Raw genomic sequence first — 55,685 nt, forward strand, 5'->3', positions numbered from 1 at the left:
AGCATGGACTGCAGGTTCGAGAGCTTCTTTTCGTGCAGCAGGATGAAGGCGTCTTCGAGGTCAGCAACCATCTTTTCCGGGTTGGTGACGAAGTACGGGCTCAGGTAGCCGCGGTCGAACTGCATGCCTTCGACGACTTCGAGCTCGGTTTCAGCGGTCTTGGCTTCTTCGACGGTGATGACACCTTCGTTGCCGACCTTCTGCATGGCTTCAGCAATGTCGAGACCGACCTGCTTGTCGCCGTTTGCGGAGATCGTGCCGACCTGGGCAACTTCTTCCGACGTGGAGATCTTCTTGGCCTTGGCCTGGAGATCCTTGACGACTTCAGCAACGGCGAGGTCGATGCCGCGCTTCAGGTCCATCGGGTTCATGCCGGCTGCAACAGCCTTGTTGCCTTCGCGAACGATGGCCTGTGCGAGAACCGTGGCGGTCGTGGTGCCGTCGCCGGCAATGTCGTTGGTCTTCGAAGCAACTTCGCGGACCATCTGCGCGCCCATGTTTTCGAACTTGTCTTCGAGTTCGATTTCCTTGGCGACAGAAACACCGTCCTTGGTGATGCGCGGAGCGCCGAAGGACTTGTCGATAACGACGTTACGGCCCTTCGGACCGAGCGTGACCTTCACTGCGTCAGCGAGGACGTCGACGCCGCGCAGCATCTTTTCGCGCGCGCTGCGGCCGAACTTTACTTCTTTAGCTGCCATTTTGAGAACTCCTGAAAAGGGGTGTCAGCGATTTCGATGAAAGACAATCGGCCGATTAGCCGATAATGCCCATGATGTCGGCTTCCTTCATGATCAGAAGGTCTTCGCCGTCGATCTTGACTTCCGTGCCCGACCACTTGCCGAACAGAATGCGGTCGCCGGCCTTGACGTCCAGCGGAACGACCTTGCCGGATTCGTCACGAGCGCCGGAACCGACAGCGACGATTTCGCCTTCCTGCGGCTTTTCCTTGGCGGTGTCCGGGATGATGATGCCACCCTTGGTCTTCGCTTCGGATTCAACGCGACGGACGACGACGCGATCGTGAAGCGGGCGGAAATTGGTGCTTGCCATTGCTAATCCCTCGATCAAATGACATTCGCGGACCGGGTTGGTCCACAATGAAGGTGTTAGCACTCAACTCCCGTGAGTGCTACCGCCGTGCATTTAGGGATGGCTTCAGAAGGAGTCAAGAAGAGCCATCACGGATTTTTGTGCCGGAATTGTGGAGACAGGCAGGATTTGTCCGGCGTGGTTACCGAGCTTTGCTCACGTCCAGCTTTTGAACCTCCGGCGTTCTTCGCCTGACGCAGAAAATGCGCAGAAAATGCCTTGCCATTGAAGCCCGCCTTTGCAATGTCACCGGTGACTGAAAGCGAAGCAGGAAAGCGGAATGGCAAAGCGGATTGCGAACTTCTCCGAAATCACCGATCGATACGATGCGGTGCTCTGCGATGTCTGGGGCGTCGTGCACAACGGCGTCGATCCCTTTCCGAAGGCCGGGGAAGCGCTCCAGGCCGCCCGTGCCGCTGGCCTCACTGTCGTTCTCATTACCAATTCGCCGCGCGTCTCCTGGCAGGTCGTCGAGCAACTCCGCCAGATCGGCGTACCCGACGACGCCTATGATCGCATCGTCACTTCGGGCGATGTCACCCGCGCGCTGATTGCTGAAGGCCCGCGGCAGGTCTTCCTGCTCGGTCCGGAGCGCGACAATCCGATCCTTGAAGGCCTCGATATCGAGCGCGCTGCCGCCGGCGAAGCCACATCCGTCGTCTGCACCGGCTTTTTCGACGACGAGACGCAGACGCCCGAGGACTACACGGACATGCTGCTGGATTTCAAAGCCCGCAACGTGCCGATGATCTGCGCCAATCCCGACCTCGTGGTCGAGCGCGGTCACCGCATCATTCCCTGCGCCGGCGCCATGGCCGCCTATTATGAGCAACTCGGAGGCTCCACCCGGATCGCAGGCAAGCCACACCGGCCGATCTATGAGGCCACACTTGCCGCTGCCCGCGAGGTCCGTGGTGATTTCCCTGTTAACCGTGTGCTGGCGATCGGCGACGGCATGCCGACGGATGTTCGCGGCGCCTTGAATTATGGCCTCGACCTTCTTTACATCAGCGGCGGTATTCACGCGAAGGAATATACGCTGCACGGTGAGACCGACGAGGCGATCCTGCACGCCTATCTCGAACGGGAAAAGGCAGCGCCAAAGTGGTGGATGCCGCGCCTCGCATAAGAGAATTGAAGCCGATGACCGTTTTCCACCGCAATGAAACCCGTGATCCGCTGCCCGAGCATTTGAAAGGCGGTGTCATCGCCATCGGCAATTTCGACGGCGTCCATCGCGGCCATCAATCGGTGCTGAACCGGGCTCTCGATATCGCGAAAGAGCGCGGTATCCCCGCCCTGGTACTGACCTTCGAGCCGCATCCGCGCACCGTCTTCAAGCCGGATGCGCCGGTCTTCCGCCTGACGCCCGCACCGTTCAAGGCGCGCATCCTGGAAGAGCTCGGCTTCAACGCGGTCATCGAATATCCCTTCGATTACGAGTTCTCGCAGCGCTCGGCGGAAGAGTTCATCCATTCCATCCTGAAGGACTGGCTTGGCGCGTCCGAGGTGGTGACCGGCTTCGATTTCCATTTCGGCCGCGGCCGCGAAGGTGGGCCTGCCTTCCTGATGGATGCCGGTAACAGGTATGGTTTCGGCGTCACACTGATCGACGCCTTTCGCGACGAGAACACCGATGTCGTCTCATCGAGCCATATCCGCGCGCTGCTGAAGGAAGGCGATGTCTCCTCGGTCGCCGCCATGCTCGGCTATCATTATACGGTCCAGTCGAAGGTCATTGACGGAGAGAAGCTCGGCCGCCAGCTCGGCTTCCCGACCGCCAACATGCAGTTGCCGCCGGAAGCGGAACTTGCAGCCGGCATTTACGCCGTTCGTTTCCGCCTCGAAAACGGCGGGCTCTATGATGCGGTGGCAAGCTACGGCCGGCGTCCAACGGTGACAGAAAACGGCGTGCCGTTGCTCGAAACCTATCTTTTCGATTTCAGCGGTGATCTCTACGGCCAGACCTGTTCGGTCTCCTTCTTCGGCTATCTGCGCCCCGAACTGAAGTTCGACGGGCTCGATCCGCTCGTCGCGCAGATCAAGCGCGACGAGGAGGAAGCGAGGGCACTGCTGGCAGGTGTGAGACCGCTCGGCGAGCTCGACCGCAAGCTCTGTTTCAATTGACCTCAGGCCGTGCCGAGCGCGGGCTGTGATTTCTGGCGCGGCAAAGGCGGGAAAGCGAGTGCAATTGCCGCCGCACCGAGCCCGACCAGCGCGGAGCCGATGAAGAGCCACGAATAGTTGGCATAGGTATCGTAGATCCAGCCGCCGATCAGCGGGCCGAAGGCCATGCCGATACTGGAGAGCATTGTCGCCGCCCCGAACACCGTGCCGATAACGCGCGGGCCGAAATATTCACGCGCCAGCACGGCATAAAGCGGCATCACCCCGCCATAGGCGCTGCCGAAGATGACGGCGAGCGCATAGAACTCCCCGAGCTTGCTGACGGCAAGGTAGGTGGCAAGGGCCGCCGCCTGCACCAGCAGGCCTGCGATGATGACCGGCTTCACGCCGATCCGGTCCGCCAGGGTGCCATAGAGCAGGCGCCCGCCGAGACCGGCAAGACCCTCGACACTGTAGATGCTGACGGCAGCCATCGGTGCAACGCCGCAGAGCGTTGCATAGCTCACCATATGGAAGATCGGTCCGGAATGGGCAGCACAGCAGGCGAAAAAGGTCAGCCCGAGCACAATGAACTGCGGCGAGCGGAAAACCTTCCACAGATTGGGGGCACTGCCATCACCTGACACGATGGCCTCATGCGCATCCTGCGGCGGCGACGGCCGCCGACGTACGAGAAGTGCTGCCGGGATCATCAGGATGAGCGCACCGATGCCGATGATCATCATCGCCGGGCGCCAGTCATAGGTGGTGATCAGCCAGCGCGCGAAGGGCGAGATCGTCATCGGCGCGACACCCATGCCTGCCGAAACCAGCGAGACGGCAAGCCCGCGGTTCTCGTCGAACCACTCCGTCGTCGCGGCGATCATCGGCGCGAAAAAGGCACTGGCTGAAAGCCCGACCAGCACGCCATAGGTCAGCTGGAACTGCAGTAGCGTTTCCGCACGGCTGGCAAGCATCAGCGCCAGCCCGAGGATGACGGAGCCTATCAGCACCACGGGGCGCGGTCCGTATCGGTCGCTGACAGCACCCCAGAAGAAACCGCCTACGCCCATGACGATGAAATTCAGCGTCATGGCACTGGCGATGCCGGCATGCGACCAGCCGGTCGCGTTGGCGATTGGTTGCTGGAAGATTGCGAGAGAAAACATGGCGCCGAGAGCAACGCACGTCATCAGTGCGCCGGCCGCGACGATTACCCAACGATAGGAACTGCTCATATCCACATAACTCCTTGCGGGCGGGTTTGATAGGCATGATGAATTTCCCATGCCTGCGAGTCAAAGACGTTCGGGCAACGGGGAATTCGACAGGGGTTTTGGGATTTTTTGCATTGGGACCAGCAAAACTGCAGCCATCGCCTGTCCCAGGCGTTTGCCAACCGATCGCCCGCGCATTGACCGTGCCCAGGCGCCGAAAGGCAATCTCGACATGGACAAGGGTTCTGGAACGGTGAGACAGTGAACGCCCTCGTTGCCGTCATCGTCAATCTGCCAGCGCCGGCACGGGGAGCTGCGAGAGCCTGCGCGTAGTTCATGAATCTCGTTGGAGCGAAGCGGCAGGCATCCGGCCGGCGGCTTTTCGTGAGGCTGAGAGACTGAAATCCCTCTTCCTTTTCCGCTGAAAAGCGCTTATGAACCGGCGCAATGAGTAAATTCCGGCTGGCGCATTCGATACGAATTATCGGCCCGGTCTTCCGCGCGCGCTGAGCGGCCGGAAGGTCCGGGTTTTCGGCGCTTGGCTTGCGCGAGCGCTTTCCGTCACCACAGATTTCATATCCGCGTGCCCTTGTTCGGGCCGCCAGAAGCGATTGTCACACATGACCGACACAGCCGAAAAGATCGATTACTCGAAGACCCTCTACCTGCCCGAGACGGATTTCCCCATGCGCGCCGGCCTGCCGCAGAAGGAGCCGGAACTCGTTGCCCGCTGGCAGCAGATGGACCTCTACAAGAAGCTGCGCGCCTCCGCCGCCGGCCGCGAAAAGTTCGTCCTGCACGACGGCCCGCCCTATGCCAACGGCAACATCCATATCGGCCACGCGCTGAACAAGATCCTCAAGGATGTCATCACGCGCTCCTTCCAGATGCGCGGCTACGACTCCAACTACGTTCCCGGCTGGGACTGCCACGGCCTGCCGATCGAATGGAAGATCGAGGAAGAAAACTACCGCGCCAAGGGCAAGGCCAAGCCTGACCTGACCGAGCCGTCGGCGATGATCGAGTTCCGCCGCGAATGCCGCGCCTATGCCGAAAAGTGGATCGCCATCCAGGGCGGCGAGTTCCAGCGTCTCGGTATCGTCGGCGATTTCGAAAACCCGTATCTGACGATGAACTTTCATGCGGAAAGCCGGATCGCCGGCGAGCTTCTGAAGATCGCCAGGAGCGGCCAGCTTTACCGTGGCTCCAAGCCGATCATGTGGTCGGTCGTAGAGCGCACTGCACTGGCGGAAGCCGAAGTTGAATACCACGACTATGAGAGCGACACGATCTGGGTGAAGTTCCCGGTCGCGAAGGGCCCTGATAGCCTCAAGGATGCTTCCGTCGTCATCTGGACCACCACGCCCTGGACGATCCCTGGTAACCGGGCGATCGCCTATTCCTCGCGTGTTGCTTACGGCCTTTATGAGGTAACGGCTGCTGAGAACGATTTTGGCCCGCGCCCGGGCGAGAAGATGATCTTCGCCGACAAGCTCGCCGAAGAATCCTTCGCCAAGGCAAAGCTGCAGTATAAGCGTCTCGCCGACGTCACGGCTGCCGATCTCGCCGGCATCACCTGCGCCCATCCGCTGCATGGCCTCGGAGGCGGCTACGAATTTCTGGTACCGCTACTCGAAGGCGATCACGTCACCGACGATACCGGTACGGGTTTCGTTCACACGTCGCCGAGCCACGGCCGCGAAGACTTTGATGTCTGGATGGCGCATGCCCGAGAAATCGAGGGACGCGGTATCGAGAGCAAGATCCCGTTCCCGGTTGACGACGGCGGCTTCTATACCGCCGATGCGCCCGGCTTCGAAGGCGCACGCGTCATCGACGACAACGGCAAGAAGGGCGATGCCAACGACCGCGTCATCAAGGCGCTGATCGAGCGCAACGCGCTCTTTGCCCGCGGCCGCCTGAAGCATCAGTATCCGCATTCCTGGCGCTCCAAGAAGCCGGTGATCTTCCGCAACACGCCGCAGTGGTTCGTCTATATGGACAAGACCCTGGCAGACGGCGCCACGCTGCGCACCCGCGCCCTGAAGGCAATCGACGACACCCGCTTCGTGCCCGCTGCCGGCCAGAACCGCCTGCGCGCCATGATCGAGCAGCGCCCGGACTGGGTACTGTCCCGCCAGCGCGCCTGGGGCGTGCCGATCTGCGTCTTCGTCGATGAGCACGGCGAAGTGCTGCAGGACGATGCCGTCAACCAGCGCATTCTCGATGCTTTCGATGCCGAAGGCGCCGATGCCTGGTTTGCTGCGGGCGCCAAGGAGCGTTTCCTCGGCAACGAGCATGACCCGGCCAAGTGGTCGCAGGTCATGGATATTCTCGATGTCTGGTTCGACTCGGGCTCGACGCACACCTTCACACTGGAAGATCGGCCCGACCTGAAATGGCCGGCCGATCTCTACCTCGAAGGTTCCGACCAGCATCGTGGCTGGTTCCACTCTTCGCTCTTGGAATCGGCTGCGACGCGTGGCCGAGCGCCCTATGACGCCGTCCTCACCCATGGCTTCACCATGGACGAGAAGGGCGAGAAGATGTCGAAGTCGAAGGGCAACGTCACTTCGCCGCAGGAAGTGATGAAGGATGCCGGTGCCGATATCCTTCGCCTCTGGGTCATGACCTCGGACTATGCGGACGATCTGCGCGTCGGCAAGACGATCATCCAGACCAATGTCGATGCCTATCGCAAGCTGCGCAACACCATCCGCTGGATGCTCGGCACGCTGGCGCATGACAAGGGCGAAGTCATCGCGCTCTCGGATCTGCCGGAACTGGAGCAGCTGATGCTGCACCGTCTCTCCGAGCTCGACCAGCTCGTGCGTGAGAACTATGACGCCTTCGACTTCAAGAAGATCGCCCGTGCATTGATCGACTTTGCAAACGTCGAGCTCTCGGCCTTCTACTTCGATATCCGCAAGGATGCGCTCTACTGCGATGCGCCCTCCAGCCTTCGTCGTCGTTCGGCACTCTACGTCATCCGCATGATCTTCGATTGCATGGTGACCTGGCTTGCTCCGATGCTGCCTTTCACCACGGAAGAAGCATGGCTCTCGCGTAATCCTTCGGCCGTCTCCGTGCATCTGGAGCAGTTTGCTCCCGTCGCCACGGAATGGCGCAACGATGCTCTGGCCGAAAAGTGGAAGCAGATCCGCGCGATCCGCAGCGTCGTTACCGGCGCTCTCGAAATCGAGCGCAAGGACAAGCGCATCGGCTCGTCGTTGGAAGCAGCCCCCGTCGTCTATGTTGCCGACGCGGAACTGCGCAAGGCACTTGAGGGCCAGGATTTCAGCGAGGTCTGCATCACCTCCGGCATCACCATCAAGGCGGACGCCGGCCCGGCTGACGCTTTCCGTCTGCCGGAAGTGCCTGAAGTCGCCGTCGTTCCGAAGCTTGCCGAAGGCGTAAAATGTGCACGTTCCTGGCGCATCACCACCGATGTCGGTTCCGATCCTGATTATCCCGACGTTTCGGCGCGTGACGCAGCGGCACTCCGCGAACTCGGCATCCGTGCCTGAAGATATTTGCCGGGTGAATTGCCTTTATGGCGTTCATCCGGTAAAAGCTGCCTGAAAATGGCCGGATTTTTGCGTCAGGGGGACGATTGTCCGGTGGGCAGTACTGATTCCGGCATGCGGGAAGGGTTTTCATGTTAGCGACGCATTGGTTCCGTTTGGGCGCCTGCCTGTCTCTTGTTCTGGCGGCAAGCTCCACGATGTCCGGCTGCGCCAGCAGCCCGACCTACGGTACCGACAAGACCGCCATGGAACAGCTTGCCGACGACCTCGGCCAGTCCGTTTCGCTGACCGGTCCCGGCCCGAAGAACACCGGTGTGAAATATACGCCGCGCCCGACGCTGGTCATGCCTGCGCCCGCGCAGAAGGAAACGCTCGTCGCGCCGCAGCAGAATGTCGCCAACAAGGACAATCCTGAGTGGGTTGAATCCCCGGAAGAGGCCCGCGCCCGTCTCGTGAAGGAAGCCGACGAGAATTCGGACAATCCGAGCTATCGTTCGCCGCTCGCCAGCTCCGCCATCGAGGGCGGCCGCCAGACGTCCGAAGCCCAGACCAAGGCCTATCGCGAAGCCCGTGCCCTGCAGAAGGGCGCCTATATCGACCAGCGCCGCTACATTTCCGATCCGCCGACCGAATATCGCGCCGTCGACGATCCTGCCAAGCTCGATGACCTCGGCACGCCGGAGCAGAAGAAGGCGAAGCAGCGCAAGAAGGATGCAGCGGTCGCCAATAGCGGCACCAAGTGGTGGCAGATCCTTCAGTAAAAGCAATTCAGCAAGAATGCGCAGCGGTTTTGCGTCCGGAATGCGTAGAAGCAAAACGGAAATGTTTAGCGGCGCGACGCGTTAAACCAGCGTCGCGTCAGCGTGATATGCAGAAGCTGGCACGCGAGAAGGACGCACCCATCAAGGCGATATCGGCATTGCGCACTTGGTCGCTGAGCAGGATCGCGGCCATGATGATAGCTGCAAGCCCTGGAATGAAGGCGAAAGCGATCGTCCGCGGCGCCGTCCAGTTCACGCTTCCGTTCAGTGACCATTGCATCGGCAGCTTCGCCACGCCGGGCGCAACTGTCCGGTTGGCGTAGGCGGCAAGCACGCCCATGACGATGATGGTTCCGATGGCTAGAGCCTTTCCTGGTTAGATTGAAGCATTCTGTTGGCTCAAACGGAGTCGGATGATCGACCGGCCGGCGCGCGTCGTAGCCAGATCTCCGGCCAAGCCGGCCGGTCGATCAGGCGGCCCGTTTCAGCCAACCCGAAGGGCCGGGCATCTTTCCGCCAGGATCAAAGGCGATCGGCTCGGACGTACCGAGGGGTATGCCCTTCGCCGATCGCCTTTGCCCTGACGAAAACCTGCTCCGGCAGAATGCTTCAATCTAACCAGGAAAGGCTCTAGGATCATGGCAGGTCTCTTCTCTCAGAAAAGAATGCCCTCAGCATATCCGCCGCCTCGGTCTCGTTGAAGCCGGAATAGACCTCCGGCACATGATGGCAGGTCGGCTGGGCATAGAAGCGCACGCCACTATCGACCGCTCCGCCCTTCGGGTCTTCCGCGCCGTAATAAAGCCTGCGGATGCGGGCGAAGGATATGGCCGCCGCACACATGGTGCAAGGCTCCAGCGTGACATAGAGGTCGGCGCCGGCAAGACGTTCCTGGCCAAGCTTTTCGCAGGCCATGCGAATGGCGGCGATCTCGGCATGGGCGGTGACGTCGTTGAGTTCCCGCGTGCGGTTTCCGGAGGCGGCGACTGCCGCGCCATCGACGACGACGACCGCGCCGATCGGCACTTCGCCGCGCTCCCCGGCAGCGCGCGCTTCCTCGAGCGCCATCTCCATAAATCGATTTGTCTTCACGTTCGCAAGAATTTCCACTTAACCGCAGGTGCATGACCTGATAGACAGGCCGAAAAGGCAGGCAAACAACAAATGACACCCAAAGACAAGCCAAAACGCCCCGGCACCAAGGCCCCCGCGCGCGAAGCCCGGTCCGGAAGCGGCCCGAAGACCGGCAGCGAGAAGCCGTTGAAGGCTGCTGCCGCGAAAGTCGCTGCTAACGAAGCGGATGGCGATGCCAAGGCGGAACGCATCTCCAAGGTGATGGCGCGCGCTGGCGTCGCCTCCCGTCGCGATATCGAACGCATGATCATGGACGGCCGCGTCACGCTGAACGGCAAGCTCCTGGACACGCCCGTCGTCAACGTCACGCTCGAAGACAAGATCGAAGTCGATGGCGTGCCGATCCGCGGCATCGAGCGCACCCGCCTGTGGCTCTACCACAAGCCGCAGGGACTTGTGACGACGAATTCCGATCCCGAGGGACGCCCGACCGTCTTCGACAATCTGCCGGAAGAACTTCCGCGTGTCATGTCGATCGGTCGTCTCGACATCAACACAGAAGGCCTGCTGTTGCTCACCAATGACGGCGGTCTGGCCCGTGCGCTGGAACTGCCGACCACCGGCTGGCTGCGTCGCTACCGCGTCCGCGCCCACGGCGATATCGATCAGGATGCGCTGGACAAGCTGAAGGATGGCATTGCCGTCGACGGCGTTCTCTACGGCTCCATCGAAGCGACGCTCGATCGCACGCAGGGGTCCAATGTCTGGATCACCATGGGCCTGCGCGAAGGCAAGAACCGCGAAATCAAGAACGTGCTCGGCGCGCTTGGTCTTGAGGTCAACCGCCTGATCCGCATCTCCTACGGCCCCTTCCAGCTTGGCGAATTGCCCGAAGGTCACGTGGTCGAGGTGCGCGGCCGCACGCTGCGCGACCAGCTCGGTCCGCGCCTCATCGAGGATGCCAAGGCGAATTTCGATGCGCCGCTCTACAATGCCCCGGCCGTTGCCGCCGAAGAGCCCGAGGAACCGGCGCCGGAGCGCCGCGAGCGTCCGCGTCGCGAGGAAGACAAGCGCGAACGGGCGTTGAGCCGCCTCGATACCAAGCGCGACGACCGTCGTGATGATAAGCGGGACGAGCGACGGGATGACCGCCGCAGCGAAGATGACCGGCCGAAGCGTCCGGCCCTCGGCAGCCGCCGCAACGCCAATGTGTGGATGGCGCCCGGTGCCCGTCCGCTCGGCGAGAAGGCCGCCGCCAAGGCTGCCAAGAATGCTCAGACCGCACGCCGTCGCGGTGAAACGGCCCCAGTGAAGGAGCAGCGCTTCGATCCTGCAGCCGATCGCCTGCGCCCGCAGATCAATCGCGTCCACGAAGAGGATGGCGAGTGGATCCGTTCGAGCGAGACGCCCAGCAAGCGCGATGAGGATGAAGGTTTCGGCCGCAAGCGTTCCTTCGGCGACAAGCCGCGTGGTGAACGTCGTCCTCGTACGGACGGAGAGGAGCGCCCGCGTTCCTTCCGCGACCGTCCGCGCGAAGCGGGGGGCGAGCGTTCTTCGCGCCCAGCCAGAAGCTTTGGCGGCGAAGGCCGCTCGGAGCGTCCTCGTGGCGACAAGCCCTTTGGTAGCAAGCCGCGTGGCGAGCACCGTCCACGCACGGAAGGCGAAGAGGGCTCGCGTCCCTTCCGCAGCCGCTCGCGTGAGGAAGGTGGCGAACGTTCTTCGCGTCCGGCCAGAAGCTTTGGCGGCGAAGGTCGCTCGGAGCGTCCGCGTGGCGACAAACCCTTCGGCGACAAGCCGCGCGGTGACCGTCGTCCGCGTACGGAGGGAGAAGAGCGCCCGCGTTCCTTCCGCGATCGGCCGCGTGAGGACGGAGGCGAACGCGCTTCGCGTCCCGCCAGAAGCTTTGGCGGCGAAGGCCGCTCCGAGCGCGTCCGCGGCGACAAACCCTTTGGTGACAAGCCGCGCGGCGAACGTCGTCCGCGTACGGAGGGGGAAGAACGCCCGCGTTCCTTCCGCGATCGTCCGCGCGAGGAGGGTGGCGAGCGTGCTTCGCGTCCGGCGAGAAGCTTTGGCGGCGAGGCCCGTTCGGAACGTCCCCAAGGCGACAAACCCCGCGGGGCAAAGAATTTTTCCGGCAAGCCGAAGGGCGATCGACCGGGCGGTGGTGGCAAGCCTTCGGGCGGGCCGTCCAGAGGTGGTGCGAAAGGCAAGGGAATGACGCGCGGTGCGGATCGTCGGCGGTGAGTTTCGCGGACGGCCGCTTGCCGTACCAAAATCCAACGACATCCGGCCGACAGCGGACCGGACGCGTGAGAGCCTGTTCAACATTCTGAGCCATGCCTATCCGGAATGCATCGACGGCACCCGGATACTCGATCTTTTCGCCGGTACGGGCGCGGTCGGCCTCGAAGCCGTCTCGCGCGGCTGTCGCCATGCGCTGTTCGTTGAAAACAGCGTGGAGGGCAGGGCGCTTCTCTGGGAAAACATCGATGCGCTCGGCCTGCATGGTAGGACGCGAATCCTGCGCCGTGATGCGACCGATCTCGGCAGCATCGGCAATCTCGAGCCTTTCGACATGCTCTTTGCCGATCCGCCCTATGGCCGGGGGCTGGGAGAGAAGGCGCTTGCGGCGGCGGCCGAAGGCGGCTGGCTCAAGCCTGGCGCGATTACCGTTCTGGAAGAACGCGCGGATGTTGCCGTTTCGGTTCATCCTTCCTATGTTTTCCTCGAAAGCCGAATATTCGGCGATACAAGAGTACATTTCTTCCGGTATCAGCCGCAGTAGCGGGCGCGTTGGGGGCAGATCGTGCAGGCGGAAATCATCAGTCCGAAATCGCCTGCGATCAGCGACCTACCGACGGTTGCCGTCGCCTTCGGCGGCGGTGGCGCACGCGGCCTCTCGCATATCCACATCATCGAAACGCTGGATGAACTCGGCATCCGCCCGGTGGCGATCTCTGGTTCCTCCATCGGCGCCATTATGGGCGCCGGTATGGCGGCCGGCATGTCGGGTGCGGAGATCCGCGAACATGCGCTGGCAACCGTCGGCAACAAGGCAGCTGTCGTCAGTCGTATCTGGGGGCTGCGCCCGACGACCGTACGCGATGCCGTGGCCAAGGGCATCCGCATTGGCCAGTTCAATCTCGAACGCATCCTGAAAGCCTTCCTGCCCTCAGAGCTTCCGGCGCGCTTCGAAGATCTGCTAGTGCCGATGAAAGTGATCACCACCGACTATTATGGCCAGGCCGAGGTCATCGTCGAAGAAGGCCAGCTTTTTCCGGCACTTGCCGCATCATCGGCTATTCCTGCGGTCTTCATGCCGGTCAGGCTGCACGGCCGGGTGATGATCGATGGCGGCATTGCCAATCCCGTTCCTTACGAATGCCTGATGGACATCGCCGATATCGTCATCGGCATCGATGTCGTCGGCGCGCCCGAAGGCGACGGCACCCATATCCCGAACCGGATGGAAAGCATCTTCGGCTCCGGCCAGCTGATGATGCAGGCGGCGATTTCCCTGAAGCTGAAGCTCCTGCGGCCGCATATCTTCCTGCGCCCTATCGTCGGCCGCACAGGCGTCATGGATTTCCTGAAGGCGCGCGATGTGCTTGCCATGTCGGTTGGCGTCAAGGACGAGCTGAAATATGCGCTCGATCGGGAAATCGAGGCGCAGCTGAAGCGATAAACCGGTATCGCTTCAGGCGTCCGCCGTCACATCGGCCGTATTTGCCAGCGGATCGTTGTCGAAGGGACCGGGCGCACGCTTGGGCTTGACCAGCGGCTCCGGATGGATCGGCTTCGAAAACAGCAGATCCTGTCCTGCTTGCAGGCCCTCCGAAACCTGCAGCACCAGCCGCGCCTCGTCGCGCTTGCGAATGTCCTCGCCGATCTCGTAGGCATCGACTTCGGCGACACCGAGCGCCTCCAGTGTGCGCCGGCCGAAGAGCAGACCGGATTCCAGCGTTTCGCGCAGCTCGTAATCGACGCCCTTGTTGCGCAGTTCGATGGAGTGAATGCGGTCATAGGAGCGCACGAAGAGCGTCGTCTGCGGGTAGTCGGCCTGGATCAGTTCGACGATCTTGTCGGTGATTTCCCTCTTCTGGGTGCAGACGAGCACGATCTTGGCCCTATCAATGCCGGCCGAACGCAGCACATCCTTGCGGGTGCCATCGCCGAAATAGATGCGAAAACCGAAGGAGGACGCCTGCCGGATGCGGTCCGCGGAGAAATCGATGACGGTGACGCTGCGGCCGCCGGCAAGCAGGATCTGCGCGGCGATCTGGCCGAAACGCGAGAAGCCGACCATCAGCACATCAGCACCCGCACCCTCGAAATCCTCGTCCAACTCTTCGTGATCCTCTCCCGTCAGCATTCGCTTGGAGAGGGCGGCACCCAGCGGCGTCAGCGCCATGGAAAGGGTGACGATCGCAACGAGCAGCGAAGCCGTGCTGCTCGACATCAGCCCGGCGACAGCGGCCGTGGTGAAGAGGACGAAACCGAATTCCCCGCCCTGCGGCAGCAGGAAGGCGATGCGAACGGCATCGTTATGCGAAGAACGCGCCACACGGCAGAGCACGTAGATGATGAGCGCTTTCACCGCCATAATGATCGGCACGGCAATGATGATGAAGAGCACATTGTCGAGCAGCACCTGAAGCTGCAACGACAGGCCGACGGCGATGAAGAAGATAGCGAGCAGCACGCCGCGGAAGGGTTCGATATCGGCTTCCAGCTCGTGCCTGTAGGAGGATTCCGCCAGCATGACGCCGGACAGGAAAGCACCCATCGCCATCGAGAGCCCGGCAAACTGCATCAGGCTTGCCGATCCCATGACGACGAAGAGCGCGGCCGCGATCATCGCTTCGCGCGCGCCGGTGCGGGCGATGATCTGAAAGAGGGGCGTCAGCAGGTATCGGCCCATGATGATCATCGCACCGACCGCCGCAACGGAAATGCCGAAGTCGACGAGTGGGTTACCGCTGCCCTTGTCGCCGTCGAGGATGGTGACGACAGCCAGAAGCGGCACGATCGCCAGATCCTGAAACAGCAGCATGGAGAAGGAGCGCTGTCCGTAACGGGTATTGACGTCACCGTCACCTTCGAGGATCTGCATGGCGAACGCCGTGGAAGAAAGCGCCAGCCCGAAGCCGGCGACGATGCTGCCGCGCCATTCGAGCACGCCGGAAAACCAGGCAAGTGCTGTCAGCGCAAAGCCCGTCACCACCACCTGCGCGGTGCCGAGACCGAAGATGTCGCGCCGCATCTGCCAGAGGCGGGTGGGCTTCAGTTCAAGCCCGATGATGAACAGCAGGAAGACGACACCGAGCTCGGCGACATCGAGGATCTGCTCGCCATCGGTAATGCCATGAAAGATCGGCCCGATGACGATACCCGCCGCCAGATAGCCGAGAACCGTGCCGAGCCCGAGCTTCTTGAAGATCGGTGCGGCGACGACCGCGCCGCCGAGCAGCAGGATCGTTTCGGTGAAAAGAGCGTTGGGTGCGGACATGCTTCATTTCTTTCGATGGCGGGGCAAGCAGGCAGCGAGGAAAAGAATCGGCATCCACGGCCTTGATGCTTTCGGGAGTGCACAATAAATGGAACGGGAAGGAAAGGCCAAATCATGTCCTCTGAAATCGATTCCTCGACACTTCTTTCCCGTGCAAGTCAACTGATCGATCTGGCGAAAAAGGCAGGTGCTGATGCCGCCGACGCTGTCGTCGTTCGCTCGCGCGCTCAATCGGTCAGCGTACGCCTGGGCAAGGTCGAAGGCACGGAGTCCTCCGAGAGCGACGACTTTTCGCTCCGTGTCTTCGTTGGCAAGCGGGTGGCAAGCGTTTCCGCCAATCCGGGTTTCGACCTGCAGGCGCTGGCTGAACGCGCCGTCGCCATGGCCAAGGTCTCGCCGGAAGATCCGTTTGCCTGCCTCGCCGATGAGAACAGGCTCGCAAAAACCTATCCCGACCTGCAGCTTCTCGACACGACCGAAGTCGGCGCCGATCAGTTGCGGGAAGCGGCTCTTGCCGCCGAAGCGGCGGCTCTTGCAGTGAAAGGTGTCACCAATTCCTCCGGCGCTGGCGCCTCTGCCGGAATGGGCGGGCTGGTGCTCGCCACCTCGCATGGCTTCGAAGGCAGCTATATGGCTTCGCGCTTCGGCAACTCCGTCAGCGTCATTGCCGGCGAAGGCACGGGCATGGAGCGCGACTATGATTTCGACAGCCGCCTCTATTATTCCGAACTGGACGATGCCGCCGAGATCGGCCGCAGGGCCGGCGAGCGCGCCATCAAACGCGTTAATCCCCGGCAGGTGCCGACCGGCAAGGGTATTACCGTCATCTTCGATCCCCGCATCGCTCGTGGTTTCGTCGGCCATATTGCCGGCGCCATCAATGGTGCGTCGGTTGCCCGCAAGACGAGTTTCCTGCGCGACAAGATGGGCCAGCAGGTGCTGAAAGCGGGCCTGTCGATCACCGACGATCCGTTGATCGTGCGCGGCCCATCCTCGCGTCCCTTCGATGGCGAGGGCGTTTCCGGCGAGCGGCTGGTCATGATCGAGGACGGGGTACTCAAGCACTGGTTCCTGTCGACCTCCACCGCAAACGAGATCGGCGGTCTGGAAACCAATGGCCGCGGCGTGCGCGGCGGCACCTCTGTCACGCCTGCCTCGACCAATCTGGCGCTGGAGCCGAGCGACATTTCGCCGGAAGAGCTGATCCGCAGCGTTGGCAACGGTTTCTATGTGACCGAGCTGATCGGCCAGGGCGTCAACATGATAACCGGCGAATACAGCCGGGGCGCGACTGGTTTCTGGATCGAAAACGGCGAACTCACCTTCCCGGTATCGGAGGTGACGATCGCCTCCAACCTCAAGGACATGTTCATGCGGCTGACGCTCGCTAACGACATCGACCGTAAATTCGGTGTGGCGGCTCCGACCTTCGCCATTGAAGGCATGACGCTTGCCGGCCGCTGACGAACGGATCGACGCGATGAGCGACACGGACAACCGCTGGCAGAGCGATCTCGCACTGATCGCCGATGCCGCAAGACAGGCGGGCGCCGTCGCACTTGGCTTCTTCAACAAGTCACCGGAAGTCTGGTGGAAGAATGAGGAACGCTCGCCCGTCAGCGCCGCCGATTTCGCCGCCAATGAAACGCTTGAAACCATCCTGCGCGGGGCGCGGCCGGACTATGGCTGGCTGTCGGAAGAGACCGACGACGATGCCGGCCGTCTGGAACACGAGACGCTGTTCATCGTCGATCCGATCGATGGTACCAGGGCATTCCTCGCCGGCAAGGATCTCTGGTGCGTCAGCGTCGGCATCGTCCATCGCGGCCGTCCCGTTGCGGGCGCGCTTTATGCGCCGGCGCTCGATGAACTCTACGAAGCGATGGAAGGCGGCCCTGCGCTGAAAAACGGCGAGCCGATTTCCGTCTCCACGCGCGGCGAAGCTGATCTCAGCCAGCTTGCCGTCAGCGAGGAGCTGTTCAAGATTCTGCCGGCGGCGGTTCGTGAACGCAGCGAACGCGTCAAATATATCCCCTCGCTCGCCTACCGCATCGCCATGGTGGCCGATGGCCGGTTGGACACGACGTTTGTCGGGCGGAATGCCCACGACTGGGATATTGCGGCAGCCGATCTTATTCTCGAACGTGCCGGCGGTGGTCTCGTCGACCTCTCGGGTCACCCGACAACCTATAATAGAGAGAAAGTCAGCCACGAGGCGCTCTGCGCTTCGCCTGTCCCGCGTCTCCGTGAATATCTGGACTTGTTCACTCAGCTAAGAGACGGTTGACGTTTCCGTCAAAATCCCTCAGATGAAGGGCCGGAGGAGAATAGGCAGAAAGAGAATAAAAATGACGGACTCCGGCGGTAAAAAGCAGCTCCTGCACCTCGTCTTCGGTGGCGAACTCGAAAACCTTGAAGGCATCCAGTTCCGGGATCTTGGGGATCTCGATATTGTCGGTATTTTCCCCGACTATGCCACGGCACTGACGGCCTGGAAGGCCAAGGCGCAGCAAACGGTCGACAATGCGCATATGCGCTATTTCATCGTCCACATGCATCGTCTGCTCGATCCGCAGGATACGACTGGGAGCAAGTGAGCCCTAGCAGCAAGCCGCTGGCCCTCCGCTGTCCACAGCGGAGGCCTTTGCGCATCGGTTCCTTGCCCTTGATCGACGCATTCTGAACAAATTGATCGGTCATTGCGGCCGCAACGATAATTAGGGAAATGGATTGATGTCGATCTGCATAGGTCGGAGGTCTGCTGAATGAGCTCCCGGATGGCGCGGATCGGTCTGAACGCGTACCGTCTGGCGGGAACTGTGGCGTCGCCGGTCGTCGGCCTCTACATCACCTACCGCACGGCCAAGGGCAAGGAAGACCGCGCCCGCCGTTTGGAGCGCTTCGGCTATGCGAGCGCCAATCGGCCGCAAGGCCCGCTTGTCTGGTTTCATGCCGCAAGCGTTGGCGAAACCAACGCTGTCATTCCCCTGATCCGTGAAATCCGCCGCCGCGACATCCATGTCATCCTGACGACGGGCACCATCACCTCGGCAAGGCTTGCAGCTGAACGTCTCGGCAATGACGCGATCCATCAATATGTGCCGCTCGACCTGAAACCTGCTGTCGGCCGTTTCCTCGACTACTGGCAGCCGGATTGCGCCATCATTGCCGAATCCGAAATCTGGCCCGCGACCGTGCTTGAACTTGGTCGTCGCCGCATTCCGCAGATCCTCGTCAATGCCCGCATGTCCGACCGCTCGTTCGCCCGCTGGCGCCGCCGCCCGTCGCTTGCCGAGGCGCTCTTCGAAAATCTGGCGCTCGTCATTGCCCAGTCAGATCTGGATGCAGAGCGTTTCCGCGATCTCGGCGCTGTACCGGTCATCACCTCAGGCAACCTGAAGGTCGATACCGACGCTCCGCCCTATGACAGCGCTGTTTTCGCCCGCTATAAGAAGCAGATCGGCGACCGCAAGACATGGGCGGCGATCTCCACCTTCGACGGCGAGGAAAATGCCGCCGGCATCGTCCATCGGGCGCTGCGCGACCGTGACAAACAGCTGACCATTATCGTGCCGCGCCACCCCGAGCGCGCTGACGAGATCGAGGCAGCCCTCGTCAAGCAGGGTCTGAAGGTCGCTCGCCGTACGCGTGACGATGTTCTGACCCCGGATGTCGATATCTTCCTTGGTGATACGATCGGCGAAATGGGCCTTTATCTACGCCTGACGGAAGTGGCTTTCGTCGGCCGCTCACTCTTTGCCGAGGGCGGCCAGAACCCGCTCGAGCCGGCCATGCTCGGCTGTGCCATCCTTTCGGGCGGCAATGTGCAGAATTTCCGCGAGGCCTATCAGAAGCTCGCGCGCAGCGGCAGCGCCCGCATGGTGCGTGATACCGAGATGCTGGCGAAGGGCGTGCATTACCTGCTGACCAATGACGAGGCGCGCGGCAAGATGATCCAGGCCGGTATTGCGGCCGTGCATGAAATGCGCGGCGCGCTCAGCGCCACGTTGAAGGGGCTGGAGCCCTATATCAATCCGCTGACGGTGAAGGCGCGTCTGCTGCCGAAGGCCGTGGCGCAGGCCTGAGGAGCGGTCATGTCTGCAGAGGCGAAGATCAGGGGCATCCTCTTCGACAAGGACGGTACGCTGCTCGACTATGATGAAAGCTGGCTGCCAGTAAACCGCGAGCTTGCTCATATCGCCGCCGAAGGCGACGCGGCGCTCGCCGATCACCTGCTTGCCGCATGCGGCATGGACCCCGTCACGGGCCATATTGTTCCCGACAGCCTGCTTGCTGCCGGCAATACCCACCAGATCGCGGAAGGCCTCGTTGCCGCCGGCTCAAAACTCGATGTGATCGAGCTGACGATCAAGCTCGACAATCTCTTTGCCAATGCCGCAGAATTCTCTGTGCCGGTCACCGATCTCGCAGCCTTCTTTGGACGCCTGCACAGCCGTGGCTTCAAGCTCGGCATCGCCTCCAGCGACAATGAGCGCTCGATCCGCCAAACGGCCCAGCGCTTCGGCATTTCCGACTATGTTGACTACATCGCCGGCTACGACAGCGGCTTCGGCAGCAAGCCTGAGCCCGGCATGGTGCTCGGCTTCTGCGCTGCGACGGGCCTGCAGCCGGAAGAGATCGCTATGGTCGGCGACAACAATCACGATCTTCATATGGGCAGGAATGCAAAAACCGGCCTGACGATCGCGGTTCTGACCGGCACCGGCTCGCGTGAATCACTCTCCGCCTCCGCCGATCATGTTTTCGATGACATCACCCACATCGAAGCCCTGCTGCCGGATCTGCAGCTGGCCTGACGCGCAAAGACTTGCATTTTCACGCGTTTTGGCTTCTCAATCCGCCCCGGTCGATTTTGTGAGACCTCGCCTGGGGGTGAGGGCAAGGGAAACGGGACGGCATCATGATATCCGAAGCGCCGCCTTTCTGGTGGAGGCGGGCAGGTTGGCAGGCATGGGCTCTGTCGCCCCTTTCTTTCCTTTATGGTCGTGTGGCGGGCTACCGCATGGTCCATGCGCGCCGCGCCTCGGTTCCGATCCCCGTCATCTGCGTCGGTAATTTCACGGTCGGCGGCGCCGGTAAGACGCCGACGGCAATTGCCATTGCCCGTGCCGCCAAAGCCAAGGGTCTCAAGCCCGGTTTCTTAAGCCGCGGTCACGGCGGCTTGCTGGATGTCACCACCGTCGTCGATCCTACCCACCACCGCGCGGTCGCTGTCGGTGACGAGCCGCTGTTGCTGGCGCAGGAAGCCCTGACGGTGATCTCCCGCAGGCGTGTCGATGGTGCTGTGAGGCTCGTCGAAGAAGGTGCCGATTTCATTATCATGGACGATGGTTTCCAGAGTGCGCGGCTCGCAATCGACTACGCGCTTCTGGTGATCGATGCGACGCGCGGTCTCGGCAACGGCCATATCGTGCCGGGTGGCCCGGTGCGTGCGCCGGTTCGCCTGCAACTGCGCCAGGCGACCGCGCTTCTGAAGGTCGGAGATGGCAATGCGGCTGACCGTATCGTCCGTATCGCGGCGCGCGCTGCCAAGCCCTATTTTACCGCCGCGCTGAAAGTGCCCGGCGAGAATTATCTGGAGGGGCTCAAAGTGCTCGCCTTTGCCGGTATTGCCGATCCGGAAAAATTCTTCCGCACGGTCCGTTCGCTTGGAGCGACCATCGAGGTCGCGACCTCCTTCGGCGATCACGAGCATTTAAGCGAGGAAGAGATCGACGGTCTCCTGATGACCGCAGACCAGCAGAACCTGACGATCGTCACGACGTCGAAGGATTTCGTGCGTCTCGCCGGCCATCACGGCAAGGCGGAGCAGCTTGCGGCCCGCTGCCATGTCATCGAGGTGGAAATGGCCTTCACCGACCCGCTCGCCCCCGGTCTCATCATCGACCGAGCCTTTGAAGCCTGCCGTGAGCGGAGGCTCAAGGAGGCAAAGGCAAAAACTTAGCGTTGGGTCGGCAGAACGCCGGCGCGCCGGTCGGCTTCCAGTGCGGAGGCGACATCGACATAGGGCTCCTGCCGCGCCACGCTCCAGTAGCGAAGTTCGTCGAGCGGGACCTGTTTGCCTGTCAGTGCGCAGACGACATAGGAGCCGGGCGACAGAATCTGGAAATCGCCGTCGAGATAACGGATCTTCGCCTCGCGGTTTCCGTGTCCTTCGAACAAGTTCATGCGCTCCATTCCCTGCAGTCTGTCATCTGTCTGCCATACTCCCCGAGAAGCCGTTTTGCCAGCTTTTTCAGCTCCGGCCGAACAGCCGCTCGATATCGGCAAGCTTGAGTTCGATATAGGTCGGGCGTCCGTGATTGCACTGGCCGGAGCCTGGGGTCATTTCCATTTGGCGCAAAAGCGCATTCATTTCTTCCGGCCGCAGCCGTCGCCCTGATCGCACCGAGCCATGGCAGGCCATGGTCGCCGCCACATATTCGAGCTTGGTGGTGAGACCGGAGGCCGTATCCCATTCGGCGATCTCATCGGCAAGCTGGCGGATGAGGCCCTGCGCATTCACTTCACCGAGCATGGCCGGCGTCTCGCGCACGGCAATGGCGCCCGGCCCGAAGCGTTCGATCGCAAGGCCAAGCTCGGAAAATTCCTCGGCATGCGCGATCAGCCGGTCGCAATCCTCTTCGGGAATGTCGACGATTTCGGGGATCAGCAGCACCTGCGAGGCGAGCCTCTTGGAGTGTAAGGCCTTACGCATGGCTTCGAAGACCAGCCGTTCGTGAGCCGCGTGCTGATCGACGATGACGATGCCGTCATCGGTCTGGGCGACGATATAGTTTTCGTGAATCTGCGCCCGGGCAGCGCCGAGCGGATAGCGCGCCAAAGGTTCGGCGGCAGCAGCGGCAAGAGGCTGTGGTGCGGGCTGGAAAGCCGGTTCGGAACGGGCCGTCGGATGGACGAGCCCGTCGAAGGAAGCTTGCGGCCTCTCGCCGAAACCGGCACTCGGCTGATACGGCCGGGATGGGGAGGTTGCCGCCGACCATGGTGCCTGCGGCCGCTGTGGTGCAGCCTGGAAACCGGGGCGGAAGGCGCGCAGCATGTCGCTTGCGCCGGTCGTTGCCGCCCGGCTGCCGTCACGGGCAAGTGCTTCGCGGATTGCGCCGACGACTAGCCCGCGCACCAGTCCCGGATCGCGGAAGCGGACGTCGGATTTCGCCGGATGCACATTGACGTCCACCAGCGCCGGATCGAGCGTGATCGAAAGCACCGCGACCGGATAACGGCCGGCCGGGATCGTTTCGGCATAGGCGCCGCGGATCGCTGAGAGGATGAGTTTGTCCTGCACGGGGCGGCCGTTGACGAAGGCATATTGATGGGCCGAATTGCCCCGGTTGAAGGTCGGCACGCCGGCAAAGCCGGTCAGCTGTACATCCTCGCGTTCGGCGTCGATGGCGATGGCATTGTCGCGGAAGTCCTTGCCGAGTATCTGCGCCATGCGCGCCAGATGATCCTCGCCGGTTGCCGGAAATTCCAGCGTCGAACGGTCGGGGCCTGACAGCACGAAGCGCACACCCGGAAAGGCGATCGCTATGCGCTTGACGATCTCGGTGATTGCCGCCGCTTCCGCCTTCTCCGTCTTCAGGAATTTCAGCCGCGCCGGCGTCGCGAAAAACAGGTCGCGCACTTCGACGATCGTTCCCGGATTGCCGGCTGCCGGGCGCAGATGCACGATCTTGCCGCCGGCAACGGAAATTTCGTTGCCGGCCGCGCTATCACGCCTGCGGCTTGCGATGCTGAGCCGCGCCACCGAACCGATGGACGGCAATGCTTCGCCGCGAAAACCGAGCGTGCGAATGTCGTCGAGCGTCTCCGATATTTTCGAGGTGCAGTGCCGCTTGACGGCAAGTTCCAGATCGGCGGCATCCATGCCGGCACCGTTGTCGCTTACGCGCAGCAGCGCCTTGCCGCCGCCGGCGGTTGCGATTTCGATACGGGTGGCGCCTGCGTCGAGCGCGTTTTCGATCAATTCTTTTGCAGCACTCGCCGGCCGTTCGATGACTTCACCGGCGGCGATCTGGTTGATGAGCGTTTCGGAGAGCTGTCTGATGGCCATATCCCTATTTTCGAGGATTCGCGGCCCCGAGGAAAGGGTTTTCATTAGCCTGTGAGAGGACACCGGAGGCTTCTCCCCCAAATTTGGGGGTCATTACCGTTAAGCGGCTCTTAAGACAAAAACGGCATTTTATTCATACACCTGCGAAACTGCGAAAATCGGATAGATGTGGGACGTGAAGGAATGAGTGCCGGCTTCGAAAAGGCGGACACATCATCTGCGAGTGACGCACTGCCGCCTGAGGCTGACCTTCAGACGGTGCTTTTCGATGCGGTATGCGATAGTCTTTCTGCTGCGTTCGTCATCTATGATCGCAACGATCTTCTTATCTTTGCCAGCCATCAGGTCATGGAATTCTTTCCGGTGCCTGAGGATGTGCTTCGACCGGGCACCCGGCTTCGTGATTTCCTGAGTGCGGTCTACGACACAGGCTTTCGCGAGCAGACCCTCGTGCATCAACCGGGTTCGCTCAGTCGCGAGGACTGGTTGTCTCAGCGCATCGCCTCCCATTGGCGCGAACGTTTCGAATCCGTCGAGCGCCACGGCGCCGACCGCTGGGTGCGCTTTTTGAAGCGCCGCCTGCCGAACGGCTACGGCGTGACTATCGTCTCCGATATTTCTGAGGCGCGGAAGCGAGAGGAACAGTGGCGCTACGACCTGGAGCGCGTACAGCTCACCGAGGACATTCTCGACCATCTGCCGTTCCCGCTCTTCGTCAAGGATCGCAACCTCGCCTACGTCGCCGTCAACAAAGCCTTCTGCGAGAAGTACCAGACGACGGCGGACGAGGTTCTTGGCCGCAAGAGCGGTGATCTGTTTTCGCCTGACATTGCCACGCGCTTCGAGGAAAGCGACCGTCACGTACTGGAAACCGGTGAAATGTCGGTCTCCCGCCAGCGCCAAATTGCCCGCGACGGCACCGAGCGCGACATCGTCAGCCGCAAGCACAGGATCGGCAAGCCTGGACGTTATTTTCTCGTCTCGACCATGCAAGACCTGCCGCGCGACGGCGACGATCTCGATGAATTCAATCAGGCCTCCGAGATCACCACCTCCAGCAACCAGACCTACCGCCGCGCCTATGTGCCGGTGCCGAGCGCATCGCAGCGTCGCGAGCCTGCGGCGATGGAGGCGATCGTTCCGGAAAACTTCTCCGGCCGAAAGATCCTCGTCGTTACCTCGGATCTCGCCGCCGAGGCTGCCGCGCTGCGCACGCTCGCCAAATACGGCTTCGAGGCCTGCTCGGTCCGTGGCGAGGATGAGGAGGAACGTTTCCTCGAGATTGCCAGCTCCTCCGGCATCTCGCTCGATCTTCTGATCATCGATAACCAGATGGGCATGCGCTGCCTGGAGCTCACCGAACAATACGGCATTCCCGCCCTCGTCATGGATGGCTTCCAGATCGCCAACGAGCTGACCTTCCAGATCGCCCGCCACTTCAACCGCAGCGGACGTGGCGGCGGCACTGAAGGCGACTGGGAAATCACCACGACTGAAGAAACCGTAGGCTTGCAGGTTCTCGTCGCCGAGGACAATGACATCAACCAGATCGTCTTCACGCAGATCCTCGAAGGTCTCGGTTACCGCCATCGGATCGCAGCGACCGGCGAAGAGGTCGTTCGTCTCTGGGCCGAACACAGGCCACAGATCGTGCTGATGGATATTTCGCTTCCGGTCTTCAACGGTTTTGAAGCGTCGCGCCTCATTCGCCAGATGGAAGAGGGGCAGGGCACGCGAACCCCGATTATCGGCGTGCTGACACAGGCCTTCGAGCGCGATCGAGCGGAATGCGCCAAGGCCGGAATGGATGACGTCATCATGAAACCGGTCAGCCCCGACATCCTGGAAACGGTATTTCAGAAACACCTGATAGATGAGCCGCTTAAGGCGCAGGTCTAAATAAAATATCCGTCAACTCCCCAGAATTTGGGAATGCTTCGGGTTGTAGTCCCGCCGATTTACTATCGAATTGTTAAGATTTGCCCGTCATCTTCACCACGGTGTGGAGGAAAACCCTGGGTTTGGAGTGATGGTGTCGGCGGAAGTACCATTCACGACTGTGAGTCAAAGCGAACTCCAGTCTATGGCCTATACCGATCCGCTGACCGGATTGGGAAACCGCAATCGCATGCGGGACAAGGTGATACAGATTTCTGCCGAGCGGGCCAGCGATCCTGCGCCCTTCACCATCGGTATCGCCAATCTCGACAGCTTCAAGCCGATCAACGATCTCTTCGGCTCCGCCGCCGGTGACGAAATCCTGTGCCAGGTCGCTCATCGTCTGAAAGCCTGCATTCCGGATGGTGCGGTGGTCACCCGTCATGACGGCGACGAGTTCGCCTTCGTCCTGCCGCTGATCTTCGAGCGCGCCAGTGCGGAAAAGTTCGGCCAGATGATCCGCGAGGTGCTGTCGGCTCCCTACGATCTCGGCGACCGCAACGTGCGCCTTTCAGCCTCCTTCGGCTTTGCGATCTATCCCTTTGCCGGCGAGGATTGCGAGGAGCTGCTGAAGAGTGCCGAAACCGCACTCTATCGTTCCAAGCGCCGCGGCCGCGGTCAGATCACCGTCTATTCGCGCGAGATAGCGCAGGAGATGAAACGGGCGACCCAGCTCGAACAAGCGCTTCGAAACGCCATCATCTCCGACGCAATCGACGTGCATTTCCAGCCGATCGTCTCGCTCGCCAACAACCAGGTGGTGGGCTTCGAGGCACTTGCCCGCTGGAACGATCCCGATCTCGGCTTCGTCTCGCCTGGCGTCTTCGTGCCGCTCGCCGAAGAGCGCGGTTTCATCGATGCCCTGTCGGAAGCCTTGCTGCGCAAGGCTGCGGAAGCCGCACTCTCCTGGCCGCGAGAACTCTTCTTGTCCTTCAATCTGTCTTCGGCCCAGCTCATGGATCCGGGCACGAGCAGCAGCATTCTGTCGATCCTCGGCCGCGTCGGTTTCGACCCGCATCGTCTTGAGCTTGAGATCACCGAGACGGCTGTCATGAGCTCTGCCGACACCGCGCACCGGATCATCGCCGATCTGAGGGCCGCCGGCGTGCGCATCTCGCTTGACGATTTCGGCACCGGCCAGTCGAGCCTCGGGCGCCTGCGCGATTTCATCTTCGACAAGATCAAGATCGATCGCGCCTTCGTCTCGCGCATCAATTCCGACCGCGCCTCCGAGCACATCATCAAGGCGATCCTTGCCATGTGCGAAGGTCTGGAGCTGGAAGTCGTGGCCGAGGGCATCGAGGATTATTCGGAAGCGGTCAAGCTGCGCATGCTCGGCTGCGGCATGGGGCAGGGCTATCATTTCGGCCGGCCGGCCGATGGCATCGCTACACTGCGCTTCCTGCACGAGAACTATTATTACGACACAAGCGCAACCGAACGCGCGAGCGCATAGCGGCAGAAGCAAAGAAACGATGGCGCCCATGGGACGCCATCGCTTACGCTCTACTCTCCGTACGGATTACTTGTTGGTCGTCGAACCTGTCGACGTATTGTCCGTCGGCAGGGCAGTGCCGGTTGCTGCCGGAGCCTTTTCAGCTGACTGCATGGCCAGCGTCTTGAATTCCGGAGCTGCCTTCAGGGATTCGGCGGTTTCTGTGGTCGTCAGCTTGACGGAGCCGTCCTGCGTATTCTGCGCAACGGTTACCTTCTCCATCGGAACGGCGACATTTTTTTCGCCAATGCCCAGGAAGCCGCCGACACCGATCACGGCTGCAACAAGGCCGCCGTCCTTCTTCATGATCAGGTCATTGACGCTGCCGATGCTCTCATTGTTGCCGTTATAGACCGATTGGCCGATATACGTGTTGGCGCTGATCTGGTCCGCGGCCTGCTGCGTCAGATAGCTGTCGCCACCTGCCTGAGCCGTATCAGTGCTCGGTGCCGGGGCCGGAGCCTGTGCGGCATCACCTGCGGGCGCCATCGGCTTGACCGGCTCTGCCGGGGCCGGGGCGGCCGGGTCGGCGGGCGCAGACTGGGTCGGGGCAGCAGGGTTCGCCGGCTGCGGAGCCGTCTGCGAGAATGCCGCCGGTGCGAAAGCCGTGGCAAACAGTGCGCCAGCGGCAACGGTCGTCAGAAGTTTGCGTGTCATTTCGAACCTACCTTCGTTCCTTGAGTGATCCCTGGCGTGGCAGCGCCCGTTTTTCAGGCATTCCTGCCGCGCCGGTTCAAGAGTGAAATGACCGATTTGCTTATTGGTTCCGGACGAAGACACGGAAAATTTTACGGTTTTTACGGAACCTTTACCGGGAGATAGGCCCACAAAAGCAAAAAGGCGCCCCGGATCGGAGCGCCCTCGAGACTGCCGGCTCTGCCCGCAGTTCGTGCTTCAGATCACATAGGCAGGATCGAAAACGCCCTTCACGGCAACGCCGAGTTCGAGCAGGGCGCCGGCGCTCGGCTGCGTGGAGCGGGCATCCTCATCCAGCCCTTCCCAGGCGGTGGTCACCGCCAGCCGATCGGCATTGGCGCCGATGAAGGCCGGGCATGAGGGCTGTGCGGCCGGCACCTTGTAGCGGGCGATCCGCAAGCCATCCGGGCTGTAGCGATCGACGACGCCAGCACCCCAGCGGGCGTTCCAGATATAGCCGTCGGCATCGCAGACCGATCCGTCCAGGCCGCCCGGCTCATCCATGCTGTCGACCATGACGATCGGCTCGCCGGAGGGAAGGCCGGTCTGCGGATCGACCATCACACGCATCAGGCGGCTGAGGCGCGTGTCGGTGAAATAGCCGATCGTGCCGTCGGGCGAAAAGCAGATGGAGTTCGGGATGCTGATGCCGCTGAAGAGCTTCGTCACCTTGCCGGCGGCCACGTGATAGATCGCTCCGGCCTGGTTCTCGGCGCGCTTGCTCATCGTGCCAATCCAGAGCGCACCGGACGGATGCGTGCGCCCGTCATTGGAGCGGTTTTCCGGTCTGTCAGTTTCGAGCGCCGCATAAAAGGTCAGGTTGCCGCTGGCGACGTCGCGCACGAACAGCCCCTCTTCGGTCGCCAGCAACTGGCGGCCGGCATCGATGCGGGCGAGCACGCTTGCCATCATCGGCAGCGAATGTACCTTCTTTTCATCGGTCGAAAGATCGAGTTCGTGCAGTTCCTTTCCAAGAATATTGAACCACCAGACCGTGTTAGTGCCGGGATCGTAGGTGGGGCCTTCACCGAGAACCGAATTGGTATTACAAAGTGTTTTGCCCTCGAATTCATAAATATCAGTCATATGCCTATGCTCCTATGGCTGCGTCATAGGCTAAGATGGTCGCCTTGGCGCGCTCGGCAACCTCTGCATCAGTCATTCCAGGCTTGTAAATGCTGGTGCCGAGACCGAAGGCCAGAATGCCGGCCTTGGTGTAGTCGGAGAAGTTCTTGTCCGACACACCGCCGACCGCCGCAATTACCAGTTCCGGCGGCAGGATGGCGCGGATCGCGGTGATGCCTGACGGTCCCAAAACGCTGGCGGGGAAGAACTTGAGGCCGGTCGCACCCGCGCGAGCTGCCTGCAGCGCTTCTGTGGGCGTGAAGACGCCGGGCATGGTCACCATGCCATAGTCGCGGGCGCGAATGATGACGTCGGGCTCGACATTCGGTGTCACCAGCAGCTTGCCGCCGGCCGCATGCAGGCTGTCGACGGCCCCGGTGGTCAGCACGGTGCCGGCGCCTATCAGCACATTGTCAGGTGCCATCTTGGCGGCGATCTCGATAGACTTGAAGGGCTCGGGCGAATTCAGCGGGATTTCGATTGCCGTTAGACCGTTCTCGATCAGCGCGCCGACCACGGCTTGGGTCTCCTCGGGCTTGATGCCGCGCAGAATGGCAATGAGCGGACGCTTCATGTCGGGGAAGGGGATACGGTTCATGGGAGGTATCTTTCTCAGTTCGGCCAGATGGCTCAGTTTGGCCAAATGGCTTGGGCAGCGGCCGAAAGCCCGCCGCGAACGGCGGCATCGGCATCGATGGCGGTGAAGGAAAGGGAGAGCGTACGGAAGGCCTGCTCGTAAAGCGCCTGCAGGCGTCCGGAAGCGACAAGGGTAATGGCCGTATCCTTTCCGGCATTCTGCAGCGCGCCAGCGATTTCGAGGCCGATCAGCGTACCCGAGAGCTTGGCTTGAGCCGCGGCAGCCGAAATACCGTGCAGAAGCTGGCCGGAGCGGGCGGTGAAAATCAGGTTCGACGCGAGCGCCGGTCGCTGGAAGGCGGCTGCAACCGCCGCTTCGAAGGCTGCGGCCTCGGCCGGCTGGTCTTCGGCGCCGGCAACGGCATGCATGAGGATCGTATGTTTGGTGATGGCGTCGAAAAGCTCACCGGTCATGAAAGTGGAGAAACCGGTGACCTTTCCGTCCCTGACATGCACCCATTTGGAATGCGTACCCGGCATGCAGACGGCCTGCGTGCCCTGGCTGTCAGGCCCGAGCGCACCGAGAAGCTGCGTTTCCTCGCCGCGCATGACATCCGGCGTCGCCGCATCGCGCTGGGCAAGGCCGGGCAGAATACGGACGTCACGGCGTTCGCCGGGCACGGAGACCGCACCTGACAGAATCGAGGAAAGCGAAGTCGGCACGTCGATATAACCCGCCTCCACCCAGCCTTGCCGGGCGCCTGCCATGCCGCAGACGATAACCGGCAGGTTGGCCGGCGCTTCAACTGCTGCAAGATGTCCTTCGAGTACCTGGGAAAAACCGGTCTTGGCGGCCGTCGTCATGCCTTCGCCGCTGCGGCGCTCGGCAAGAATGCTGCCGTCAGCACCGATAAGCCAGAGCCGGAAGCTGCTGGTGCCCCAGTCCACCGCGACATAAGCGGGATTTGCCATCAGAGAACGCCTCCATCGACGATAAGGGACTGCGCGGTCATGCCGGCTGCGCAGTCGGATGCAAGAAACAGAGCCGGACCGACAATCGCGTCAGGCTTCAATACGATCTTCAGGCATTGCCCCTGCACGGAGCGGGCAATGCTTTCCTCCGTCAGCCATAGCTTCATCTGCCGCTCGGTCACAACCATGCCCGGCAGGATGCAGTTGACGCGGATATTCTCAGGGCCAAGCCTTCCGGCCATGCTCTTCGTCAGGCCGACGACTGCCGCCTTGGCGGCGGCATAGGCGGGAAAGACACCCATGTTCAGTTTGAAGGCGATCGACGACATATTGATGATCGCTCCACCGCCGGCTGCCCGCATCGAAGGGGCAACCGCCTGCGAGGTGAAAAAGACATGGCGCAGATTGACCGCCTGATTATTGTCCCAATAGTCCTCGGTCACATCGTCGAATTCGTGCCGGTCGTCCCAGGCGGCATTGTTGACGAGCACCCGGATCGGCCCGGACTTTTCGACAACCTCGTTCACCGCGCGCCTGATGGCATCGATATCGCGCAGGTCGGTGTGGTAGAAGCTGACGGGATGCTCAGTCTCTCTGGAAAGCCGTTCCGCCAATTCCCGGCTTTCTGCCTCGGCGATGTCCAGGAAGGAAACCCTTGCACCCTGCCTTGCGAAACCTTCGACCAGGGCAGCGCCGATGCCGGAACCTCCGCCGCTCACCAACACCGTGCGATCCCTGAATTCGGGGAATTGTGCAGACATAGCGCTCACCGTCTCTCCTCCGGGCATGCTATTTATTCCATTATATGGAACTTAATTTGACTATATGGAATTATCCGACTAGGCTGCCTTTCCTGTCAAGGGTGGGAAGGGCAATGAGTTCTAACGGCGACAGCATGGCGCAGGCGGATGACAAAGGCACGTTGCGCGACACCGTCACGCCGCGTGATACTGGCACGCTCGGCAAGCTGATGGTGCTGCTCGACCTCGTCACCCATGCCGATGCCCCCTTGCGTTTCACCGATATCCTCGCACTTGCCAATCAGCCGCGTGGCACGCTGCACCGACAGCTCGGCCATCTCGTGGAGGAAGGGCTCCTTGAACTTGACGCCGAGGGCCGTTATGCGCCGGGCCTCCGGCTGCTCGACTTCGCCTCACGAAGCTGGGCGCGCAACGAATTCCGCCTGATTGCCGCGCCGCATCTGGCCGCCCTTCATCGGGAGACGGGAGAGACCGTCCATCTCGGCGTGCTGCGCGGCTCCTCCATCATCTATCTCGACAAGGTCGAAGGACACCAGCCGGTGCGTATGTATTCACAGATCGGCAACGCCTCGCCCTGTTATTGCACCGGTGTCGGCAAGGCGGCCCTCTCAGTGCTGCAACTCGACAAAATCGAGGAACTGCTACCCGGTCTGCATTTCAACTGCTTTACCTCGGCGACGCATGTGAGCGCTGAAAGCCTGCTGGCGGAGATCGGAGAAATCGCCGCGACCGGTCATGCTTTCGATCGCGAGGAGCACGAGGCGGGCATCCGCTGTGTCGCCGCCCCCATCTGGTCGGACGACCGCTCCTTCATCGGTGGGGTCTCTGTCACCGGTCCCGCTTACCGGCTCTCGATGGAACTTCTTCAGGAATGGGCCGTTCCGGTTCAGATGACAGCACGGAAAATCATGGATGAAATGCGCATCCGCCTCGGGCCGAGGCGTTGAAACCGATTTGGCGGCGGTCATTGCTGGACGTCGTATACATAGCATGCTTATGATGAGTGCGTTATTGAGATTTGACGGCGAATCACGCCAACTGGGGTCGTCCGCGAAATCATCGACAATTCACCGGCCGAACGCGCTGCACGCCGAGGCTGAATCCTATTGATCTGACGGGCGTTGTGTAACCCACCCTGTACCTGACCGTTTTTCCACACAGGCTGCCAGAGGTTTACCCAAAGCCCGGTTGAAGGCGAAAAAATCTGATGGCAAGCTTACCGCAAACTTCGGTGGAAGACGCCTATGTCCACGAGGTCGCCAGTCTAAAGACGCAGTTCGACATTTTCCGCTTCATGAAGCGGGTGACGGAGGCCTATCGCAGCCGGGCTTTCATGGTTTTGAACCTGCCGCCGATTACCTCCTTCGATCTTCAGGGCAATACGATCATCACCAGCTGGCCCGCTGAACTGCTGTCCATCTACGATCAGGAGGGACTGATGGTGAACAGCCCGGTCCTGCGTCGGCTGCGTACGTCGACGCTGCCTTTCTTCCACGACACGTCGCGCTCCAACTGGCCGCGTGACGACGGCAAGACAGGTGTCGTTGCAACCCTTTTCGAACGCTTCAAGATGATGCGCTGCGCCTATTTTCCTACACATGAACCGTCAGGCGCGCGCGGTGCAGTCTCCTTCGCCGGTGATCGCGAGCCTTTCACCCCGGTAGAGATGCGCGAGCTCAGCTATATCGCGATCCATGTCTTCGACCGGCTGGCCGAGATCCGCAATCTCGATACGCGCATAACCGACACGCTGACCGACCGCGAGATTGATTGCCTCAACTGGACTGCCGCCGGCAAGACCAGTGCCGAGATTGCCGAAATCCTCGATCTCTCGGAGCATACGGTCAATCACTACCTGAACCGCGCCACCAAGAAGCTTGATACGGTCAACCGCACGCAGGCCGTCGCCAAGGCGCTACGCATCGGCCTCATCAAGTAGTCCCGATTAGTAGGCATTGCCGGCCTAAAATATCGTCAGTCGCTGCCGCCGTGCTCAATATCTGAGCGCCATTCCCTTTGCTGGTGGCCCTGGACTGACAATTATCATCCTTTTCATCGGATTCCGCAGTTGGCATGCTTCGTGCATCATTATCAACAGAGGTCCAGAGGGGACTTTGAAAACAGCGCCAGCTGAACGGCGCGACCGACACGCCGCCGTCTGATATCGCTGCCGCTTTTCTCCCGGCGTTCCGATATCGGCGGCGGTTGTTGCGTTTGGGCAACCGCCTTTTGCCCTGTTCCGAAACCGGACGATATCGTTCATTTTTTTCTGGCCTTTTTTTCCGCTTGCTCTACTTCGCCCCGAATTGCGCCGGTTCTCGGGGAGTCCGTTGCGGTCATCAGGGCGAGAGCCCAGCGGACTTGATGACCGCAACGGAGAGAGAACGCGCTGCCTTTCCTTTAACGCGAGATGTGCCTGCCGCCCGATTTTGTTTGGCGAAGCTGCTGGCCTCCACTATTTACTGAAGACGAAAAAGCAGTGAGGGCGGAATGACCGAGGTCACCAAGGAACAGGTTCTGGAAACGTTGAAGACCGTGCGCGGGCCGGATCTGGAGCACAACATCGTCGAACTCGGCATGGTTTCCGATGTCTTCATCTCCGATGGCAAGGTCTATTTCTCGATCACCGTGCCGGCGGAACGCGCCAAGGAACTGGAGCCGCTGCGGCTTGCTGCCGAGCGTGTGATCAAGGAAATGCCAGGTGTGAAAGGTGCGCTCGTGGCGCTGACGGCAGACAAGAAGGCCGCCGTAAATGCACCCGCAGCGCGCCCCGCGCCGCAGGCTGACCACAGCCATCACGGCCACTCCCATGCCCCGCAGCAGCCGCGCACCGCCAAGATCGGTGTTCCCGGCATTGGCGCCATTATCGCCGTCGCATCGGGCAAGGGCGGCGTCGGCAAGTCGACGACGGCGGTCAATCTGGCACTCGGCCTGCAGGCGAATGGTCTTCGCGTCGGCATTCTCGATGCCGATATCTACGGCCCCTCGATGCCTCGCCTCCTGAAGATTTCCGGCCGCCCGACCCAGATCGACGGCCGCATCATCAATCCCATGGAGAATTACGGCCTCAAGGTCATGTCCATGGGCTTCCTTGTCGATGAGGAAACCGCGATGATCTGGCGCGGACCGATGGTTCAGTCCGCCCTCCTGCAGATGCTGCGGGAAGTCGCCTGGGGTGAACTCGACGTTCTCGTCGTCGACATGCCGCCCGGCACCGGTGACGCTCAGCTCACCATGGCCCAGCAGGTGCCGCTCGCCGGCGCCGTGATCGTCTCCACGCCGCAGGATCTGGCGCTGATCGATGCCCGCAAAGGCCTCAACATGTTCCGCAAGGTCGAAGTGCCGGTTCTCGGCATCGTCGAGAACATGAGCTATTTCGTCGCGCCCGATACCGGTACGCGCTACGACATCTTCGGCCACGGCGGCGCCCGCAGGGAGGCCGAGCGCATCGGTGTACCCTTTCTCGGCGAAGTGCCGCTGACCATGAATATCCGCGAGACTTCGGATGCCGGAACGCCGCTTGTCGCCTCCGATCCGAATGGCGTCGTTGCCGGCATCTACCGTGCCATCGCTGCCAAGGTCTGGGAACAGCTCGGTGAAAAGCCGCAGCGTGAGGCACCCGCGATCGTCTTCGAATAGTGCGAATCACTTGGCCGCTCACCTCGAATTGTGGGGGAAATGAGATGAAAGGGCGCAGTTCACGTAAGATGTCTTGATTATTTTCCGGCTTTGCTTCATATGCGCGCCGGCGTCATGATGGCGCGTCTGCAAATGCTCTGTGATGGCCGCCTGTCGATGAAGGTTCCGGCCTCCCTGCATATTCGGAGTTGACTTGTCGATCGAAGGATTGGTGACTGCGATGCGGTGGAGCAACCCGGCCGATAAGGCCGGACATGACCGGAGTTGTATGAACTTTCTTTATCCGCTTCCGTTACGATCGATGGCAAGTGCGCCCTGGCGTCACCGCGCTCGCGTGGGCATGGAAGGACTTTCGATGAAAAGGGCTACGACGGCTGGGCGCTGCCGGCGCCGGAGATGCGGGCTGTGATCACCGCATACTGTTCCAACTGCAAGTCGGTCGAGATCCGTGATCTTGCCAATCCTCCGGAGTTTCCGGCGGATGTGGTATGGATCGACATGGTCGAGCCGACTCGCGAGGAGGAACTGCATGTCGAAACGATCCTTGGCATCGAAGTGCCGACCCGTGACGATCTCAGGGCGATTGAGCCGTCAGCCCGCCTCTATGTCGAAAATAACGCCGTATACATGACCGCTTCGCTGATATGGAAAGCGGAAACGGAAGCGCCGACCCTGACGGATGTCGCCTTCATTCTTGCCGGCGACAAGCTAGTGACCATCCGCTACGCTCATCCGAAGTCCTTCGCACTCTTCATCGCCGCCCTGCATCGCATACCGGAGCAGTGGCGCAGCGGCGCCGCCCTTCTTGCCAAGCTCCTGGAAACCATCGTCGATCGCACCGCCGAAGTTCTGGAAATGTCGGTGTCCCGCCTGGACATCCTGTCGGTGCACGTGTTCGGTGACCGCGCCAAGAAGGTGCGCAAGCCGTCGAACTATCTGGAAGAGAAGCTGAAGGACATTGCCGGTCATCACCGCATGATCAGCAAGCTGCGCGACAGTCTCGGCTCGCTCTCGCGCCTTCTCACCTTCTTCTATACGATCCCTGTCGTGCAGCACGATCAGGAAACCAAGGAACTTTGCCGGACGATTTCGCGCGACATCCAGTCCCTTTCGGAACATGCGTCCTTCGTCGCCGGCAACATCACATTTTTGCTCGACGCCTCGCTCGGCCTCATCAACATCGAGCAGAATGCCATCATCAAGATTTTTTCGATCGCTTCGGTCGTGTTCTTGCCGCCGACGCTGGTCGCCTCCATCTATGGCATGAATTTCGAGTTCATGCCGGAGTTGCACCTGGCCGCGGGTTATCCCTACTCGCTGGGCCTCATGGTGATCTCCGCCGTCATTCCCTTCTTCTTTTTCCGCTGGAAAGGCTGGCTCTGAGGAGCCTGTAATTACTTCATGTCTGAAGAAAGCCATTCTCAAGAACGCAACCTTACGCCGCGCAAGCTCTTTTATCTTGCGCTAGGCTCCGTAGGTGTCGTTTACGGGGATATCGGCACGAGCCCGCTTTATGCGTTCCGCGAAGCGCTGAAGCCGGTCGCCCATGATGGTCTCACCCGTTTCGAGGTCATCAGCCTCATTTCCCTGATGATCTGGGCGCTGACGATCATCGTCACCATCAAATACGTGCTCTTTCTGCTGCGCGCCGACAACGACGGCGAAGGTGGCACGCTGTCGCTGCTTGCCCTCCTGATGAAGACCGCCAATGGCCACACAGCGCTTTTGATGCTGCTCGGCCTGATGGGCGCGGCACTCTTCCTCGGCGACGCGATGATCACCCCGGCGCTCTCGGTTCTGTCAGCGGTCGAAGGTATCAAGCTCGTCACGCCGCAGCTGTCGGAATATATCGTGCCCATATCGGTGGCAATTCTGGCACTGCTCTTCGTCGTGCAGTCGCATGGCACGGGGGCGGTCGCACGATTCTTCGGCCCCATCACGGCGCTTTGGTTCCTCGTCATGGCCGCCGCCGGCATCGCTCATATTTCCGATGACTACGGCATCCTCGCCGCCTTCAACCCCTATTATGCCATCAGCTTCCTGCTGCACGAGGGTTTCTATGGCGTCGTCGTTCTCGGCGCTGTCTTCCTGACGGTGACAGGCGCGGAAGCCCTCTACGCAGACCTCGGCCATTTCGGCCGCCGCCCGATCCAGTGGGCATGGTTCGCGCTGGTCTTCCCGTCGCTCACGCTGAACTATCTGGGGCAGGGCGCGCTCGTTCTCGGCAATCCGGCAACGATGTCCGACCCCTTCTATCTCATGTATCCGCAGTGGGCGCTGTTGCCGGTCGTTATCCTCGCGACCTGCGCCACGATCATCGCCAGCCAGGCCGTCATTACGGGCGCCTTCTCGCTCGTACGCCAGGGAATCAACCTCGGCTTCCTGCCGCGCATGGAAATTCTCTTCACGTCAGAGACCAATACCGGGCAGATCTTTGTGCCTTCGGTCAACGCGGTGCTGTTCTTCGGCGTCATCTTCCTCGTGCTCGGCTTCAAGACCTCGGATTCGCTGGCGACCGCCTACGGCATCTCGGTCACCGGCGCGATGGTCGTCACCTCGATCATGGCCTTCGAATTCGTCCGCGTCCGTTGGAACTGGTCGCTTCCGGTTGCCATCATTGCGCTGCTGCCGCTGGTCCTTCTCGAACTGATCTTCTTGGGCGCCAACCTCCTGAAGATCCATGACGGCGGCTATATCCCGATCCTGATTGCGACGGCCTTCACCGTCATCATGTGGACCTGGCGTCGCGGCACGGCGATCCTGACGGAAAAGACCCGTCATACGGATATTCCGCTTGCCTCGTTCGTGAGCTCAATCGAGCGCAAGAGCGAGCATTCGCCGGCCCATGTTCCGGGTACCGCGATCTTCCTGACCAGCGATCCGGATTCGGCACCCGCCGCACTGTTGCACAATCTCAAGCACAATCACGTGCTCCATGATCGCAACGTCATTCTGACAATCCGCACGGTCAACAAGCCGCGCGTCTCGCCGCAGGAACGCTACAAGGTTGAGCAGATCTCCGAACGCTTCTCGCGCGTGGAACTGCTCTTCGGCTTCATGGAATCGCAGAACGTCTCGCAGGCGCTGGCGGCGCTGCGCAAGACCGGCCTGAAGTTCGACATCATGACGACCTCCTTTTATCTCGGCCGCCGCAAGCTGGTGCCTGATGCCAAGTCCGGCATGCCCTACTGGCAGGACCGCCTCTACATCGCGCTCGCCAATGCGGCCGCCAACCCCTCCGACTACTTCCGCCTGCCGGCCAACCGCGTGGTGGAATTGGGTTCGCACGTCATCATTTGACGGGAAGCAAGGAGAGGGCGCCATCTCGTCCTCTCCCATTTCTGTGACCGGCCGGGAATGAACGGGGCGAGAGGCTCCATCTCACGAAAATGTCAGCCGCATTGGAATATGCAGAAATCCTCATGGGCATATTCCGGGACAGGTCGTTAACCAGCTATCAAGGTTAATGCGAGATTTTCTTGGGACTGTTCCCGCGTCCCATGCCCGGAGTCCGCGTTGCGTCGAAATGGCCGCTTCCGCAGCAAGCTGCGTCTCTTGCCCCAGAATTGGGTCTCTCCCGCGATCTTCGGCGTGGCCGGATGGCTGATCTTCCCGAGCGTCGCCTCCCATGCCGATCTTGCCACCATGCTCGCCGGTCTCGACAATGATCGCGAAAGCTGGCGCATGGTTCTGACCAATTCGCCCGCAGGCTCCATCCACCAGGTAGAACTCGCCTTTGCCGATCCCGCTGCTACCGGCTCGATCGCCGCCGGTGGGGGCATGGTGCTGCCCGACGGCCGCAAGGTTGCTTTCGTCTCTGGTGAGAAGGGCAATGACGGCATCCCGGACGAGGATCGCGTCAATCGCAATGCGAAGAAGGGCCGCGTCGTTGCCGTCGAAAGGGTGCAGCCGCCGAAGGATTTCTCCGCAGGCTCCATCCTTGAGCGCACCAGGCTCCTCTTCCGCCCGGTCTTCGATCTCAAGGACAAGTCTGCCTTCGTGAAGCCGACGATCAAGGGCAAGGAGATCGAGATCGCCACGGCCTTCTACAAGACGCAGCCGGTGCCACAGCAAAACAACGCCGTACCGGCAATGCTGGCAAGCCTCGTGACCAGCAATAAGGCGGATGTGCTGGCGACGGCCTATGCACCTGCAGCACCGGATTATTCGCGCCAGTCGCCTTTCGATTCGATCCTGACCGACAGGGATGAAGGCCGTTTCGTGCCGCAGATCGGCCCGAAGGACCATGCTTGGGCGGCCAGTATCCTGCCGCCAAGTGTCTTTTCCGCCGGCGAGCAGCAGTGCCTGGCTTCAGGTATCTATTTTGAGGCGCGCGGCGAATCCGTGAAGGGGCAGGCGGCCGTCGCGCAAGTCATCCTCAACCGCGTCCGCAATCCAGCCTATCCCAAGACCATTTGCGGCGTCGTCTACCAGAACGAAGACTGGCGCAATCGCTGCCAGTTTTCCTTCGCCTGCGACAACATCAGAGACCGTGTGAATTCGCAATATCATTGGCGCGTCGCCCGCGATGTTGCCATGGCCGTGACCGCCGGCAAGATCTGGCTGCCGCAAGTGGGGTCGGCCACGCATTACCATGCCGTCTACGTCCGGCCGAATTGGGCCAGGACCATGGAAAAGGTCGGCCGTATCGGCATGCATGTCTTCTACCGCACTTATGGTGGTGGCTGGAGCTGAGGCAAAAGGGCGGCCGATTGCCGATTTTTCGCTGCCCGGCGCCGTTCGACGACGGATTCTTTCGATGAAATCGGGTGCGAGTGGCTAAATTCCGCTTAAATCTTTGATTTTTTGCGGTTATTTTATGGCTGGACACAAGCTCTCTACGCCTTGACTATGCTAATCCCTAAAACTATGTTGCGCGCGACTTCAGAACGGGCCGGAGGGTTCTTTAACCTTTGCGTCCGTGGTTCGGAAAACCGGGGTAGCGGGATTGCGGGCGACGGGAGCGGAGGAGAGCACGATGGCGGATGACCGCGAAGAAAGTCTTGAGCAGCGCCGTCGGCAGCTGGAAGCGGAACTAGCCTCCAGACATGTCGATGACAGGAAGGAAGAGGCGCGAGAGGCCAGTGCCGAGCAGAGCCGTAAAGGTTATGCCCAGGCGATGAAGCTCTCGAGCGAATTCATTTCCGCCATCGTCGTCGGTGCTGTACTCGGCTGGCTCTTCGACCATTTTGTTGGCACGACGCCTTGGGGGTTGATTGTTCTTCTGCTTCTTGGATTCTGTGCCGGCGTTTTGAATGTTTTGCGCGCTGCGGGGAAGGTCGCCCAACCCCTGGATCGCCAAAACGCTGATAAATAGGGCCGTCTGGCCCAGTGCAATTTCCGCCTTTTGGGCGGGCCAAAGAGAGAGAGCAACCGGTGTCAAACGATCCGACCCATCAGTTCCAGATCTTCAAGATTGTGCCGATCGAGATCGGCGGGATTGATTTCTCGTTCACCAACGCATCTCTCTTCATGGTGGCTTCGGCTGCCGTCGCTGCTGGCTTCCTTTATTTCTCGACCACGAATCGCGCCATTGTTCCGGGCCGTTCGCAGTCACTCGCCGAAATGTCCTACGAGTTCATTGCCGGCATGCTGAAGGAAGGTGCGGGCACCAAGGGAATGCAGTTCTTCCCGCTGGTCTTCTCGCTCTTCATGTTCGTGCTGACGGCAAACCTGCTCGGCATGTTCCCGTATTTCTTCACGATTACCAGCCAGATCATCGTCACCTTCGCGCTGGCGATCCTCGTCATCGGCACGGTTCTGGTCTACGGCTTCTATAAGCACGGCTTCCACTTCTTTAATGTCTTCGTGCCCTCGGGCGTGCCGGGCATTCTGTTGCCGCTGGTTGTCTCGATCGAGATCATTTCCTTCCTGTCTCGTCCGATTTCATTGTCGGTTCGTCTTTTCGCAAACATGCTCGCTGGTCACATCACGCTGAAGGTGTTCGCAGGCTTCGTCGCCTCGCTTGGAGCCCTCGGTGCTGTCGGTGTCGGCGGAGCCGTTCTTCCTCTCATCATGACCGTCGCCCTGACCGGTCTCGAGTTCCTCGTTGCCTTCCTCCAGGCTTACGTCTTTGCGGTGCTGACTTGCATGTACCTCAATGACGCGATCCATCCGGGCGGGCACTAAGGATAACGACATCGACGTCAAAGGGCGTCAGTCATTCGCCGCAACAACCATTTCAAAGGAGTTCAACATGGAAGCGGAAGCAGCAAAGTTCATCGGTGCAGGTCTGGCTTGCTTTGGTATGGCCGGTACGGCTCTCGGCCTCGGCAATATCTTCGGCAGCTACCTCTCCGGCGCTCTGCGCAATCCGTCTGCTGCTGACAGCCAGTTCGGCCGTCTGGTATTCGGCTTCGCCGTTACGGAAGCTCTGGGCATCTTCTCGCTGCTCGTCGCTCTTCTCCTCCTCTTCGCCGTTTAATATCGGTGGATTGATGGATCACGGCCTGCGAACAGCGAGCCGTGATCCTTTGCATTTGCAGTACACCTGGAGGTGAGCATGTACTTTGTGACCCCGGCCTACGCTGAAGAGGCACCGGCGGGAACCGCGACGGATGCGCATGCCGCTCCGGCTGCCGGCGAGGTCCATACCGAGACCGGCGTTGCCGAAGGCGGCCACGCGCGTGGGCCTTTCCCGCCTTTCGATTCGTCGACCTACGCATCCCAGCTTCTCTGGCTGGTGATTACGTTCGTCATTTTCTACCTGCTCATGCAAAAGGTCATCGCACCGCGCATCGGCGCGATCCTCGAGCAGCGTCACAACCGCATCTCGCAGGATGTCGAAGAAGCTGGCCGCCTGAAGGCTGAGGCCGATGCCGCCGTCACAACTTACGAAGGCGAACTCGCCGCTGCCCGTGCCAAGGCAAACTCGATCGGCACTGCCGCTCGCGATGCTGCCAAGGTAAAGGCCGAGGGTGATCGTCGCGCAGTCGAGGCTAGCCTCAACGAAAAGCTGAAGGCTGCCGAGGCCCGTATCGCCGATGTGAAGGCAAAGGCTTTTGCCGATGTGGGTGCCATCGCCGAGGAAACCGCAGCAGCTGTTGTCGAACAGCTCATCGGCGGCTCCACTGCCCAGTCTGATGTCGCCGCTGCCGTTGCAGCCGCCAAAAAGGAGGCTTGATCGATGGAATTTGCTTTTGATGCAACTTTCTTCGCCTTCGTTGGCCTCGTTCTCTTCTTGGCGCTGATCGTCTACCTGAAGGTTCCGGGCATGATGGCGAAGTCGCTTGACGACCGCGCCGACCAGATCCGCAACGAGCTGGCGGAAGCCAAGCGCCTGCGCGAGGAAGCCCAGCACCTGCTCGCGGAATATCAGCGCAAGCGCAAGGAAGCTGAAGCTGAAGCAGCGCACATCGTGGCCGCTGCCGAGCGCGAAGCTGAAATGCTGACCGCCGAGGCGAAGAAGAAGACGGAAGAATTCGTCTCTAACCGCACGGCTCTTTCCGAGCAGAAGATTAAGCAGGCCGAAGCCGACGCGATAAAGGCTGTTCGCTCTGCTGCCGTCGATCTCGCCATCGCAGCCGCCGAAGCCGTCATCGGCAAGCAGGCGGATGCCAAGGTCCAGTCCGAACTTTTCGGCCAGGCCGTCGGCGAAGTGAAGACCCGCCTGAACTGAGCTGCTGCTCTTTAGGATTAGAAAAGCCCTGCCTCAGCGGGGCTTTTCCGTTTTCGGCGGATGCTGTTGTGCTTAGTGTGATGTCTGAAACTGTGATGGGCTGCGCCGAAAACAACGGATCACCCTTTTCGGAAGCTCCTGCAGAAACCCTCGATGCCGGTACAGCAATCGAGTGTCTCTGACACTTCCCCATCCCCAGGGCTTGCAGGGAAACGGAGCGGATCCCGCGCTGGAGCTTACTCCTCCAGCATCTCCCCATTCAGCTCTTCCACGACGCCGTCCTTGCGGAGTGGCCGGAAGCTCATCCGGTGCAGCGAGCACGGCCCGTGCTTCTCGATGCCGGAGCGATGCTGTGCTGTACCATATCCGACATGAGCGGCAAAACCATATTCGGGAAACACCAGATGCGCGCGCGCCATCATTCGGTCGCGCGTCACCTTCGCCACTATGGAGGCGGCGGCGATAGAAACGGATCGCGCGTCACCCTTCACCACGGCCTGCCCGGGGCAGTCGAGGCCAACAGGCACGTCCAGTCCGTCCGTCAGCACATAGCTTGCTGGTACGGCAAGGCCGCAGATCGCGCGGCGCATGGCGTCAAGGCTTGCTTTGCGGATATCGGTTTCATCGATGCGTGTGGAACTGGATGAGGCGATGGAGACTGTTGCGGTCGCAAGAATTTGGACGAACAGTTCCTCGCGTTTCTGCGCCGAAAGCTGCTTGGAATCGTTAAGGCCCTCTGGAATACGCTTGGGATCGAGGATCACGGCTGCAGCCACGACGGGGCCTGCAAGCGGCCCGCGCCCAGCCTCGTCGGCGCCCGCGACAGGCCAGTGGCCAGCCTTGCGGGCTTTCAGCTCCAGCCGGAAATCCGGCATGAGGGGGGCCTCTTCAAAGAGCAGAGGAGAATCGGGTGACGTGCGACGTTTCATGCGGTTGAAACTCGCACGCCAACCCGATTTCCTGCAAGCCCCCGGATCAGGGCGGCGACGGCCGGGGGGCGGTCCGGCGGATGGTGCGGTCAGGGCCATCCGCAGGAATTGCGCAAGACAGAAGACGCAGGGCAGGTCTTCTTCACGCCTCACGCAAGCTCGTTAACAAAAGCAATTCCAGCAAAAGTGCGCAGCGGCTTTGCGTCCGGAATTGCGTAAAACAACCAGTCAGAGCAACGAAAGCTGCACGCCGCTGCCATTTGGCGGTACGAAGAGATCGTCGCGCAGGGCAAGGCTTCGCCTAGTTAGCCCTAACCGCTTTGCTGCCATCTCGAAGCGGCGGGCGATCTGCCAGGCGTAAGGCCCGGCGCCCTTCATGCGCTTGCCGAACTCGGCATCATAATCCTTACCGCCGCGCATTGAGCGCACCAGCGACATGACGTGGCGATAACGGTCAGGATAGTTCTGCAGCAGCCAGTCGCGGAACAGCGGGCTCACCTCCAGCGGCAGCCGCAGCAGCACATAACTTGCCTCTTCTGCGCCTGCCGCCTTTGCGGCATCCAGAATGCGCTCCAGCTCGTGATCGTTGAGCGCCGGGATGATCGGCGCCGCCATCACTGACGTGCGCACACCGGCCTCGGAAAGCCCGCGGACCGCCTCCAGCCTGCGCGTCGGCGTCGAGGCGCGTGGTTCCATCAGGCGCGCAAGCTTGCGGTCAAGCGTCGTGACCGAAATGCCGACGCGGACGAGGTTCTTCGCCGCCATCTCCGTGAGGATATCGAGATCGCGCAGGATCATCGCCGACTTGGTGACGATCGCAACGGGGTGGTTCGCCTTGTTCAGCACTTCGAGGATCTGCCGCATGATGCGCCACTCCTTCTCGATCGGCTGGTAGGGATCGGTGTTGGTGCCGATCGCGATGACGCGGACCTTGTAGCCAGGCTTGGCGAGCTCGCGCTCCAGAAGCTTCGGCGCGTCCGGCTTGGCAAACAGCTTGCTTTCGAAATCCAGTCCCGCCGAGAGGCCCATATCGGCATGCGTCGGCCGGGCGAAACAATAGATGCAGCCATGCTCGCAGCCGCGATAGGGATTGATCGACCGATCGAAGGAAAGGTCGGGGGACTCGTTGCGGGTGATCGCCGTGCGCGGCTTCTCGATCTGCACATCCGTCTTGAAGGGCGGCAGTTCCTCGAGCGTCTGCCAGCCATCATCGAAGGTCTCGCGCTGTGTTGGCTCGAAGCGGCCGCTGGGATTAAGCCCCGCGCCGCGGCCACGCCGCCGGTCAACCTCGATGCGCAGCCCCGAGGCCGCGATCATCGCGTCGGCAATATCTGCCGTATTGGCAGGCGCAAATGCGGCCTGCCCTGCAAGGGACTGTGGTCTCATCGGATTCTCCAGCGGCGGAAACGCTCGATCCCGCTCGTTTTGATGATTATATTCCTATCCGCAAAAAGAGAACAATGCAAGAACAAAATGGGGAAAGTGGTGCTGGCAAAATTTTGTGCGGCGCTCTATAAACAGGCAATGTTGACTGTCGTTCTTGAATGCCAGGATCAGGAACCTGAGCTGGCCCAGACTCTATCGGTATTGGTGGCGGGCGCTGTGGAAGGCCTCGTCAGCGACGTGGTCGTGCTCGATCACGGCTCCCGCGACGGCACCTCGCGGGTGGCGGATGCCGCCGGCTGCCGTTTCCATTCGCAGTGGGATATCAAGGACATCATCCGTTCCGCTCGCGGCGAATGGCTGCTTTTCGTCGAACCGGGCGCAAGACCGCAGGCGGGCTGGATCGACGAAGTCGCGGAATACGTAGCCTTGAATAAGGTGCCTGCGCGTTTCACCGCCTCGCGCGGCTATCGGCGCCCCTTTTTCCAGCGCGTCGGCCGTGCCAGGCCGCCGCTGGAACTCGGCCTGCTCATGCCGAAGAAACTCGCCATTTCAGCTGCAAAGAGCGGCATGCGCCTTACCGAATTCGTCAAGGCACAGAAGCCGCGCCAACTCTCCAGCGAATTGATTCCCTCCTGGGTCGCCCGCGCCGCGCGATAGCTGCACTCCTCGACATTGCGAAAAGATGGCGCCCAATAGGATTTCGCGCTATAATTCGGCTATGGCGCCGCCGAAGCGCCTCGCTTCGTAACGGATGGCCATGGAATGCCGGTGAACGGCAGAACAGGTCAGCGAAAATCTCCTCTTCTGCCGGGTTTCCGGCGAAAGGAGGTGCGTCATGCTACGCAATATGGTCCACGGCCTGCTGGCCGTCATATTGACGACATTGGTGATCGCGCATCCGCATCCGGCAGCATCGCAGATGATGCGCAGTTGCGCAGGCCGATCCGAGATCGTCAATTTCCTGGACAGCAACTTTGGCGAAAAGCTCACTGCAGTCGGACTGATTAACCAGAACGCCATTCTCGAAGTCTATGCCGCCGAAAGCGGCACATGGACGCTCGTCGTCACGGACGTTCACGGGATAAGCTGCGTGCTGCTGTCCGGTGATAGCTGGGAAACGATGCCCGCCCTGCCGGGCCTCGCGACATAGCGATGCTGCTGTTGTAACCAGTCTATTTCGTCGCGCCGCGCTTGAGGTGTTCGTCCAGCCGCGGCATGATCTCCACGAAATTGCAGGGCATATGGCGATAGTCGAGCTGCGCCTTCAAGATGCCGTCCCAGGCATCCTTGCAGGCGCCGGGCGAGCCCGGCAGCACGAAGATGAAGGTGGCGTTGGCAACACCTGCCGTAGCGCGCGACTGGATCGTCGAGGTGCCGATCTTGTCGTAGGAAATGCGGTGGAACACGGCCGAAAACCCGTCCATCCTCTTTTCGAAGAGCGGTTCCAGTGCGTCGGGCGTCACGTCGCGGCCGGTGAAGCCGGTCCCGCCCGTGGTGATGACGACGTCGATCTCCTTGGCTTCTGTCCAGGCGCGCACGCGCGCGGTGATCCTCTCGCGGTCGTCAGGCACGATGTCGCGGTCGACCAGATGATGGCCGGCTTCCACAATCCGTGCCACCAGCGTATCGCCGGATTTGTCATCCGCCAGCGTGCGTGTATCCGAAACGGTCAGAACCGCAATGCCGAGGGGGATAAAAGCTCGTTTTTCGTCCAGGCCTGCCATCATGCACCTCCTGCGAAAGTCTCCGTCGACTGGAAATACCAGTCCGGGCGGGCCGCGTGAAGACGCTCAGCGGCGCGCAGCGCAGCAACGGGTGTCTCGAAGATGCCGAAGCAGGTCGCGCCAGAGCCGGACATGCGCGTGAAAAGCGCGCCTTCTGCCGCGAGCATGCCTGAAATCTCGGCGATTTCGGGAACCAGTTCCCGCGCCGGCATCTCAAGATCATTGCGTGTCGCCCGTATGGCTTCCATCCAGTGCGGAGTCTTCTTCAGGACCAATGAAGGATTATTCTTGGTGACAAGCCGCTGGAAGATCTCGGGCGTGGAAACGCCTTTCAGCGGATTGGCGAGCACCATGGCGAAGGAGGGCAGGGCATCGGCCGTCTCTATCTTTTCGCCGATACCGCGTGCGATCAGCGGCGTGCTTTTCAGGCACATCGGCACGTCGGCCCCAAGCTTCAGTGCGAGGGCGGCAACGGTCTCAGTGGGAAGCGTCACGTCCCATAGACGCATCAGCCCGCGCAGCGTCGCTGCCGCATCGGCAGAGCCGCCGCCGATTCCGGAAGCGACCGGCAGATTCTTTTCCAGATGGATGCGCACGGGCGGAGCGCCGCCTGCCGCTTCCCGCAGCAGGTCACGCGCCTTCAGCACCAGATTGGTGCCGGGGTCATCGGCAAGCACATCGGCGAATTGGCCGGAAAGCGTGAAATCATCCGCATCGGCAGGCGCAAAGCCCAGCCGGTCGCAGTGGCGAGCAAATGTCACCAGCATTTCAAGAAGGTGGTAACCGTCAGGCCTCTGGCCCGTCACATGCAGGGCCAGATTGATTTTTGCGCACGCATCTTCGGTGACCGCGAAATCGCCGAGCCCGTCAGGCATGCGGCCTCAGGATTTCTTGTCGACCGGCGGCGGCGGCGTCACCGGCTGCGGGTCCGGCTGCTTCTTGTCGACGGTCTTGGAGTCGTCGTCCTGCGCAGGCAGGCCGTTGGCGACTTTTTCCTTTATCTTCGGGATCTGGGTTTCCTCGGGTTCGGAGGCGAGCGCCCGGTTCCACTGATAGACGGCTTCCAGCTTGCGGCCGACCCGCCAGTAGGCATCGCCGAGATGGTCGTTGATCGTCGCGTCGCCGGCCTTGATCTGCGCCGCGCGTTCCAGCTCATCGACAGCATCGTTGTAACGGTTGAGGCGGAAATAGGCCCAGCCGAGCGAGTCGATGATATAACCGTCGTCAGGACGCAGCTCGACGGCCTTCTTGATCATCCCAAGGCCTTCGTCGAGGTTGCGGTTCATGTCGATCCAGGAATAACCGAGATAATTCAGAACCTGCGGCTGGTCCGGATTGAGGTCGAGCGCCTTGCGGAAGTTAGGCTCCGCCTGGTCCCACTTCTTCAGCCGCTCATAGGCGATGCCGCGCTGGAAGAAGACGCTCCAGTCCGAGCGGCCCGGCAGCGGCCCGATCACTTCGACAGCCTTGTCGTAATTATCGGCCATCGCCTGATAATCCTTGGCGTCGGAAAGCACGCTGCCATAGGCGAGGTAGCTTCTGATATCGGTCGGGTCGGAAGCGATCAGCGACTGCAGGTGCTTGCGGGCTTCGTCCACCTTGCCGCCCTGCGCGAGCGCGAGGCCCAACTGCAGTTCGGAGATGCGACGCATCGGCGAATTCGCCGGCACCTTCTGGTAAAGCGCGATGGCGCGATCCATCTGGTTCTGCTTTTCCGCAATGCCGCCAAGCAGCACCAGCGTGTCGGCACTATTCGGATCGAGTGCATTGGCCGTTTGCAGATAGAGCGAGACAATGTCCTCGGCGCCATCGCGGTTCAGCGCGCCGCCGACCGAGAAGAGCACGCCAGCCGCACCCTCTTCGGCGCTCTTGACCTGCTGTTCCTGCTTCTCGCCCTTTTCGATGCTGTCGCGCAGCGCGTTCAGCGGCGTGTAGTTCGGCAGCAGATTGTCGCCGACGGAAACGGCGTCGAGCGCCTTCTGCTTGTTGCCCTGCGAGGCTTCGAGGCGGGCGAGCGCCATGATGGCGCGCATGAAGGTATCAGGTGCAGTTGCGCCGCCTTCCTTGTCCAGCACGGCATCGTTGAGATGCTGGCGGGCAGATTTGACGTCGCCGTTGACGATCGCGATCGCACCGGCATTGTAGTTCTGGAAGATGCGGACCCAATCCGGTCCCTTCATCTTCTCGACCATGGTTAGCCCCTCCTTGCCGCGGCCGGCGCCGACACGTGCCCAGGCCAGCAGAAGGTCGTTCATCATGCGGTCGAGATCGTTCGGCCCGTCATATTTCAGGATCGATTCAGCCGTCTTGAACTCGCCGCGGCGCATCGCGTCCATGCCGCGCACGATCGTGGTGATACGCTCGACGGTCGGGTCGCCCTTGAGGTCGTTGGCATATTTCACGCCGTCCTTGATGTCGCCGTTGAGCAGCAGCGAGATCATCAGGCGTTGGCGGATTTCCGGATTGCCCGGCTCGATCTGCAAGGCTTTCTTGTAGAGCTCGATCGCCGTCGGATAATCGTGATCCACATCGGCCGTGCGGGCAGCGAGAAACGCGCCCGAGAAGGTGGATACGCTGTCCGGATCGAAAGTCACGGTCTTGTTGGCATCATCCGCCTTGGCCGCGTCTTCGGCGTTCACACCGCCGATCCCGCCGAGCGAAAGCACCGCCGCCAGGGCTGCGCTCGAAAGGAGACGGGTGACAAATCTCTGCCGCATTAGAAAACCTTTCTTCAGGGACGGCCGACTCAATGCGCCGGCCGCAAAATCAGTTGCAAACACTGATTCACAACAGGATGGCTTTTTTGAAGCGGCCCTGCAAGAAATTCAGCCCACGTTCAAGGACGCTTGATTAAAGCGCCGCCGCGCAAAAGCGTGCGGCGGCTTTGCGGCAACGACATGCGTCACACGAAGGCAAGCTTCAGTTCACGCGCTCGATGCAGAAATCGATGACTTCTATCAGGGCCGATTTCCAGGGGCTGTCCGGCAGAGGCGCCAGCGCATCCCGGGCGATCGTGCCGTAGTGGACGGCCCGCTGGATCGTGTCGTTCAGCGTGCCGTATTTGGTGATCAGGCCGAGCGCCTTTTCCAGATTGGCATCGCTGCTGTTACCGCCTTCGATCGCATCGCGCCAGAAAGCGCGCTCGTCCTGCGTACCACGGCGATAGGCCAGGATGACCGGAAGGGTGATCTTGCCTTCGCGGAAGTCGTCGCCGACATTCTTGCCGAGATCGGCAGCCTTGCCGCCGTAATCGAGCGCGTCGTCGACGAGCTGGAAAGCGAGGCCGAGATTCATGCCGTAGGATTTCAGCGCGTTGCGGTTGGATTTGCTGGTCTCGGCAACGATGGGTCCGACTTCTGCAGCAGCGGCAAAGAGAGCGGCCGTCTTGGCGCGGATGACAGAGAGGTAATCGTCCTCGGTCGTTTCCATGTTCTTGGCGACGGAAAGCTGCAGCACCTCGCCCTCGGCGATGACGCAAGCGGCAGAGGAAAGCACGTCGAGCGCCTCCAGCGAGCCGACTTCGACCATCATGCGGAAGGCCTGGCCGAGCAGGAAGTCGCCGACGAGAACGCTCGCCTGGTTGCCCCAGATCGTCCGCGCGGTCGACTTGCCGCGGCGCAGGTCGCTTTCATCCACCACGTCGTCATGCAACAGCGTTGCCGTATGCATGAACTCGACTGATGTGGCGAGCTTGATGTGGTTTTCGCCCCTGTAGTTAAAGAGCGAGGCCGCAGCGAGCGTCAGCATCGGCCGCAGGCGCTTGCCGCCGGAGGAGATGAGATGGTTCGCCACCTCCGGGATCATCTGGACATCGGAGCCGGCCTTGGAAAGGATAAGCTGGTTCACCCGCTCCATGTCAGCCTTGGTGAGGTCCACCAGCGGCTTGATGGAAGCCAGTTTGTTTTTGTTTTCTTCAAGCGGTATTACCACGCCCAACGACCCGGACTCCTGTTCATTCGTTGCCTTTGACAATAGAAAGGGGCGATGGAGGCGGCAAGGGGTGAATTGTCGCTGCCAGCAAATTCGGAAGGGAAAATGACGGCAAATGCATGAGCTTATCCGCGCAAACGACCCCGTTCTGCTCTCTTTTGCCGAGAGCCTCATGAAGGATGCGGGAATTTCGTGCTTCATCGCCGACCAGGGGATGAGCGTGCTGGAGGGCTCGCTCGGCATGCTGCCGCGCCGCCTGTTGGTCGATGAGGCGATGGCCGTTCAAGCCCGTCGCATCCTTATCGATGCGGGTCTCGGCGGCGAATTGCGCGAGCGGAAGTGAAAAGATGACGCAGGCGGTGACGGACACCATAGACGCCTTTCATCGCGGCCTCTTCCATATCGTCCAGCCTAAGGGCAGGGGGCATCGTGCCGGCATGGATGCCATGCTGCTGGCGGCCCTTGTTGCCGATGATCGCCCCATAAGAGTGGCCGATCTCGGGGCCGGAGCGGGTGCAGCCGGCCTTGCTGTCGCCTCCCGTCTTTCGAGGGCCGAGGTCGTGCTCTTCGAGCGCTCGGCGGAAATGGCCAACTACGCCCGCCGCAGCATCGAACTGCCTGATAATTCCCATATGGCCGGCCGCGTCTCGGTCGTTGAGGCCGATGTCACGCTGACCGCCAAGGCACGCAATGACGCAGGCTTGATTGATGAAAGCTTCGATCACGTTATTATGAACCCGCCTTTCAATGACGCCGGCGACCGCAGGACGCCGGATGCGCTGAAGGCGGAGGCGCATGCCATGACCGATGGCCTTTTCGAGAGCTGGATCCGTACGGCCGGCGCCATCATGATACCGGGCGGACAGTTGTCGCTGATCGCGAGGCCGCAATCGATCGCCGAGATCATTGATGGTTGCAGCAGGCGCTTCGGCGGCATCGAGATCACCCCCATTCATCCGCGTGAGGGGGAAAACGCCGTCCGCATCCTCGTGACGGCGATCAAGGGTTCGCGCGCGCGGCTATCGCTGCGTGCGCCCCTCATCATGCACGAAGAGGGGAGCCATAAGTTCTCCCCTCTCGTCGATGATTTCAACAATGGCCGTGCGGCTTATGGCAGGCTCTGAAGCAATTCCAGGAAAGCTTGCAGCGGTTTTCCGATTGGAATTGCGAGAAAAATCAATTCCGGAATTGCCTGAGAACAAATTCTAGCCTCCGGTCATGAAGTCGAAGAGCAGCTTGACGTTCAGGCCGGCGATCACGATAGCGACCACATAGGCGATGGCGCTCAGCCACTTCGGTGCCACCAGCTCGCCCATCTTCGCCTTGCTGGCCGTGAACATCACGAGCGGGAAGACGGCAAAGGAAAGCTGCAGGCTGAGCACCACCTGGGTCAAGATCAGCAGCTCCGCCGTGCCCTGATCGCCGTACCAGATCGTCACGAAAGCCGCGGGAACGATGGCGATGGCGCGGGTGATCAGGCGGCGTACCCAGGGCTTCAGCTTGATTTTCAGGAAGCCTTCCATGACGATCTGCCCGGCAAGCGTGGCGGTGACCGTCGAATTCAGGCCGCAGCAGAGCAGCGCAATGCCGAAGAGCGTAGGCGCAATGGCAAGGCCGAGCAGCGGCGACAGCAGCGAATGCGCCTCACCAAGTTCCACCACATCGGTCTTGCCGTTGGCATTGAAGGCAGCCGCGGCAAGGATCAGGATCGAGGCGTTGATCAGGAGCGCGAAGCAGAGCGCCACGGTGGAGTCGAGGGTCGCAAAGGTCAGCGCCTCCTTTTTCTCCGGCACGGTATGGCCGTAGGAGCGCGTCTGCACGATGCCGGAATGAAGGTAGAGATTGTGCGGCATCACGGTCGCGCCGAGAATACCGAGCGCCAGGTAGAGCATTTCGGGGTTGGTGACGACCTCAGGCGTAGGCAGGAAGCCCCTGATGACGGCGCCCCATTGCGGGTCGGCAAGGAAGATCTGGATCGAAAAGCAGATCGCAATGACGCCGAGCAGCGTGATGATGAAAGCCTCCATCCAGCGGAAGCCGAGCCTCTGCAGCAGAAGGATGACGAAGACGTCGAGCGCGGTGATCAGCACGCCGATTTCGAGAGGAATTCCGAAAAGCAGATTGAGGCCAATCGCCGTGCCGATCACCTCGGCAATATCGGTGGCGATGATGGCGATTTCCGCAAAGGCCCAGAGCGGCACTGCGACATAGCTCGGATAGGCATCGCGACAGGCCTGCGCCAGGTCGCGGCCGGAGCCGATCGCAAGACGCGCGCAAAGCGATTGCAGCACGATTGCCATGATGTTCGAAAGCAGTGCGACGGTCAGCAGCGCATAGCCGAACTTCGATCCGCCGGCGAGCGAGGTCGCCCAGTTGCCAGGGTCCATGTAGCCGACCGCCACCATGTAGCCGGGGCCGAGGAAGGCTGCCGCCCGCCGCCACGTGGAGCTGTGCCGCCCCGTACCAACTGTACGGTAGACGTCGGAGAGCGAAGCTTCGCCGCGCTCGGTCCGCCAGCCGCCCTTTGCATTCGGATTTATGATGTCCATGCCACTTTCACCTGATTACCCATGCCGGCACTATGCCTGATTAGAATGATAATGCAAGTCATTCGCAACAAGAAAATGGAGGGCTATGTTTTGGGAACGTAGCCATTGCGTTTGTCGTTGCAGCGCATACATGCAATGCCCTTGTAATGTGCACATGCATGCTGGCGCCGCCGATCATGTTGAGGAAGAGAAATGGCTGGATTTTTGAGAAAGCTGATGCCGAAGCGGTTTCGTAAGGATGGGCTCGTCATCCCCGTCGTCAGGCTGCAGGGCGCGATCATCAGCGGCGGCGGTCAGTTCCGCCCGACCCTCAATCTCGCCAATGTTGCGCCGGTGCTGGAAAAGGCCTTCTCCATGAAGGATACACCGGCTGTTGCCATCTCTATCAATTCGCCGGGCGGCTCGCCCGTCCAGTCCCGCCTTATCTTCACGCGTATCCGCGAGCTTGCGCGTGAAAAGCAGAAGAAGGTGCTGATCTTCGTGGAGGATGTGGCAGCCTCCGGCGGCTACATGATCGCGCTGGCGGGCGATGAAATCATCGCCGACCCGACATCCATCGTCGGTTCGATCGGCGTCGTCTCGGGTGGTTTCGGTTTTCCGGAACTCCTGAAGAAGATCGGTGTCGAGCGTCGCGTCTATACGGCAGGCGAAAACAAGGTGATCCTCGATCCCTTCCAGCCCGAGAAGGAAAAGGACATCGAATATCTGAAGAGCCTGCAGTTGGAGATCCATCAGGTCTTCATCTCGATGGTGCGCGAGCGCCGTGCCGGCAAGCTGACGGACGATGCGGCTGTTTTCTCCGGTCTCTTCTGGAGCGGCACGCGCGGCCTGGAGCTCGGCCTGATTGACGGGCTCGGCGACATGCGCCAGGAACTGAAGAAACGCTACGGCCAGAAAACGAAGCTGCAGCTCGTCACGGCCACCCGCGGGCTGCTCGGCCGCCGCATTCCCGGTGTCTCACCGGTCTCGCTTGATGGTGCGGCGTCCGGTCTTGCGTCGGGGCTTGTCGAAGCGGCAGAGGAGAGGGCATTGTGGAGCCGCTACGGGCTTTGATGGGAGGTAGGAGGGGACATGGCACAGCTTATCACGTTATTGATCCTCGTCTGCGCGGGCTGGTGGCTCTACCGTCGCTTTGTTTCCGATGCGCAGAGGCTTGCTGAAAAATCCCGCCGCGCCGAGAAGGAGCGCCAGACGGGGGCCATCGGTACACTGGTGAAGGATCCGGCGACGGGTGAATATCGCCTGAAACGGGAAGACGAATAGGCCGAAGCGTGTGTGTTGAGCGTTGCCGATCGGCGATCGAGATCGCTGACCGGCTGGCCGTTTGTGAGGTTTGTCGGGACGCGGTGCAAAAGTCTTGACCCCTGCGGCGCTGCGTGGCACCTGTCGCGCTCATATTCCAAGCAATCGGTGCCCTTCCATGTCTGCTGCCATTCCTGACCATATGAACCCGAAGCGCTCTTTCCAGGCGCTGATCCTGACCCTGCATAACTACTGGGCGGACAAGGGTTGTGCGGTTCTGCAGCCCTATGACATGGAAGTGGGTGCGGGTACCTTCCATCCGGCCACCACGCTGCGCGCGCTTGGGCCCAAGCCGTGGAAGGCCGCCTATGTGCAACCGTCCCGCCGCCCCTCCGACGGCCGTTACGGCGAAAACCCGAACCGCCTGCAGCATTATTACCAGTATCAGGTCATCCTGAAGCCCAACCCGCCGAACCTGCAGGAACTTTACCTCGGCTCGCTCGCTGCCATCGGCCTCGATCCTTTGCTGCACGATATCCGCTTCGTCGAGGATGACTGGGAAAGCCCGACGCTCGGCGCCTGGGGCCTCGGCTGGGAATGCTGGTGCGACGGCATGGAAGTCTCGCAATTCACCTATTTCCAGCAGATCTGCGGCATTGAATGCTCGCCGGTTGCCGGCGAGCTGACCTATGGCCTGGAGCGCCTCGCCATGTATGTGCAGGGCGTCGATAACGTCTACGACCTGAACTTCAACGGCCGCGAAGGCGACGAGAAGATCAGCTACGGCGATGTCTTCCTGCAGGCCGAGCAGGAGTATTCCCGCCACAACTTCGAATTCGCCAATACCGAAATGCTGCATCGCCACTTCATCGATGCCGAGAAGGAATGCCAGGCGCTGCTCGCCGCCGGCGCACCTGGTAATAACGCCAACCAGCGCCTGCACAAATGCGTCTTCCCCGCCTACGATCAGTGCATCAAGGCTAGCCACGTCTTCAACCTGCTCGACGCCCGCGGCGTGATCTCCGTCACCGAACGCCAGAGCTACATCCTGCGCGTGCGCACGCTCGCCAAAGCCTGCGGCGAAGCGTTTTTGCTGACGGATGCGGGCGGTTTTGACCTCGTAAACGCAGCCGCCTGATCCTGCTGCGGCGCGAGGAGCACTTGCGCCGCCTTCCCCGTTTGACGATCTCTACGAAACCCGCGTAGTCTCCCGCCACATTGGCTTTTCGGGGGGATTCGCGATGTATATCGCTCTTGGCGTCATCGTTCTAATCGCACTCTACGTCGTCTTCATCTACAACGGCCTCGTCCGTTCCCGGCAGATGGCCGAGGAGGCCTGGTCTGGCATCGATGTGCAGCTGAAGCGGCGCGCCGATCTGATCCCGAACCTGATCGAGACCGTCAAGGGCTATGCCGCCCATGAAAAGACCACGCTCGAAGAGGTCGTCGAGCTTCGCAACAAGGCGCAGGCCGTTCCCGCTGGCGATGTAGCCGGCAGGGCGCAGGCGGAAGGTCTGCTCGGGCAGGCGCTCGGCCGGGTGATGGCGCTCGCCGAAGCCTATCCCGATCTCAAGGCCAACCAGAATTTCTCCGAGCTTCAGGCCTCGCTGGAAACGATGGAAAGCGAAATCCAGATGGCGCGGCGCTATTACAATGGCGCTGCCCGCGATCTGAACGTCAAGGTCGAGAGCTTCCCCTCGAACCTCGTTGCCGGCCAGTTCGGATTCTCCAAACGCGAATATTTC

At 61.1% G+C, this 55,685-nt stretch carries 54 protein-coding genes (1 of these 54 running past the window's edge); 34 read left to right on the forward strand and 20 right to left on the reverse strand.

Features of this window, described 5'->3' with window-relative positions:
• Positions 1-701: chaperonin GroEL (gene groEL, locus AB4Z13_RS32090; RefSeq protein ID WP_442207733.1), on the reverse strand; the 701-nt coding region annotated here is incomplete at its 3' end.
• Between the two features lie 55 nt (positions 702-756).
• Positions 757-1,053, reverse strand: coding sequence for a co-chaperone GroES (groES, locus tag AB4Z13_RS32095; RefSeq protein WP_007814205.1), 297 nt, complete (start codon positions 1,051-1,053; stop codon positions 757-759).
• 319 nt (positions 1,054-1,372) lie between these two features.
• Between groES and AB4Z13_RS32100 the strand changes: the two genes are divergently transcribed.
• Positions 1,373-2,221, forward strand: coding sequence for a TIGR01459 family HAD-type hydrolase (locus tag AB4Z13_RS32100; RefSeq protein ID WP_439014182.1), 849 nt, complete (start codon positions 1,373-1,375; stop codon positions 2,219-2,221).
• A 14-nt stretch (positions 2,222-2,235) separates the two neighbouring features.
• Positions 2,236-3,219 carry a bifunctional riboflavin kinase/FAD synthetase gene (locus tag AB4Z13_RS32105; protein ID WP_113325778.1) on the forward strand — a complete coding sequence of 328 codons (984 nt, stop codon included), beginning with the start codon at positions 2,236-2,238 and terminating at the stop codon, positions 3,217-3,219.
• A 2-nt stretch (positions 3,220-3,221) separates the two neighbouring features.
• Here AB4Z13_RS32105 and AB4Z13_RS32110 read toward each other — a convergent pair whose 3' ends face one another.
• Positions 3,222-4,436, reverse strand: coding sequence for an MFS transporter (locus tag AB4Z13_RS32110; protein ID WP_439014183.1), 1,215 nt, complete (start codon positions 4,434-4,436; stop codon positions 3,222-3,224).
• A 599-nt stretch (positions 4,437-5,035) separates the two neighbouring features.
• On the opposite strand from AB4Z13_RS32110, the gene ileS reads away from it, so the two are divergent.
• Positions 5,036-7,942: an isoleucine--tRNA ligase gene (gene ileS, locus AB4Z13_RS32115; protein ID WP_439014184.1), complete on the forward strand. Its 2,907-nt coding sequence runs from the start codon at positions 5,036-5,038 to the stop codon at positions 7,940-7,942.
• A gap of 131 nt (positions 7,943-8,073) precedes the next feature.
• Positions 8,074-8,703, forward strand: coding sequence for a hypothetical protein (locus AB4Z13_RS32120; protein ID WP_113321884.1), 630 nt, complete (start codon positions 8,074-8,076; stop codon positions 8,701-8,703).
• Positions 8,704-8,800: 97 nt separating this feature from the next.
• Here the strand turns inward: AB4Z13_RS32120 and AB4Z13_RS32125 are convergent, their stop codons facing one another.
• Positions 8,801-9,043, reverse strand: a complete 243-nt coding sequence (locus tag AB4Z13_RS32125) for a hypothetical protein (protein ID WP_439014185.1) — start codon at positions 9,041-9,043, stop codon at positions 8,801-8,803.
• Between the two features lie 296 nt (positions 9,044-9,339).
• Positions 9,340-9,777 carry a nucleoside deaminase gene (locus AB4Z13_RS32130; RefSeq protein ID WP_442207738.1) on the reverse strand — a complete coding sequence of 146 codons (438 nt, stop codon included), beginning with the start codon at positions 9,775-9,777 and terminating at the stop codon, positions 9,340-9,342.
• Positions 9,778-9,867: 90 nt separating this feature from the next.
• Between AB4Z13_RS32130 and AB4Z13_RS32135 the strand changes: the two genes are divergently transcribed.
• From AB4Z13_RS32135 to AB4Z13_RS32145, 3 genes are read left to right on the forward strand one after another with little or no spacing between them, the layout of a single operon-like run.
• Positions 9,868-12,021, forward strand: coding sequence for a pseudouridine synthase (locus tag AB4Z13_RS32135; protein ID WP_439014186.1), 2,154 nt, complete (start codon positions 9,868-9,870; stop codon positions 12,019-12,021).
• On the forward strand, positions 12,002-12,562 hold the full coding sequence (gene rsmD, locus AB4Z13_RS32140; RefSeq protein ID WP_037105838.1) for a 16S rRNA (guanine(966)-N(2))-methyltransferase RsmD: 561 nt from the start codon (positions 12,002-12,004) through the stop codon (positions 12,560-12,562). The genes AB4Z13_RS32135 and rsmD overlap by 20 nt, the downstream gene beginning before the upstream one ends.
• Positions 12,563-12,580: 18 nt before the next feature.
• On the forward strand, positions 12,581-13,462 hold the full coding sequence (locus tag AB4Z13_RS32145; RefSeq protein ID WP_439017174.1) for a patatin-like phospholipase family protein: 882 nt from the start codon (positions 12,581-12,583) through the stop codon (positions 13,460-13,462).
• Between the two features lie 12 nt (positions 13,463-13,474).
• Here the strand turns inward: AB4Z13_RS32145 and AB4Z13_RS32150 are convergent, their stop codons facing one another.
• Positions 13,475-15,286 carry a monovalent cation:proton antiporter-2 (CPA2) family protein gene (locus AB4Z13_RS32150; protein ID WP_439014187.1) on the reverse strand — a complete coding sequence of 604 codons (1,812 nt, stop codon included), beginning with the start codon at positions 15,284-15,286 and terminating at the stop codon, positions 13,475-13,477.
• 114 nt (positions 15,287-15,400) lie between these two features.
• Here AB4Z13_RS32150 and AB4Z13_RS32155 point away from each other — a divergent pair, with 114 nt between their 5' ends.
• The 6 genes from AB4Z13_RS32155 to lpxK all read left to right on the forward strand — a co-directional run bounded on the left by AB4Z13_RS32155 (position 15,401) and on the right by lpxK (position 21,251).
• On the forward strand, positions 15,401-16,750 hold the full coding sequence (locus AB4Z13_RS32155; RefSeq protein ID WP_442207734.1) for a TldD/PmbA family protein: 1,350 nt from the start codon (positions 15,401-15,403) through the stop codon (positions 16,748-16,750).
• Positions 16,751-16,766: 16 nt separating this feature from the next.
• A complete protein-coding gene (locus AB4Z13_RS32160; RefSeq protein ID WP_439014188.1) occupies positions 16,767-17,573 on the forward strand; it encodes a 3'(2'),5'-bisphosphate nucleotidase CysQ in 807 nt (268 codons plus the stop codon).
• Positions 17,574-17,634: 61 nt separating this feature from the next.
• On the forward strand, positions 17,635-17,883 hold the full coding sequence (locus tag AB4Z13_RS32165; protein WP_007814234.1) for a DUF4170 domain-containing protein: 249 nt from the start codon (positions 17,635-17,637) through the stop codon (positions 17,881-17,883).
• Positions 17,884-18,051: 168 nt separating this feature from the next.
• Complete coding sequence (gene waaA, locus AB4Z13_RS32170) at positions 18,052-19,371, forward strand: lipid IV(A) 3-deoxy-D-manno-octulosonic acid transferase (protein WP_310378567.1); 1,320 nt, start codon at positions 18,052-18,054, stop codon at positions 19,369-19,371.
• Positions 19,372-19,380: 9 nt separating this feature from the next.
• Entirely contained in the window at positions 19,381-20,103 is a 723-nt protein-coding gene (locus AB4Z13_RS32175) for an HAD family hydrolase (protein WP_439014189.1), read from the forward strand.
• Positions 20,104-20,207: 104 nt separating this feature from the next.
• The gene (gene lpxK / locus AB4Z13_RS32180) at positions 20,208-21,251 is read left to right on the forward strand and encodes a tetraacyldisaccharide 4'-kinase (RefSeq protein ID WP_439014190.1); all 1,044 of its coding nucleotides are present in this window, start codon (positions 20,208-20,210) and stop codon (positions 21,249-21,251) included.
• Here the strand turns inward: lpxK and AB4Z13_RS32185 are convergent.
• On the reverse strand, positions 21,248-21,475 hold the full coding sequence (locus AB4Z13_RS32185) for a DUF2093 domain-containing protein (RefSeq protein ID WP_439014191.1): 228 nt from the start codon (positions 21,473-21,475) through the stop codon (positions 21,248-21,250). The two genes, lpxK and AB4Z13_RS32185, sit on opposite strands and share 4 nt — an antisense overlap.
• A 67-nt stretch (positions 21,476-21,542) precedes the next feature.
• Positions 21,543-23,360, reverse strand: coding sequence for a DNA mismatch repair endonuclease MutL (mutL, locus tag AB4Z13_RS32190; RefSeq protein ID WP_439014192.1), 1,818 nt, complete (start codon positions 23,358-23,360; stop codon positions 21,543-21,545).
• A 183-nt stretch (positions 23,361-23,543) separates the two neighbouring features.
• On the opposite strand from mutL, the gene AB4Z13_RS32195 reads away from it, so the two are divergent.
• Positions 23,544-25,259, forward strand: a complete 1,716-nt coding sequence (locus AB4Z13_RS32195) for a response regulator (RefSeq protein ID WP_439014193.1) — start codon at positions 23,544-23,546, stop codon at positions 25,257-25,259.
• A gap of 127 nt (positions 25,260-25,386) precedes the next feature.
• Positions 25,387-26,754, forward strand: a complete 1,368-nt coding sequence (locus AB4Z13_RS32200; protein WP_439014194.1) for a putative bifunctional diguanylate cyclase/phosphodiesterase — start codon at positions 25,387-25,389, stop codon at positions 26,752-26,754.
• Positions 26,755-26,820: 66 nt separating this feature from the next.
• Here AB4Z13_RS32200 and AB4Z13_RS32205 read toward each other — a convergent pair whose 3' ends face one another.
• The 5 genes from AB4Z13_RS32205 to AB4Z13_RS32225 all read right to left on the reverse strand — a co-directional run bounded on the left by AB4Z13_RS32205 (position 26,821) and on the right by AB4Z13_RS32225 (position 30,923).
• On the reverse strand, positions 26,821-27,450 hold the full coding sequence (locus AB4Z13_RS32205; protein ID WP_007814252.1) for a PRC-barrel domain-containing protein: 630 nt from the start codon (positions 27,448-27,450) through the stop codon (positions 26,821-26,823).
• Between the two features lie 237 nt (positions 27,451-27,687).
• Positions 27,688-28,575 carry an SMP-30/gluconolactonase/LRE family protein gene (locus AB4Z13_RS32210; protein ID WP_439014195.1) on the reverse strand — a complete coding sequence of 296 codons (888 nt, stop codon included), beginning with the start codon at positions 28,573-28,575 and terminating at the stop codon, positions 27,688-27,690.
• 4 nt (positions 28,576-28,579) lie between these two features.
• The gene (locus AB4Z13_RS32215; protein WP_439014196.1) at positions 28,580-29,212 is read right to left on the reverse strand and encodes a 2-dehydro-3-deoxy-6-phosphogalactonate aldolase; all 633 of its coding nucleotides are present in this window, start codon (positions 29,210-29,212) and stop codon (positions 28,580-28,582) included.
• A 32-nt stretch (positions 29,213-29,244) separates the two neighbouring features.
• Positions 29,245-30,162 (reverse strand): 2-dehydro-3-deoxygalactonokinase, encoded by a 918-nt coding sequence (locus AB4Z13_RS32220; protein ID WP_439014197.1) that lies wholly within the window; start codon positions 30,160-30,162, stop codon positions 29,245-29,247.
• Positions 30,162-30,923, reverse strand: a complete 762-nt coding sequence (locus tag AB4Z13_RS32225) for an SDR family NAD(P)-dependent oxidoreductase (protein WP_439017175.1) — start codon at positions 30,921-30,923, stop codon at positions 30,162-30,164. Before AB4Z13_RS32225 ends, AB4Z13_RS32220 begins: the two co-directional genes overlap by 1 nt.
• A 113-nt stretch (positions 30,924-31,036) precedes the next feature.
• On the opposite strand from AB4Z13_RS32225, the gene AB4Z13_RS32230 reads away from it, so the two are divergent.
• The 11 genes from AB4Z13_RS32230 (at position 31,037) to AB4Z13_RS32280 (ending at position 42,180) form a co-directional block, all read left to right on the forward strand.
• Entirely contained in the window at positions 31,037-31,870 is an 834-nt protein-coding gene (locus AB4Z13_RS32230) for an IclR family transcriptional regulator (protein WP_442207735.1), read from the forward strand.
• A gap of 260 nt (positions 31,871-32,130) precedes the next feature.
• A complete protein-coding gene (locus AB4Z13_RS32235; protein WP_439014199.1) occupies positions 32,131-32,862 on the forward strand; it encodes a LuxR family transcriptional regulator in 732 nt (243 codons plus the stop codon).
• 551 nt (positions 32,863-33,413) lie between these two features.
• Complete coding sequence (locus tag AB4Z13_RS32240) at positions 33,414-34,562, forward strand: Mrp/NBP35 family ATP-binding protein (RefSeq protein ID WP_439014200.1); 1,149 nt, start codon at positions 33,414-33,416, stop codon at positions 34,560-34,562.
• Between the two features lie 405 nt (positions 34,563-34,967).
• A complete protein-coding gene (locus AB4Z13_RS32245) occupies positions 34,968-35,945 on the forward strand; it encodes a magnesium transporter CorA family protein (protein ID WP_113321888.1) in 978 nt (325 codons plus the stop codon).
• Between the two features lie 18 nt (positions 35,946-35,963).
• Positions 35,964-37,862 (forward strand): potassium transporter Kup, encoded by a 1,899-nt coding sequence (locus AB4Z13_RS32250; RefSeq protein WP_113321865.1) that lies wholly within the window; start codon positions 35,964-35,966, stop codon positions 37,860-37,862.
• Positions 37,863-38,078: 216 nt separating this feature from the next.
• Positions 38,079-39,257 carry a cell wall hydrolase gene (locus AB4Z13_RS32255; RefSeq protein WP_439014201.1) on the forward strand — a complete coding sequence of 393 codons (1,179 nt, stop codon included), beginning with the start codon at positions 38,079-38,081 and terminating at the stop codon, positions 39,255-39,257.
• Positions 39,258-39,540: 283 nt separating this feature from the next.
• Positions 39,541-39,879 (forward strand): AtpZ/AtpI family protein, encoded by a 339-nt coding sequence (locus AB4Z13_RS32260; protein ID WP_113321863.1) that lies wholly within the window; start codon positions 39,541-39,543, stop codon positions 39,877-39,879.
• A 59-nt stretch (positions 39,880-39,938) separates the two neighbouring features.
• Complete coding sequence (locus tag AB4Z13_RS32265) at positions 39,939-40,691, forward strand: F0F1 ATP synthase subunit A (RefSeq protein WP_037105789.1); 753 nt, start codon at positions 39,939-39,941, stop codon at positions 40,689-40,691.
• A 67-nt stretch (positions 40,692-40,758) separates the two neighbouring features.
• Complete coding sequence (locus AB4Z13_RS32270; RefSeq protein ID WP_003588243.1) at positions 40,759-40,986, forward strand: F0F1 ATP synthase subunit C; 228 nt, start codon at positions 40,759-40,761, stop codon at positions 40,984-40,986.
• 78 nt (positions 40,987-41,064) lie between these two features.
• A complete protein-coding gene (locus AB4Z13_RS32275; protein ID WP_310378538.1) occupies positions 41,065-41,685 on the forward strand; it encodes a F0F1 ATP synthase subunit B in 621 nt (206 codons plus the stop codon).
• Positions 41,686-41,688: 3 nt separating this feature from the next.
• Entirely contained in the window at positions 41,689-42,180 is a 492-nt protein-coding gene (locus AB4Z13_RS32280) for a F0F1 ATP synthase subunit B (protein WP_113321861.1), read from the forward strand.
• A gap of 236 nt (positions 42,181-42,416) precedes the next feature.
• Here the strand turns inward: AB4Z13_RS32280 and AB4Z13_RS32285 are convergent, their stop codons facing one another.
• Positions 42,417-43,109 (reverse strand): ribonuclease HII, encoded by a 693-nt coding sequence (locus AB4Z13_RS32285; RefSeq protein WP_113321860.1) that lies wholly within the window; start codon positions 43,107-43,109, stop codon positions 42,417-42,419.
• Positions 43,110-43,337: 228 nt separating this feature from the next.
• Positions 43,338-44,495 (reverse strand): PA0069 family radical SAM protein, encoded by a 1,158-nt coding sequence (locus AB4Z13_RS32290; RefSeq protein WP_442207736.1) that lies wholly within the window; start codon positions 44,493-44,495, stop codon positions 43,338-43,340.
• A 138-nt stretch (positions 44,496-44,633) separates the two neighbouring features.
• On the opposite strand from AB4Z13_RS32290, the gene AB4Z13_RS32295 reads away from it, so the two are divergent.
• Positions 44,634-45,152: a glycosyltransferase family 2 protein gene (locus tag AB4Z13_RS32295; RefSeq protein WP_113321887.1), complete on the forward strand. Its 519-nt coding sequence runs from the start codon at positions 44,634-44,636 to the stop codon at positions 45,150-45,152.
• A 178-nt stretch (positions 45,153-45,330) separates the two neighbouring features.
• Positions 45,331-45,645, forward strand: coding sequence for a hypothetical protein (locus tag AB4Z13_RS32300; RefSeq protein WP_113321858.1), 315 nt, complete (start codon positions 45,331-45,333; stop codon positions 45,643-45,645).
• 22 nt (positions 45,646-45,667) lie between these two features.
• Here the strand turns inward: AB4Z13_RS32300 and moaB are convergent, their stop codons facing one another.
• The 4 genes from moaB to AB4Z13_RS32320 all read right to left on the reverse strand — a co-directional run bounded on the left by moaB (position 45,668) and on the right by AB4Z13_RS32320 (position 50,155).
• Positions 45,668-46,219 (reverse strand): molybdenum cofactor biosynthesis protein B, encoded by a 552-nt coding sequence (moaB, locus tag AB4Z13_RS32305; protein WP_439014202.1) that lies wholly within the window; start codon positions 46,217-46,219, stop codon positions 45,668-45,670.
• Positions 46,219-47,094, reverse strand: a complete 876-nt coding sequence (locus tag AB4Z13_RS32310) for a 4-(cytidine 5'-diphospho)-2-C-methyl-D-erythritol kinase (RefSeq protein WP_439014203.1) — start codon at positions 47,092-47,094, stop codon at positions 46,219-46,221. The genes moaB and AB4Z13_RS32310 overlap by 1 nt, the downstream gene beginning before the upstream one ends.
• A gap of 6 nt (positions 47,095-47,100) precedes the next feature.
• Positions 47,101-48,936, reverse strand: a complete 1,836-nt coding sequence (locus AB4Z13_RS32315) for a tetratricopeptide repeat protein (RefSeq protein WP_439014204.1) — start codon at positions 48,934-48,936, stop codon at positions 47,101-47,103.
• Between the two features lie 202 nt (positions 48,937-49,138).
• Positions 49,139-50,155: a polyprenyl synthetase family protein gene (locus tag AB4Z13_RS32320; protein WP_439014205.1), complete on the reverse strand. Its 1,017-nt coding sequence runs from the start codon at positions 50,153-50,155 to the stop codon at positions 49,139-49,141.
• 109 nt (positions 50,156-50,264) lie between these two features.
• Between AB4Z13_RS32320 and AB4Z13_RS32325 the strand changes: the two genes are divergently transcribed.
• Positions 50,265-50,492, forward strand: coding sequence for a putative signal transducing protein (locus tag AB4Z13_RS32325; RefSeq protein WP_439014206.1), 228 nt, complete (start codon positions 50,265-50,267; stop codon positions 50,490-50,492).
• A gap of 4 nt (positions 50,493-50,496) precedes the next feature.
• Positions 50,497-51,273: a tRNA1(Val) (adenine(37)-N6)-methyltransferase gene (locus tag AB4Z13_RS32330; RefSeq protein WP_439014207.1), complete on the forward strand. Its 777-nt coding sequence runs from the start codon at positions 50,497-50,499 to the stop codon at positions 51,271-51,273.
• Positions 51,274-51,354: 81 nt separating this feature from the next.
• Here the strand turns inward: AB4Z13_RS32330 and AB4Z13_RS32335 are convergent, their stop codons facing one another.
• Positions 51,355-52,698: an Nramp family divalent metal transporter gene (locus tag AB4Z13_RS32335; RefSeq protein ID WP_439014208.1), complete on the reverse strand. Its 1,344-nt coding sequence runs from the start codon at positions 52,696-52,698 to the stop codon at positions 51,355-51,357.
• 192 nt (positions 52,699-52,890) lie between these two features.
• Here AB4Z13_RS32335 and AB4Z13_RS32340 point away from each other — a divergent pair, with 192 nt between their 5' ends.
• From AB4Z13_RS32340 to AB4Z13_RS32355, 4 genes are all read left to right on the forward strand, one after another.
• A complete protein-coding gene (locus AB4Z13_RS32340) occupies positions 52,891-53,751 on the forward strand; it encodes a S49 family peptidase (protein WP_113321851.1) in 861 nt (286 codons plus the stop codon).
• A gap of 18 nt (positions 53,752-53,769) precedes the next feature.
• Positions 53,770-53,961 carry a hypothetical protein gene (locus tag AB4Z13_RS32345; protein WP_113321850.1) on the forward strand — a complete coding sequence of 64 codons (192 nt, stop codon included), beginning with the start codon at positions 53,770-53,772 and terminating at the stop codon, positions 53,959-53,961.
• A gap of 157 nt (positions 53,962-54,118) precedes the next feature.
• Positions 54,119-55,078, forward strand: a complete 960-nt coding sequence (locus AB4Z13_RS32350; RefSeq protein WP_439014209.1) for a glycine--tRNA ligase subunit alpha — start codon at positions 54,119-54,121, stop codon at positions 55,076-55,078.
• A gap of 103 nt (positions 55,079-55,181) precedes the next feature.
• Positions 55,182-55,685, forward strand: partial view of a LemA family protein gene (locus AB4Z13_RS32355; RefSeq protein ID WP_439014210.1) — the 5' portion only. Its footprint extends 48 nt past the window's final position; only the first 504 of its 552 coding nucleotides appear in the window; it begins with the start codon at positions 55,182-55,184; the stop codon falls past the right edge of the window.

The organism is Rhizobium sp. YAF28 (assembly GCF_052113285.1).
Lineage (GTDB): Bacteria > Pseudomonadota > Alphaproteobacteria > Rhizobiales > Rhizobiaceae > Rhizobium.

What these genes read in the sequence shown, in the direction of transcription:
- groES (WP_007814205.1), bottom strand. Translation starts at nt 1,053, where the DNA reads ATGGCAAGCACCAATTTCCGCCCGCTTCACGATCGCGTCGTCGTCCGT.
- AB4Z13_RS32100 (WP_439014182.1), top strand. Translation starts at nt 1,373, where the DNA reads ATGGCAAAGCGGATTGCGAACTTCTCCGAAATCACCGATCGATACGAT.
- AB4Z13_RS32105 (WP_113325778.1), top strand. Translation starts at nt 2,236, where the DNA reads ATGACCGTTTTCCACCGCAATGAAACCCGTGATCCGCTGCCCGAGCAT.
- AB4Z13_RS32110 (WP_439014183.1), bottom strand. Translation starts at nt 4,436, where the DNA reads ATGAGCAGTTCCTATCGTTGGGTAATCGTCGCGGCCGGCGCACTGATG.
- ileS (WP_439014184.1), top strand. Translation starts at nt 5,036, where the DNA reads ATGACCGACACAGCCGAAAAGATCGATTACTCGAAGACCCTCTACCTG.
- AB4Z13_RS32120 (WP_113321884.1), top strand. Translation starts at nt 8,074, where the DNA reads ATGTTAGCGACGCATTGGTTCCGTTTGGGCGCCTGCCTGTCTCTTGTT.
- AB4Z13_RS32125 (WP_439014185.1), bottom strand. Translation starts at nt 9,043, where the DNA reads ATGGGCGTGCTTGCCGCCTACGCCAACCGGACAGTTGCGCCCGGCGTG.
- AB4Z13_RS32130 (WP_442207738.1), bottom strand. Translation starts at nt 9,777, where the DNA reads ATGGAGATGGCGCTCGAGGAAGCGCGCGCTGCCGGGGAGCGCGGCGAA.
- AB4Z13_RS32135 (WP_439014186.1), top strand. Translation starts at nt 9,868, where the DNA reads ATGACACCCAAAGACAAGCCAAAACGCCCCGGCACCAAGGCCCCCGCG.
- AB4Z13_RS32150 (WP_439014187.1), bottom strand. Translation starts at nt 15,286, where the DNA reads ATGTCCGCACCCAACGCTCTTTTCACCGAAACGATCCTGCTGCTCGGC.
- AB4Z13_RS32155 (WP_442207734.1), top strand. Translation starts at nt 15,401, where the DNA reads ATGTCCTCTGAAATCGATTCCTCGACACTTCTTTCCCGTGCAAGTCAA.
- AB4Z13_RS32160 (WP_439014188.1), top strand. Translation starts at nt 16,767, where the DNA reads ATGAGCGACACGGACAACCGCTGGCAGAGCGATCTCGCACTGATCGCC.
- AB4Z13_RS32165 (WP_007814234.1), top strand. Translation starts at nt 17,635, where the DNA reads ATGACGGACTCCGGCGGTAAAAAGCAGCTCCTGCACCTCGTCTTCGGT.
- waaA (WP_310378567.1), top strand. Translation starts at nt 18,052, where the DNA reads ATGAGCTCCCGGATGGCGCGGATCGGTCTGAACGCGTACCGTCTGGCG.
- AB4Z13_RS32175 (WP_439014189.1), top strand. Translation starts at nt 19,381, where the DNA reads ATGTCTGCAGAGGCGAAGATCAGGGGCATCCTCTTCGACAAGGACGGT.
- lpxK (WP_439014190.1), top strand. Translation starts at nt 20,208, where the DNA reads ATGATATCCGAAGCGCCGCCTTTCTGGTGGAGGCGGGCAGGTTGGCAG.
- AB4Z13_RS32185 (WP_439014191.1), bottom strand. Translation starts at nt 21,475, where the DNA reads ATGAACTTGTTCGAAGGACACGGAAACCGCGAGGCGAAGATCCGTTAT.
- mutL (WP_439014192.1), bottom strand. Translation starts at nt 23,360, where the DNA reads ATGGCCATCAGACAGCTCTCCGAAACGCTCATCAACCAGATCGCCGCC.
- AB4Z13_RS32195 (WP_439014193.1), top strand. Translation starts at nt 23,544, where the DNA reads ATGAGTGCCGGCTTCGAAAAGGCGGACACATCATCTGCGAGTGACGCA.
- AB4Z13_RS32205 (WP_007814252.1), bottom strand. Translation starts at nt 27,450, where the DNA reads ATGACACGCAAACTTCTGACGACCGTTGCCGCTGGCGCACTGTTTGCC.
- AB4Z13_RS32210 (WP_439014195.1), bottom strand. Translation starts at nt 28,575, where the DNA reads ATGACTGATATTTATGAATTCGAGGGCAAAACACTTTGTAATACCAAT.
- AB4Z13_RS32215 (WP_439014196.1), bottom strand. Translation starts at nt 29,212, where the DNA reads ATGAACCGTATCCCCTTCCCCGACATGAAGCGTCCGCTCATTGCCATT.
- AB4Z13_RS32220 (WP_439014197.1), bottom strand. Translation starts at nt 30,162, where the DNA reads ATGGCAAATCCCGCTTATGTCGCGGTGGACTGGGGCACCAGCAGCTTC.
- AB4Z13_RS32225 (WP_439017175.1), bottom strand. Translation starts at nt 30,923, where the DNA reads ATGTCTGCACAATTCCCCGAATTCAGGGATCGCACGGTGTTGGTGAGC.
- AB4Z13_RS32230 (WP_442207735.1), top strand. Translation starts at nt 31,037, where the DNA reads ATGAGTTCTAACGGCGACAGCATGGCGCAGGCGGATGACAAAGGCACG.
- AB4Z13_RS32235 (WP_439014199.1), top strand. Translation starts at nt 32,131, where the DNA reads ATGGCAAGCTTACCGCAAACTTCGGTGGAAGACGCCTATGTCCACGAG.
- AB4Z13_RS32240 (WP_439014200.1), top strand. Translation starts at nt 33,414, where the DNA reads ATGACCGAGGTCACCAAGGAACAGGTTCTGGAAACGTTGAAGACCGTG.
- AB4Z13_RS32250 (WP_113321865.1), top strand. Translation starts at nt 35,964, where the DNA reads ATGTCTGAAGAAAGCCATTCTCAAGAACGCAACCTTACGCCGCGCAAG.
- AB4Z13_RS32260 (WP_113321863.1), top strand. Translation starts at nt 39,541, where the DNA reads ATGGCGGATGACCGCGAAGAAAGTCTTGAGCAGCGCCGTCGGCAGCTG.
- AB4Z13_RS32270 (WP_003588243.1), top strand. Translation starts at nt 40,759, where the DNA reads ATGGAAGCGGAAGCAGCAAAGTTCATCGGTGCAGGTCTGGCTTGCTTT.
- AB4Z13_RS32275 (WP_310378538.1), top strand. Translation starts at nt 41,065, where the DNA reads ATGTACTTTGTGACCCCGGCCTACGCTGAAGAGGCACCGGCGGGAACC.
- AB4Z13_RS32280 (WP_113321861.1), top strand. Translation starts at nt 41,689, where the DNA reads ATGGAATTTGCTTTTGATGCAACTTTCTTCGCCTTCGTTGGCCTCGTT.
- AB4Z13_RS32285 (WP_113321860.1), bottom strand. Translation starts at nt 43,109, where the DNA reads ATGAAACGTCGCACGTCACCCGATTCTCCTCTGCTCTTTGAAGAGGCC.
- AB4Z13_RS32290 (WP_442207736.1), bottom strand. Translation starts at nt 44,495, where the DNA reads ATGAGACCACAGTCCCTTGCAGGGCAGGCCGCATTTGCGCCTGCCAAT.
- AB4Z13_RS32295 (WP_113321887.1), top strand. Translation starts at nt 44,634, where the DNA reads ATGTTGACTGTCGTTCTTGAATGCCAGGATCAGGAACCTGAGCTGGCC.
- AB4Z13_RS32300 (WP_113321858.1), top strand. Translation starts at nt 45,331, where the DNA reads ATGCTACGCAATATGGTCCACGGCCTGCTGGCCGTCATATTGACGACA.
- moaB (WP_439014202.1), bottom strand. Translation starts at nt 46,219, where the DNA reads ATGGCAGGCCTGGACGAAAAACGAGCTTTTATCCCCCTCGGCATTGCG.
- AB4Z13_RS32310 (WP_439014203.1), bottom strand. Translation starts at nt 47,094, where the DNA reads ATGCCTGACGGGCTCGGCGATTTCGCGGTCACCGAAGATGCGTGCGCA.
- AB4Z13_RS32315 (WP_439014204.1), bottom strand. Translation starts at nt 48,936, where the DNA reads ATGCGGCAGAGATTTGTCACCCGTCTCCTTTCGAGCGCAGCCCTGGCG.
- AB4Z13_RS32325 (WP_439014206.1), top strand. Translation starts at nt 50,265, where the DNA reads ATGCATGAGCTTATCCGCGCAAACGACCCCGTTCTGCTCTCTTTTGCC.
- AB4Z13_RS32330 (WP_439014207.1), top strand. Translation starts at nt 50,497, where the DNA reads ATGACGCAGGCGGTGACGGACACCATAGACGCCTTTCATCGCGGCCTC.
- AB4Z13_RS32335 (WP_439014208.1), bottom strand. Translation starts at nt 52,698, where the DNA reads ATGGACATCATAAATCCGAATGCAAAGGGCGGCTGGCGGACCGAGCGC.
- AB4Z13_RS32340 (WP_113321851.1), top strand. Translation starts at nt 52,891, where the DNA reads ATGGCTGGATTTTTGAGAAAGCTGATGCCGAAGCGGTTTCGTAAGGAT.
- AB4Z13_RS32345 (WP_113321850.1), top strand. Translation starts at nt 53,770, where the DNA reads ATGGCACAGCTTATCACGTTATTGATCCTCGTCTGCGCGGGCTGGTGG.
- AB4Z13_RS32350 (WP_439014209.1), top strand. Translation starts at nt 54,119, where the DNA reads ATGTCTGCTGCCATTCCTGACCATATGAACCCGAAGCGCTCTTTCCAG.